This is a genomic window from Nocardia sp. NPDC051463 (assembly GCF_040681975.1).
Lineage (GTDB): Bacteria > Actinomycetota > Actinomycetes > Mycobacteriales > Mycobacteriaceae > Nocardia.
Genome location: NZ_JBFBAB010000025.1, coordinates 1 through 57353 on the forward strand (window position 1 = coordinate 1; position 57353 = coordinate 57353).

A 57353-nucleotide genomic window follows, 5' to 3' on the forward strand; every position below is an offset into this window, starting at 1 on the left:
AAAACGCTCGACTGGGATACCCCAGCCGAGCGCCTGCGTGATCTACTCACCGCCTAACACCAGGCAGTGTTGCGACGACCCCTTGAAACCGCCCTGGGAACGGGCCTGTTGGCTGCTACGTCGCGGAACAACTACCGGTTACGTGTCGGCCGGGTCTCGTTACCCGACTGTCCCTCATCGGAATTGCCATAGCCGTTCCCGTTCCCGCCAGGACGTGGTGCGCCGGTCGCCGTCGGTGACGAGCCGTCGGCAGGCGCCACCGGCTGTCCAGGCAGCGGCCCTTGTCCGTTTTCCTGATGCTGCGGCGATCGCTGTTGTGGTTGTGGCTGTGGCTGCACGCCGGGTACCGGGATGGTGATGCCGGGCAGGATCTCGACCTGGCTCGGCACGACCACCACCGGCGGCAGGAACGGTGCGTCGGTCGTCGACGGCGCGGTGTAGGGCGCGCTCCACTCCGGAACACCGGCTTGGCCCTTGATGGGGGCCGGCTTCGGGAAGGTCTCGTTGGTGGTGCCCTGCAGGGCACCGTCCATGGTGGCCTTCCAGATGTCCGACGGCAGACCGGAGCCGTAGATCATGCCGCCGCTGTAGTTGCGCAGCTTTGTGTTGTCGACGCTGCCCACCCAGACCGCGGTCGCCAGCGACGGTGTGTAGCCGACCATCCAGGCGTCCTGGTTCTCGCCGGTATCGCCGAGCTGCGCGGTGCCGGTCTTGGTCGCCGACTCGCGTCCGTTGGCCAGGTTGTGGTTGCGCGACCAGGCGGCGATGGGCTTCATCGCCGCGGTCACGTTGTCCGCCACCGCCGCGGAAACTCGGCGCTCGCCCGCGACTTCACCGCGGTCGAGCAACACCTGGCCCTCGGCGGTCACCACCTTCGTCACGAAGTGCGGTGCGTGGTAGATGCCGGAGGCCGCCAAAGTCGCATAGGCCGAGGCCATGTCGAGCGGGCGCGCCTGGTACTGGCCGAGCACGATGCCGTTGTTCGGGCCGGAGCCGTCGGACTCGGTCAGTGTCTTGCCGACTCCCGGGATGGTTTCGGGGATGCCGAGCTTGTGGGCCATGTCGGCGATCTTCTGCGGGCCGTTCTGCATGTCCATCTGCATGCGGTAGAAGCTGGTGTTGAGCGAGCGCTTGAGTGCCTCCGCGATGGTGCACATGCCGCACTGCTCGCCCTCGACGTTGGTGATCTTGATGCCGTTGACCGTCACCGGTGAGCTGTCGTACATCTGTGACAGCGGGATGCCGAGCTCGAGGTTTTCCGCGAGGCCGAAGACCTTGAACGACGATCCCGGCTGTAGACCGGCGTTGGCGAAGTCGTAGCCCTGGCCGTCGTTGCCGCCGTAGTACGCGCGTACCGCACCGGTGCGCGGATCGACCGATACCACCGCGGTCCGCAGCTGCTCCGGCTCACCCTCCATCTTCTTGGTCGCCGCATCGACGGCGGCCTGCTGCGCCTTCGGATCGATCGTGGTGGTGATCGAGAGGCCTGCGGTGTTCAACTGCTGCTCGCTGATGCCCGCGCTGTTCAGCTCCTTGAGCACCTGCGTTTTGATCAGGCCCTCCGGCCCGGTGTCCAGGGTCTTGTCCTTGGTGGTGGACAGCGGCACCACCTGCGGGAACTGAATACCTTGGCGCTCTTCGGCCTTGAGGTTGCCGCCGGAGACCATCCCGTCGAGCACGTAACTCCAGCGCGTTCGCGCGCCCTCGGGATTCTTCTCCGGGTCCAGACCAGAGGGCTGCTGGATGGTGGCGGCGAGCACCGCGCCCTCGGACGCGGTCAGCTCCTGCACCGGCTTGCCGAAGTAGGCCTTCGCCGCCGCGTCGATGCCGTAGGCGCCGCGGCCGAAGTAAATGGTGTTGAGGTAGGCGGCGAGGATCTCGTCTTTGCTCCACTGCCGCGCCATCTTCGCCGAGATGACAAGTTCGTGCATCTTGCGGGTGAGCGAGCGTTCGTCACCGACCAGCGCGTTCTTCACGTACTGCTGGGTAATGGTCGAACCACCACCGGCACTTTCCTTGCCGAGGACATTGTCCCTTGCGGCGCGGGCGAAACCGGAGATGGAGAAGCCCGGGTTGGTGTAGAAGTCCCGGTCCTCGGCGGCGATCACCGCGTTGCGTACATGCGGCGGAATCTGTTCGATGGTCACGTCGGTGCGGTTGCCTTCGGGCGGGACGACCTTGCTGAGCACCGTGGAGCCGTCGGCCGCGTAGATCAGTGCGACCTGGTTGGTCTTGAGATCGCCTGGCTTCGGCACCGAGACGGTCGTATAGGCGACCAGGAAGATGGCGCTGGGCACCAGAATGGCCAGTGCGAGGCCCACGTAGCACACCCGACGCACGATCCGCCATGGCGACTTTCTCTTCTTCGCGCCGGGCCCGCGCCTGCCGGGCCCGTCGGAACCGTCGTCACCGCCACCGGTGCGGCGCGGCGGCGGTCCGGACGGTGGTGCGCCCGCGGGCCGGACACGGCGCTCGCCGTTGGGGCCGGTGCCGGGAGCGCCGTCGGTGCGGGTGGGCCGATCCACGGCAGGCCGCGGACCGGTGGCCGGTCGCGATCCAGTCGGCGCCCCGGAGCGACGGTTGCGCTCGGCCACCGCCTCGGTCAGCGAACCGGGGCGCTGGATCTTATGAGTCGGCTGGACGGCATTGGGCGCGCCCGGGGGGACCGGACGACCCTGCGGCGGACGTTGTGGGGGCGGCGGTCCCTGGCGGCGCGGCGGCTGTGGGCCGCGCGGCTCGCCCGGGTAGGGGCCACCCTGCGGCTGCGGGCGCGGTCCACCGGGCGGCGGGCCCGGCCGTGCGCCACCGGGTGGGGGCCCGGCCGGCCGCTGATTCGGGTGTGGAGGTTGTGAACTTCGCGGAGTACGGCCGCCGTGCGGTTCATCGCCGTAGGGGGAAGTCTCGTAGGGCGAATTCACTGACAAGATCTCCATAACTCGTAACGGTCTGAATGGCTCGATGCGGCCGTGATCACCGCGGCGGACGCGTGCAGGCTCCGCATGTCATCCAACGGGTAGACGACCTGGCACATTATTCGGCAGCGCGCCGGTTTGCCCTGGTACCTGTGCGACGGCGCGTTGGCGCCGGAGCGGTACCGAGCACGTAGGACTGCACCAGATGATTCCAGCTGCAGCTCCGGCATACCTCGACGACATGGACGGAGAACTCCTCGCGACTCTCGGCGAGCCGCACCAATTCCTCCGGCGTGCGAGCCGAACCTGCCATAGCTCCGACGCCGTCGCCGTAGACCCAGGATACGAGCGTGAGTTGTTCTTTCCGGCAGATAGGGCATGTGACCTCGCTCCCCCGGCCGTGGAACTTCGCCGCACGCAGCAGGTAGGGATTCGCATCACACACCTCGGCGACACCGACACGGCCCGCATAGACGTCAGCCAGCAGCGACCGACGCCGGAGCGCATAGTCGACCACTTGCCGCTGAATTCGCACGAGAACCAGAGTAGCGGTGATGCCAACGGGCCGCGTCGGGCAATGCGGGATTGCCGGGCCGGTAACCGGGCCCGAACGGGGGCGTCGAGGGGTGTGAGCCGACTACTATTCGGCTGTGTCCTCAGCATCATCCGGGCGCACGCGAGCGCGTGACCTCGACCGCGTGAATACCTGCGGCGTGCTGGATGCCGCGTATGCCGAAGGACAGCTCGGCGCCGACGAATATCACGACCGAACGGCGCAGGTCACGGCGGCGAAGACGCTCGGTGAGTTGGCGCGGGTCGTCGGCGATCTGCAAGTGCCGACAGCGGTCGGCGATCTCGATGCGGCCCGGCCCACCCCGCCGCGAAATCGGTTGCGCCGTCTCAGATCCGAGGATGGTTATCCCGGTCACACTCGGGCAGGCGACCGCGATCGCGCCACCACCATCGAGCTGCTGGACAGTGGGCGCCGCGACGGGCAGCTCAGCGAGGAAGAACACGAGACACTCACCGAGCTGGCGGCAGCGGCCACCACACTGGGAGATCTGGCCGGACTCGTCGAGGATCTACAGCGACCCGCCGATGCGACGCCGCCGGCGCGGCCGCCGCACTCGAGTCGACTGCGGTGGTACTTGGTCGCGGTCTCAGCGGCCATTGCCTGCGCGGCAGCCGCCGGGTTCGTGCTGACCAGCGGAGTCTCGCGAACCGAAGCAGCGCCCATAACATCCGTCGCCGCCTCCGCACCCGATCTGGGCGCTGTCCCACCCGTGGTGATTGCGACGCCGAATATCCTTACCGCCGAGGGTCTTACGCTGTTCGTGCAGCGGTACCGAGAGAAGTTCGGCGACCTGTACATCGACGAACTGACGCTGTTCGACGAATACGCTCGTATCTCCCGTGCGGTGCCCGGTCAGCCGAACCGGATGGTCACCTATGACTATCGCGGCGGATTCCAGCAGAGCGGCGCGGTCACCGGCCGCAAGGCCGACACGGCTGCCGCCGATCTGGCCGAGCTGAATCTGGCGGCGCTGTCCGACGCGCTTGCGAAAGCGCCGGACATCCTGCGGGTGCCCGGCGGCGCTGTGACCCAGATGGCGGTCGAGGTCAACGATTCCGGCGCCTCCAGCTATTACGGCATCGCCAAGGGTCGGCCGTTCGTCTCGATCTATGCGGGCAACAAGTTCAACGAGTCCGGCCACATGATTCTGACCCCGGCCGGCGAGGTCACTCGTGCGTGGCCGTTCGGAAGATGACCGGGTAATGGCGACAACGCGCTACAGCGGAATCCGGGCCCGCGACACCGATCGCGCGGATGTGTGCGGCCTGCTCGACGCGGCACTGGCCGAGGGCCAGCTGACCGATGACGAGCACACCGCGCGCACCGCGAAGGCCATGCGGGCCACGACCTTCGGCGAGCTGGACGAGGTTGTCGGGGATCTGCAGATCCCCGACAACCTCGTCGATGCTCCGGTGGTCCGGGTGGATCGCCGCCGCCCTCGGCGCTGGATCGTGCCGTTGGCCGGCATCATCGCTGCCGCGGTTTTCGGCGCAGCGGTCGGTGGCATCACCCGGTGCGCGGCCGACGGTCCCGGGTCGCTCGGGTCCTCCGAGCACGTGCCGATGCTCACCACCGGTGCGGGGCTCGCGTACTTCATCGCCGAATATCGCGCCGAATTCGGCGATACGAAGGTCGACAAGGTGACGCTGTATCCCGAATACGTGCTCTTCGAACGGCAGGCGGCCGACAACGCGACGGTGACCGCACGCTATTTCTATGACGGAAGTTTCCGGAAGCCGACGACGGCCACCGGCCGCAAACCCGATGTGCGCACCCTGGACCTCGCCGCCATGGATGTGCGTGCGCTCGCGGGGCTGCTGGCGGGCGCTGTGCAGACGACGAAGACGCCGGGCGGCACCGTGACCCATGCCGGTGCCGAGTTCGATTCCAGCGCCCCCGCCGATGCCGAGCCCGTCCTCGAGATTTACACGAAGAACGAGGCCGATGCCTCGGGCTTCCTGACCGTGACGTTCAGCGGAGAGCCGCTCCGGGTCTCCACCCCCAGCCACTGACGCTCTCGCCACCTGCGCAAACACTTCATCTGCCCGCAAAGGCTGTCCCCGGTTATATCGCTCCGATATAGTCAGAAGTCGCATCCATCGGTTAGGTCTGTACACAAGTCAGGGAGGTGAAGCCCGATGCTAGAGCTGGCAATTCTCGGGCTGCTCCTCGAATCGCCCATGCACGGGTATGAGCTGCGCAAGCGGCTCACCGGGTTGCTCGGGCCGTTTCGGGCCTTCTCCTACGGGTCGCTCTACCCGACGCTGCGCCGAATGCAGGCAGACGGGCTGATCGCGGAGGAGAACGCCGCAGGCGTCGCTATGCGCCGGGCGCGGCGGGTCTACCAGCTGACATCGACCGGGCGGGAGCGGTTCACCGAGCTGCTCGCCGACACCGGACCGCAGAACTACACCGACGACGGCTTCGGCGTACACCTGGCGTTTTTCAGTCGCACCCCCGCGGAAGCGCGGATGCGAATTCTGGAGGGCAGGCGGCGTCAGGTCGAGGAGCGCCGAGAAGGGCTGCGGGAGGCGATAAAAAAGGCCAGCGGGTCGCTGGATCGCTATACCCGTCAACTCCACCAACTCGGTCTGGAATCAAGCGAGCGCGAAGTGCGCTGGCTCAACGAGTTGATTGCCGCGGAGCAATCGACGAATGCGGCACCACAGAAAGAGGGAAACATCGGCCATGACTGAAACGAACCAGGCTGACACAGTTCGCGTGGCCATCGTGGGCGTGGGCAACTGCGCTTCTTCTTTGGTCCAGGGCGTGCAGTACTACAAGGACGCCGACGACACCGCGACCGTGCCGGGCCTTATGCACGTCAAGTTCGGCAAGTACCACGTCCGCGACGTCAAGTTCGTCGCTGCCTTCGACGTCGACGCCAAGAAGGTCGGCTTCGACCTGTCCGAGGCGATCTTCGCCAGCGAGAACAACACCATCAAGATCTCCGATGTGCCGCCGAGCGACGTCGTCGTGCAGCGCGGCCCGACCCTCGACGGCATCGGCAAGTACTACGCCGAGACCATCGAGCTGTCGGAGGCCGAGCCGGTCGACGTAGTCAAGGTGCTGAAGGACAACAAGGTCGACGTCCTGGTGTCCTACCTCCCGGTGGGCTCGGAACAGGCCGACAAGTTCTACGCGCAGTGCGCCATCGACGCGGGTGTCGCCTTCGTCAACGCGCTGCCGGTGTTCATCGCCTCGGACCCCGAGTGGGCCGCCAAGTTCACCGATGCCGGTGTTCCGATCGTCGGCGACGACATCAAGAGCCAGGTCGGCGCGACCATCACCCACCGTGTGATGGCCAAGCTGTTCGAGGACCGCGGCGTCCAGCTCGACCGCACCATGCAGCTGAACGTCGGCGGCAACATGGACTTCAAGAACATGCTCGAGCGGGAGCGCCTGGAGTCGAAGAAGATCTCCAAGACCCAGGCCGTCACCAGCAACCTGAAGAAGGAACTGGGCGCCAACGATGTGCACATCGGCCCGTCCGATCACGTCGGCTGGCTCGACGACCGCAAGTGGGCCTACGTCCGGCTCGAGGGCCGTGCCTTCGGTGACGTGCCGCTGAACCTGGAGTACAAGCTCGAGGTGTGGGACTCGCCCAACTCCGCAGGCATCATCATCGACGCCGTGCGCGCTGCCAAGATCGCCCTCGACCGCGGCATCGGCGGACCGGTCATCCCGGCCTCGGCCTACCTCATGAAGTCCCCTCCCCAGCAGCTGGCCGACGACATCGCCCGCACCCAACTCGAAGCGTTCATCATCGGAGCTTGAGTTTTTGGCAGCGCCTTCGGCGCTGCGGGTTCGCGGCCCCCTTGGTGTCGCTTCCGAGCCGTCGAGACTCGCGCCTTCGGCGCGTGCGCTTCGACGGCTCGGAAGCGAGACGGGCCGCGAACTCTCATGCTCGGTCTCGCTGCGCTCGGAAGGCACAATTGTGCCGAGTGGGGCTGGTAGCTGAGCATGCGACCTTGGGGGCTGCTCGGGAGGTGTGAAAGGCCGGGAACTCCAGCGGCTCTCGCTTCGCTCGGGAGGTGTCATCACGCTGAGCGGGTGCGGTGGTGCGGATCTCGCGCGGGGGTGCCTTTGCCGGTGGGTAGGGCAGCGTACAAACAATTGAGGGCTGGGTGCGGATATCCGCACCCAGCCCTCAATTGTTTGGAGCAATCAGTCCAGTGAGACGTAGACCTCTACCGAGGTCGGGCCCGTGTAGCGTTCGATCTCAGCGGTGTGGGAGCGGGTGATGGTGCCCGCGCTTTCGGCCTTGCGGACCTGGGCCCATGCGGTGCGCAGCAGGTCGTAGGGCTTGTCGGAGACGACGAATTTCGCGTAGCGGCCCTGGGGCACTCGGGTCACGACGTCGCCCGCGTCCATGTCATCCATCGCCGCGACCTCATATCCGAGCACGGCGACCGCGTGATCGTTCTGGCCGATGTAGGCGGCTACGCGCGGCACGTTCTTCTCCCGTGCCAGGTATCTGTCCCAGGTGAAGTTCACCAGGTCCAGGTCGCGCGCGCTCACCTCGCGACCGGCGAGCGGCACCGTGAGTCCGGCGACCAGGCTCTCATCCAATGTGACTATCTCGAAGTCCACAGCCCGTTCCTACTCGTCGATCTGATCGTCTGCCAATGCCACGAACACCTCGACCGTGCGGGCATCCGGATAGTGTTCCGAATCGCCGGTGTAGGCGCGCACGAACCGGCCCGCGGCCTCCGCGTCCCACACCGCGCGCCAGATCGACACGATGGTGTCACCGAGGTTGTCCCCGCTCGCCGTGAACCGGGCGAATCTGCCCGCGGGTACCCGCGCGAGCACATCACCGGGTAGCAGGTCGGCCAGGGACCGGCAGCGATAGCCGACGATGTGGGTTAAATACGAGTTGATCTCGGGCGCGTGGTCGACATATGCGGTCGTCGGCGGCCCGGGCAGCGAACGAGCCAGATTGCGCTTCCACGCTTCTTCGACCCTCGCGCGGCGCGGCCCTTCGACCGCGAGCGCGGGGCTGCGAAGTACTGTTCCCGCCACCAGCGTCTCGGGACGGTCAACGACATTGAAATCCACCGGCGTAGCCCCTATGTCTAGTCTTTCGTCGTCGCTCGAGCGCATATCCTTCCGCATCGTGCCTGCGGCATCGGCGTCGACCCGGTTCGGTGCCGGGTCGCTGCCCTCGCTTTCGCTCTCACTCTGGCAAACGATGCTGCCACGTCATCCGTTCCCGGTGGGAGCGTGGGCGCACATTCGACATCATCCCGGTACCGGGATGCTCAATCCTGGGAAAATATCCGCCGGTTTGGGGTCCTGTGGCGCGGGCGGGATCACGATGAGCGGCTCCTGCGACTGGCTCTTCGGCGGATTCAGAATGTCGTAGCTACCACCGGAGGGTTTGCTCGCCCCTTGGCCGCCCGCGGCGGGGAATTGCTCGACCGGTGTGCCGTCGAGCGCGTCGTCCATCGTCTGTTTCCAGATGTCGGCGGGCAGTCCGGAACCGTAGATGTCGGCTCCGCGCGCGGTCTGGATCGGCTGGGATTGTTCGGTGCCGACCCAGACCGCGGTGGACAGCGACGGGGTGAAGCCGATCATCCACGCGTCCTTGTTCGACTTCGTGTCGTTGAGTTGGGTGGTGCCGGTCTTGGCGGCCGAGGGGCGGTCGCCGGACAGGTTGTGGCCGTTCGAATACGCAGCGATGGGTGCCATCGCCTGGATGGTGCCATCGGCGACGGCGCGCGGGATGCGTTGCTGTCCTGGCGGCTGCTGCTTGCCGACCTGTTGTTCGGGCGCACCGCGGTCCAGCAGCACCCGGCCGTCGCCGGTCACCACCCGCTGCACGAAGTAGGGCTGATGGTAGACACCGGAATCGGCGATCGTCGCGTATGCGGAGGCCATGTCGATGGGGCGAACCAGATACTGGCCCAACACGATTCCGTTCAGTGGATAGCCGTCCTCCTCGGCGAGTGTGCTGCCTGCCACTCCGGGGATCTCCTCCGGGATGCCCGCTTGATGGGCCGCGTCCGCGATGGCTTTCGGTCCGTCGAACATCGTCATCGTCAGCCGGTAGAAACTGGTGTTCAGCGACCGCTTCAAGGCTTCGGCCATGGTGCACCTGCCGCACGATTCGCCGTCCACGTTGGTGATCTTGGTGCCGTGGTCGGTCACCGGTGAACTGTCGAGCATGCGCGAGAGCGGAATGCCCTGCTGCTGTGCGGCGATCACCGCGAACACCTTGAATGCCGAACCGGTCTGCAGCGGTGCCTGGGCGAAGTCGTAGCCGAGGCCGTCGTTGCCGCCGTAGTACGCGCGTACCGCCCCAGAACGCGGGTCGATCGATACCACCGCGCTGCGCAGCTCGGGCGGCTGCGGATCGAGCCGGTTGTGTACCGCGCCCAGCGCGGACTGCTGGGCCCGCACATCGATGGTGCTGGTGATCTGCAGCGCACCGGTGTTCAGGTCCCGCTCGCTGATCCCGGAGGTGCGCAACTCGCGCAGCACCTGCGCGCGGATCAGGCCCTCCGGACCTCGGGCCACGTTCTCGTCGGGGATTTGGGAGATCGGGACGATCGGCGGGAACACCGTCGCGTCGCGGTCGCCCGGCGCGAGCACCCCCATCTCGACCATGCCGTTCAGCACGTACTTCCAGCGGGTCGTGAGCTCGGGGAGATGGGTTTCCGGGTCGAGGATCGAGGGCGTGCGGATGACCGCGGCGAGCACCGCGCCCTCGGCCAGGGTCAGCTGTGGCACCGGCTTGTCGAAGTAGGCCCTCGCCGCCGCGGCGACGCCGTAGGCGCCCCGCCCGTAATAGATGGTGTTGAGATAGGCGGCGAGGATGTCGTCCTTGCTCCACTGCCGCGCCATCTTCGCCGCGATGACCAGCTCGCGCATCTTCCTGGTGAGGGTGCGTTCGGAGCCGAGGAAGGCGTTCTTCACATACTGCTGGGTGATGGTGGAACCGCCGCCTGCGTCCTCGCGTCCGAGCAGGTTGTTGCGAGCGGCGCGCAGGAATCCGGAGGTCGAGTATCCGGGGTTGCTGTAGAAATTGCGATCCTCGGCCGAGAGCACCGCCTCGCGCATCGGTTTCGGTACGTCGCTCAGCGGTACCGGGGTCCGATTGCCTTCGGGGGGAACAACTTTGGCGATGACCGTAGTCCCATCCGCGGCGAGGATGGTGGCGATCTGGTTGGTCTGCACTGATGTCGCATCGGGGATCTCCGCGCTCCAGTAGACGAGCACGCAGAGCACCGACGGCACCGCGACGAAGATGACGAACAGGGCGAGCAATAGCCGCCGGAATCGTTCGCCGCGGGTGCGTGGTGGCCGTTCGGCGGGGGTGGGGACCGGCTTGGCCGGTGTGGTCCTACGGCGTGATCTCGGCGGGCGAGTGGACCGCTTGCGGTCGGCGGAGGTGGCCGTCCGCTCGTTCCATCCGGCGATGGAGGCATAGGGTACGGCCGACGGCTTGCGCCGCGCGCGCCGGGGATTACCGCGTCTTCGCCGCTTGCCGAACGAGCTCACGATCATCTCCTCCTGGAGCGTCGGTCGAACTCACCTGCACGGAACGATCGGAAACCGGGCTACAACCCTGGTAAATGCTGTCCCCACCAGGCCCCAGCGAGCCGCGATCATATCACCGCAAGCCTGTCCGAGCATTCCGTTCGGCCAGCAGCGCCGCAGGCGCTGCGAATCACTTTCAGCTCTTGACGCCGCCCGCGGTGAGACCGGAGATGATGCGGCGCTGGAACAGCAGCACCATGATGACCAACGGTATGGTGACCATCGTGCCCGCGGCCATGATGGCGGCGTAGGGCTGCACCAGGGGGTTGTTGCCGGAAAAGCGCGCGATCGCGACGGTCACCGGTTCGGTCTTGTCACTGGAAAGCAGTCGCGCCAAAAGGTATTCGTTCACCGCGGCGATGAACGCGAGGATCGCGGTGGTGAACACCGCGGGCGCCGCCAGCGGCAGCATCACCAGCCGGAACGCCTGCAACTTGGTCGCGCCGTCGATGCGCGCGGCCTCCTCGAGCTCCCACGGCAGCTCCGCGAAGAACGACGCGAGGATGTAGACGGTCATCGGCAGCACGAACGAGATGTTCGGGATGATCATCGCCTGGTACTCGCCGATCCAGCCCAGATTGGTGAACAGCTGGAACAGCGGCGTGACCAGCACGACCACCGGGAACATCGAGGCGCTCAGGATCAACCCGGACACCAGGTACTTGCCCTTGAAGGTGAGCCTGGCCAGCGCGTAGGCGGCCAGCACGCCGAGCACCAGGGCGAACGCCGTGGTAGCCGCGCCGATGACCACGCTGTTGAGCAGCGCCTTGCCGAAATCGTTGCCGCGGCTGGTGTCGAAGGCGTTGCGGAAGTTCTCGAACGTGAGATGGGTTGGCCACGGGGTGTTGTCGAAGGTGAAGTCCGGATCGCGGAATGCCGTGACGGCCATCCAGTAGAACGGTCCGAGACCCCACACCAGCACGATCAGCGCACCGAGGTACAGCCGCACGGAACCGAGCCGTTTGGTCCAGGGGGTTGTGGTGGTCGTGGTGGCCATCAGTGCGCCTCCCGCTGTTGTTCCTGGGTCCGAACGGCATTCGCGCCCAAGACCTTCACCAACAGGAACGCCACCGCGAAGATGAGCAGGAAGGTGATCGTCGACAATGCGGCCGCACTGTTCGGACCTTGCCGAACCTGTTCGACCACCAGCGCGGAGATCGGGCGGGTCGCCGGGTTGCCGAGCGTCATGATCGCGGGCAGGTCGTAGAGGCGAAGTCCGTCCATCGTCCGGAACAGCACCGCGACCAGCAACGCGGGCTTGAGCAGCGGCAGGGTGATCTGGGTGAAGCGCTGCCAGGCCGATGCGCCGTCGACCTTGGCGGCCTCGTAGACGTCGGCCGGGATTACCTGCAGGCCTGCGAGCAGCAGCAAGGCCATGAACGGCGTGGTCTTCCACACGTCGGCGGCGATCACCGCGAACCGCGCGGGCCACGCCTCGGAGGTCCACAGGATATGCGTGCCGAGCAGCCGGTTCACCACCCCGTCGTACTGGAACATGAACTCCCACAGTCGTGCGGTCACCGCGGTCGGGATCGCCCACGGAATGAGCACCGCCGCCCGCAGCAGGGCCCGGCCACGGAAGGTCTTTCCCATCACCATCGCCATGCCGAGGCCGAGTGTCGCCTCGAGGGTCACAGTGATGACCGTGAAGAACAGCGTCACGCCGATGGCGAGCCAGAACTGCGAGCCGAGGTTGCCGGTGGGGCAGGACACCGTCTCGCCGCCTGCCTGACACTGCTGCAACAGCCAGTGGGTGTAGTTCGAGAATCCGGCGCTACCGCCCTCGACGAACATCCCGGTCGCCGGATCCAACCCGGCATCCTTCTGGAACGACATGTAGACCGCCCGGAACACCGGGTAACCGACGACGACGGCCAGCGTTATCAACACCGGCGTGACGAATAGCCACGCCTTACCGGAACTCCGAAGCTGCAAAGCCAATGTTCCACCGAACCCGCGCTTCGGCGGCAGGTCGCCGTCGCTCGACACGCGGGTGGTCGTTCCCGAAGGATCCGACACCGTATCTCTCTCCTACAGGGCTGGGCTGGTCCGGTTCGCTAGGAGCCGGCTGTCTCGATGCCCTTTTGCATACCGGTGATCGCGTCGTCGACCGACTTGGTTCCGTTCAAGGCGGCGTAGGCGTTGTCCTGGATGGCCTTCGACACCGCGGGATAGAACGGAGTCACCGGGCGCGGCACTGCGCTGGCGATTGATTCCTTGAGTGCGGGCAGGAACGGCATCTTGGCGATGAGCGCCGGATCGTCGTACATCGATGCGCGCACCGAAGGCAGCGCGCCTGCGGCGACGATGTGTTGCGCGTCCTCGCTGATGAGGAAGCGAAGGAAGTCGAGCGCGGTGGCCTTGTTCTTGGAGAATGCGCTGATGGCGGCGTTGTAGCCGCCGAGGGTCGAGGCGCCGACGCCGTTCTCGCCTGGCAGCGGCGCAACCCCGAACTTGTCCTTCACGGCCGAGGATTCCGAGCCGGCGTCACCGAAGGTGGACGGCCAGCTGCGCAGGAACATCAGCTTGCCCTGGGTGAAGGCGGCGCCGCTCTCCGGCTCCTTGAAGGTGATCGCTTCCTTGGGGATATCGCCGCTCTTGTACGCGGCCACCAGCTGCTCGAGTCCGGCGCGCGACTGCGGGCTGTTCACCGTCGGGGTCTTGCCGTCGGCGCCGACGAAGGTGCCGCCGAAGGCGTTGATCACCTCGGCGGTGTTCACGGTGAGGCCCTCGTACGGTGCGAGTTGGCCCGCGTAGCAACCGATGTTGTTCTGCTTGGCGATCGGACACTGCGCCAGCATTTCGGTCCAGGTCTTCGGCGGGTTGGGCACCAGGTCTTTGCGGTAGAACAGCAGACCGCCGTTGGTGTTTCGGGGCGCCGCGTACAGGACGTTGTTGTAGGTGGCACTGGCGACCGGCGGCGAGAGCAGCGCGGAGGTGTCGATGGAGAAGGTATCCCGCAGTGGCTGGATCCAGCCCTTCGCGGCGAACTCGGCGGTCCACGGCACGTCCATGGCGAACACGTCGTAGCTGGACTGCTTGGAGCGCATGTGCTCGACGAGGTCGTCGTATTGCTGCGAGGCGTCGTTCGACTGCTCCTTGAACGTCACCTGCTCGTCGGGATGCGACGCGTTCCAGCGCTCGATCAACTGCTTGACCGCGCCCGTCTCGGTGGTGTCCTTGCCCTCGACGTAGGTGATCGGGCCGCGGCCGGTGAGGTTCTGGCCGGTCGGGTTGCCCCCGCTGTCGCTCGAGCACGCGGCCGTGAGCGTCGCCGTCAGCAGCGCCACCGAGGCAGCAGCCAGCGCCGCTCGAGGCATGAGCGACGAACGCAGGGACGACACCTTCTTCAAAGCCATCGCGAACACTCCAAGGGTCGAGACGTGAGCACCAGCACACCAACGGTGCACAACGCAAGATACATGGTGTTCATGTGACACGCCGGAATACGCCTACCGTTCGCGCGGTTGTATGGACGCTCGTCCAAGCGCGGGTCTGCGGCGTACTCGGTCCGGGGCGGCCTATTAGGCTTGTGCCCGATGACTTTGCCGAATGCGGTTCCCGACCGGATGCTCACCCGGATCGGTGGGCTGCTGCGCAAGGCCGAATCCACCGATAACGAACACGAGGCCGAGGCGTTCCTGGCGGCCGCGCAACGGCTGGCGACCAAATCCTCGATCGACCTGACGGTGGCTCGCTCGCACATCGCGGGACGCGAACGCAGGCCGACACCGGTGCATCGGATCATCCCGATCGGCCAGCCCGGCAAGAAGGGATTGCGCACCTACGTGCAACTGTTCGTCGCGATCGCGGCCGCCAACGACGTGCGCTGTGATGTTGCGCGGACCTCCACCCAGGTGTACGCCTACGGCTTCGATTCCGACATCGATACTTGCGAGGCCCTGTACGCGAGCCTGCTCGTGCAGATGGTGCGGGCGTCGGATCAATACATCAAATCGGGGCAGTATCGATCAGCGACGGTCGAGAAAGTAGTCATCGAAAAGCGATGGGGACGAAGGGTGCAACGCCGAGTGCAGGCTCCGGTGGCGGCGGTGACGGCCAGGCTGAACTTTCAGATGGCCTTCGCCGCGCGGATCGGGCGCCGACTGGCCGCGGTGCAGGCCGAGGTCGTGGCGGAAATCCTGCCGGACACCTCGGCGGCGGGCACCGCATTGGCTCTGCGCGACAAGGAAATCGAGCTCACCGACTTCTACTCGCAAACCTCCGAGGCCCGCGGCACCTGGCGTGGCCCACAGGCCTCGGCCGGACATTCGGCGGCAGCCCGCCGTGCGGGCGACGCGGCGGGTCGGGCGGCCAGACTCGGCACCTCGCCCGAACTCGGCGCCGCCCGCGGGCAACTGACACGGGGCGACGGCACCTCGTCATGAGCCCGCGAGACAGCCAGCGCGCCAAGGTATACGACGCCGAGCAGCTGGTGCGCGGGGTGTTCGACCGCGCCGACGAGCACGGCAATCGCACGGTCGAGCTCTACGGATCGCACCTGACGCTGCCCGTCGAGCGTCGCTTCGCGACGGTCGATTCGGTGCAGACCTATGCCAACAAGGTGCTCGGACTCAATTGGGTTCGTGCGCAGTGGGATCGATCCAGGGTGGCCGTGCGCGTCCGGTCGAGGGTCGGTACGACCGCCGCGCATTATGAGGTCGAAGACGCGGTTCTCGCGGTCCCGCTGCACACCGGAGGCACCGCGTGGGCGCTGCGCGAACTCGTTGTACTGCATGAACTCACTCACCACCTGGAGCCCGCACCCGCTTCGGTGGCGCCACACGGTCCGGAATTCTGTAGTCGCTATCTGGATCTGGTCGACGGTGTCATCGGACCGGAAGCGGCGTTGCTGCTGCGGGCGACGATGCTGGGGTGTGGTGTGCGGTGGGGGCCGGGCTGACTCGCAGCCTCAGGACAGCAGCTTGCGTACTCGGTCGAAGCGGTGGTGCCACCACGTGATCCGGTCCGGGTCGGGATGTCGATAGCGCTCGAGTAGCGCCGGGTCCGGTCGAGGCGGTGTCCGTGGCACGGGCAGGAAGCCCTCGACCGGACGCAGTGATTCGGCGACCACATCGCCCTCGAACAGGGAGGTCGTGCCGAGCCCGCAGGCGAAGTCGAGTTCGGGCAGTGCGCCGGCCAGGGCGAGCTGGGCGGCAAGGCCGATGCTGGTTTCCAGGGCGGAGGACACGACACCCGGCAGGCCCGCGGCCGCGGCGACCTGCAGCGCGCGTCGCACGCCACCCAGTGGCGTGCACTTGAGGATCGCGATATCGGCCGCGCCTGCGACGGCGACCCGCAGCGGATCCTCCGCCCGGCGAATGGATTCGTCGGCGGCGATGCGCACACCCACCCTGTGGCGCACCGCGGCCAGCTCCTCGATCGTCCGGCACGGCTGTTCGACATACTCCAAACCGCCTGCCGCCCTGTCGATCTTGCCGATATGGGCAATCGCGGTCTGCACATCCCACACCGCGTTGGCATCCACTCGGATCGCACCGTCGGTGCCGAGTGCCGATCGCACCGCCGCAACGCGGGCGAGGTCCTCGGCGAGCGATTCGGGATGGTCGGCGACTTTCACCTTGGCGGTGCGGCATCCGGACTTCTCCACGATGTCGTAGGCGCGCTCGGGGTCGACGGCGGGCACGGTGCAATTGATGGGGATGAGCTCCCGAACCGGTTCCGGCCAGCCCACCGTGACCTGCTCCACCGCCGTGGCGAGCCAGCCGGTCGCTTCGCGATCGTCGTACTCGGGGAAGGGACAGAACTCGCCCCACCCGAGCGGTCCACGCAACAGCATCCCCTCGCGCACCGTGATGCCGCGGAAGCGGGTCCGCAGCGGAATGGCGTACACAACGGTCTCGGTGATGGCGTCGGTGTCGGCGGTGGTCACCATCGTCACCATACGGATGGGGATCGACTACCTGTTCCGGCCTGGTGTCGATGAGTATTTCGCAACGCGTCAGCGAAAGTCGGCGACGTGGTCGATGGCCCAGTGTGCATATGTCCGCGCGGGTACACCGGTTACCGACTCGGAGGTGGGGCCGACCGACGCCGGCTCGGTGCCTGCTGCGGCCCACATGTCGAGCACCGGCTTGTACAGGGACTGCGCTGCCTGCTCGTAGCTCAGCTCGACCAAATTCCACCGCCGCGCCGATGGCCGCGGCGATGTGCTCGACCATGCTGCGTTGCGACAGCGACTCGGGTCCGGTCAGCGGATAGATCTTCCCCGCGTGCCCCGGCTCGGTGAGCGCGGCGACGGCCGCGGCCGCTATATCGGCCTCGTGGATGGGGTTCAGCTGCAAGCCGGGAAAGGGTAGGCGCGCAACCCGTTCCGACTTGATAGAGGACGCCCACCAGCGGGAGTTGGCCGCGAACGCGCCCGGGCGCAGTACGGTCAGCGGCAGGCCGGATTCCTGGAGCGGCCGCTCGACGGCGAGGTGGTGTGCGCCGATCGTATTGTCTTCGCTTTCCGCCGCGATCGACGACAGCAGCGCCACGTGTGCGACCCGGCCGGCCTGCGCGGTGTCGATGAAGTTCTCGATGCCTTCGGGCGCGGCGTACACGAAGGCCCGGTCGACGCCGTCGAGCGCGGCGGCCACCGACTCGGGGTCGGTCATGTCGAGGCCGACCAGCTCGACCCCGTCCGGCACGGTGGTCTCGGTCGGATCGGAACTGGCCGCCCGCACCGACTTTCCTACGGCGAGCAGCTGATCGATGACGGCACGCCCGACAATGCCGCGGGCGCCGGTGACGAGGTAGGTCACGGGGAGTCTCCTTCGAAATCTGGTGCACTGAGATGAGCGAGGATCCGGCGCAATTGCGCACCGTAGCGTTGTTCGAATTCCGGTGTCTGCGGATCGATCCCGAACAGTTCGCGGACCTGCGCGGGCAGCAGCAGCGGCGCGAGCACCATGCCCATCGTCGCGAGCTGGAACGACGCGAGGTCGAGATCGGCAGCGATCTCCCCGCGCTCCTGCCGCCGCCGGGTGATCTCCAGGTCGGCCTCGTGGATCGCCTTCGGTGTGGTGTCCGGCGCGTCGTTGGACAAACCCCGCCACATCAGCAGCCGGATGCCGCGCGGGTCGGCGAGGGCATGCTGCAGATATCGGGTCAGGACTTCGCCGAGTGGCAGCTCCGGGTCGGCGAAATCGGCTTCCTGCGCCAGCCATTGCCGCTGCAATGCCTGATAGAGCCCTTGTTTACCGCCGAAGTAGTAGGTGATCAGCTGCTTGTTGACACCGGCGCGCTCGGCGATGTCGCTGACTCGCGCTCCTGCGTACCCGTGCGCCGAGAACTCATCGAACGCGGCATCGAGCAGGCAGCGCTTGGTTCGTTCGGCATCACGTACGCGGGAGCCGGGCTCGGGGGCGCGATGTGTGGGCACGCGATCACGTTAACCGATAATTTTACAAATGGAAAGTTAATTTAGACGAATGGATGATTCGGTTGCCTTCGGTACCCGTCATGCTTGGGGTATGGCGTGGAATCGACGGCACCGGTTGCTGAATCCTGCGCGTGCGGTCATCGGTTCGCTGATCAGCATCGGATTCGCATGGACGACCGCCGCTTTCGTGCCGCTTTACGAAATCGTGGCGGATGCGGATGAAATGCGGCGGCTGTCGGTGGCCTATGGCGTCGCCTGGACCGGTATCGCACTGTCGTTGGTTTGCACGGCACTGCTCCTACTGACGGCACTGCGGGCACGCAGGCCCATCGGCTGGACGCCGCTCGTGGCACTGCCGCTGCTGGCCGGAGCCTGGGTCGCCGGTTTCCTGGTCGCGATCGCCGTCTCCGGGTGAACGACACGCCCGTCGCACCGAGTCGATGCGACGGGCAGTCGGTCCCGGGCGGTTGTCCGCAGGATCCGTAACCTTCGCGTCAGAGCCGCTCGAGGACGGTGGCGTTGGCCAGTCCGCCTGCCTCGCACATGGTTTGCAGGCCATAGCGCGCGCCGCGGTCCTGCATGGCATGGACCAGGGTGGTCATCAGGCGTGCGCCGGAGGCGCCGAGTGGGTGGCCGATGGCGATGGCGCCGCCGTTGACGTTCACCTTGCTCAGGTCGGCGCCGGTGTCGTGCGCCCAGGCGAGAACGACCGGGGAGAACGCCTCGTTGATCTCGATGAGGTCGATGTCCGAGAGCTGGAGACCGGCGCGTTGCAAGACCTTTCGGGTGGCCGGGATGACCGCGGTGAGCATGAGCAGCGGATCGTCGCCCGCGACCGCGAAGCTGTGCAGTCTGGCCAGTGGAGTCAGGCCGAGCTCGCGGGCGCGTTCGCCGGTCATGATCAATACCGCCGCGCTGCCGTCGCTGACCTGGCTCGCCGTTGCCGCGGTGATCTCCCATCCGATGTGCGGGAAGCGGGCGGCCATGGCCTCGTCGAAGTAGGCGGGACGCAGCGTGCCCAGGGTTTCCAGGGTGCTGCCGACGCGGATGCCTTCGTCGGTGTACAGGCCGTTGATCGGTGCGAGTTCCTTGGTGAACAGGCCGTTCTTCGTTGCCAGCGCGGCTTTTTCGTGACTGGCCAGCGCGAACTCGTCCAGCTGCGTGCGAGTCAGTCCCCATGCGGCTGCGATCAGCTCGGCGCTGATGCCCTGGGGGACGAGGCCATCGGGGTAGCGCTGCGCGAAACCGACACCGGACAGATCCTCGGATCCGATCAGGTTGGCGCCCATCGGAATTCGGCCCATCGACTCGACACCCGCGGCGACGACGATGTCGTAGGCACCGGCGATGACACCCTGGGCGGCGAAGTGGATGGCCTGCTGGCTGCTACCGCATTGCCGATCTATGGTGGTCGCGGGCACCGATTCCGGATAGCCGGCGGCCAGCGCGGCGCGGCGGGTCATATTGGCGCCCTGCTCGCCGACCTGGGTGACGATGCCGCCGATCACGTCGTCGATGAGCACCGGATCGATGCCGCTGCGGTCTACCACCTCGCGCAGGCTGTGCGCCAGTAGATCCACTGCGTTCACGTTGTGTAGCGCCCCGTTCGGCTTGCCCTTGCCGATCGGTGTGCGTACCGCCTCGACGATCACTGCGTCTCTCATGGTGGTTCCTTCCGGACCGTGAGCCGAACCCCTTCATCTGGCTCTATTGGCTTATAGTCAGGGTAACGTCTGGGTATAGTCAACTCAAGCCAGATGTCGCTATGATGTTCGTCATGGCAGCCGTGATGGAAGGACCGTTGGCGGATCTGAGCTCGTGGAAACCCGAGCATTGCTCGATCGCGAAAGCGATGGATCTCGTCGGCACCCGCTCGGCGGTGCTGATCCTGCGCGAGGCCTACTACGGCACCCGTCGCTTCGACGGATTCGCCGCACGGGTCGGCATCACCGATGCGGCAGCATCGGGCCAGCTCCGGAAGCTGACGGAGGCGGGTCTGCTGGCCAAGCAGCCCTACCGAGAAGCGGGCAGGCGCACGCGCCACGAGTATGTGCTGACCGATATGGGTCGCGACCTGCTACCCGCAGTGCTCGCGCTGATGCAGTGGGGCGACACCTACCTGCAGCCGGGACCGGCGCCGTTGCTGCTGGTAGAGGAGTCGAGCGGCGCGCCGGTCCGGGTTCAGGTTCGCAGCGGGACGGGCAATGAGATCGCGCTCGAGGAGCTCGGTATTCGGCTCAACCCGGATTACGCGCGCGGCGTCCGGGCCCGCGGGGCCGAGTAGCTGCGCCCGCCGGGTGGGTCCTCAGCCGGTGACGACCGCGTAGTTGATGTCCTCGGTGCCCAGCTTGCTGTGCAGCGACACCCACAACAGCACGAGTGGCTCGGTGCTGCGGGCGGTTTCGAGGGCGCCCAGATCGATGATCTGCTCGCTGGTCCAGCCGAAGGAATTGAGCAGAGCGGCCACTTCGGACTTGGCGGACTCGTCGTCGCCACTGAGAAACACGTGGTGCCGACCCGAAATTCGGGACGGGTCCACCATCAGCTGATTGTTCATGGTGTTGAGGGTTTTCACGACCCGCGCCGTGGGGAAAGCCTGCTGTAGCTGCTCCGCGACGCTGCCCGCCTCCGGGATGACCAGTTTGGGCGGAAACCCGCCGGAGAAGTCCAGCGCGTTCGAGACATCCACGACGACCTTGCCGCTCAGATTCGCCGCGCCCGCGGCGGTGAGCGCGGCCAGCGACACCGTGCCCGATGTCGCGTTGATCACCAGCTCGGCGTCCGCGGCCGCCTCGGCGAATGTGCCGTGTGCGCCGCCGGTCTCACCCGCCCACGCGGTGGCAGCGGCGTTATCGGCGGTGCGGGAGCCGAGCGTCACCGCGTGACCGAGCTCGACCAGCTTGCTCGCGAGCCGCCTGCCGACTTCTCCGGTGCCGAGGACCGCTACCTTCATTGCCTGCTCCTACCGAGTGGGGGACGTATCCGCGGACCCGAGTGTAGGAACGCCGTGCCCCGTTCACCAGCTGTTCCGCGTTGGGCGAACGGGGCTTTCGCGGGCTCAGCTGAGGCGGCGCCCGTCCGCGGCCGAGAAGAAGTAGGTGTGCTCGGCGGAGGTGGACAACCGCACCCGGTCGCCCTTCGCCGGCGGGCTACGCCAATCTGCCCGCGCCACAATGGTTTCCCCGGAATCACCGTCTACGGCACGGCCGTAGATGTAAGCGTCGGAGCCGAGCTCCTCCACCACGTCGACCTCCAACTCGATCCCCGTGTCACCGCCGAGCTCGAGATGCTCCGGCCGGATGCCGACGGCCACCGAGCCCTCGGCTGCGTCGGCGACCGAGCGCGGGACCTGCAGCGGGTGCCCGCCGAGGGACACCACGCCGTCGGCGACCGGCAGCGTGAACAGATTCATGGCGGGTGAACCCATGAACCCGGCGACGAACATATTCGCCGGATCCCGGTACAGATCGCGCGGCGTCGCGCACTGCTGCAGCAGCCCGTCCTTGAGCACCGCGACCCGATCGCCCATGGTCATCGCCTCGACCTGGTCGTGGGTGACGTACACGGTGGTGGTGGCGAGGCGACGCTGCAGCTGGGCGATCTGGGTGCGGGTCTGCACCCGTAGCTTGGCATCCAGGTTCGACAGTGGCTCGTCCATCAGGAACACCTGAGGCTGGCGCACGATAGCCCGGCCCATCGCGACGCGCTGGCGCTGACCACCGGAGAGCGCCTTCGGCTTGCGATCCAGATACGGCTCGAGGTCGAGCAGCTTGGCCGCCTCCAGCACCCGCTTTTCCTTCTCCGCCTTGGCGACCTTGGCCAGCTTCAACGCGAAGCCCATGTTCTCTGCGACGGTCATGTGCGGGTAGAGCGCGTAGTTCTGGAACACCATCGCGATATCGCGTTCCTTGGGCTCCGCGTGCGTGACATCGTTGTCGCCGATCAGGATTCGCCCGCCGTCGACCTCTTCGAGGCCGGCGAGCATACGCAGCGAGGTCGACTTGCCACAGCCGGACGGACCGACCAGAACGAGGAATTCGCCGTCCGCGATCTCCAGATCCAGTGCGTCGACGGCTGGTTTATTGCTGCCCGGGTAGAGCCGGGTAGCGCTTTCGAAGGTCACCGTGGCCACGGCAGATCACTTCCCTTCACCGGCAGGAACGTGCCGGACGATCCGAGTAGAGGGTTGAGCGGGAATAGTACTGGATCTGCTCAATTCGTGCTCGAAATGCTCGAGTCTGCGCGCTTGTGCTCAACCTGTGCAGTCGGTGACGACGCGGTGGTGCGGTCACTGACCGGACGTGTCGGTGTGTTCTCGACATTGCGCCGACCGGTGGCCGCGTCGCAACTCCGGTCGAGTGGACAACCCTGTCGGGTCTCGCCTGCGGTCCGCGGTGCCGTCACCCGTTCGAACAACGTCATACGCGGCCTTGCAGGTGTTCAGACCCAGGCCGTGGTGCCGAGCTACGGGGCGTCTGACCGATAGAGCCGAGAGTTCTTGTCCGGCAGCATGGCTGAGTTCACCTGGTGCAATGTGGGAGCCGGCACTCGATGGGAAATCTTCGGAACTCTGTTTCGGTCGCGGGCACGCTGGCCGCCGCCGGTGTGGCCTCGAACGCGCTGTAGGTGTCGGCCGAACCGCATGCGGTTGTCGAGGGCACTACCCTATTCGTCGGCACGCTGATTCGACCGCGGAGACAGAAAACGGGATATCAGGTAGCCGTGTGCCGCAAGGATTTGTACTCCTCCGAATCGTCCTGCGCTGGCGGCCGCCGCGAAACTCGCGACGATCGTGTGGATCTGGTCTGGTTCGAGAGCTCGCCGGTTGGAACACGCGCAGCCATCCTTTTGATGTGCGATGTCCGTCTATATTTCCTCCACCATTTCGATTACGGTGCGTCCGGATTTTTCGTTGAAGTCGGTGACCCGAAACCGTGTACCAGGCGGAAATAGCACCTCGTCTTCGCCGCGTATTGTAAACACGACATACCGCATGTCCCTTCCTGTCTTACTGGATATTCGCATCTCAACCGGTCGAGTTCTAAGCCAGGGTACGCCACCTAAATTGGTCGTGGTCGAGGTGAAAGCTTCCTCGGTGACGATATTTCCCCGCTGATATCGCTCGAGTACCTCCGGTGGAAGGTTGTCGACGTGCCGCACCACTGGGCCGCGATACTTGGGCAGCCTTGCGAGCGCCCTGACAGCACCGTCGATCACTGTCTGCTGATCTGGCGGGATCGGGACCGTGTGCCTGTTTCGCAATGCCGATTGCCATTTCCTGAAATCGTATGTAGTGAGGTAGGTATCCAGGTCGAGAAGATCATCTTCGATCGATGGGTCGCTCCGGCAAAATCTCTCATACAAATCCAAATATTCATTCCACTCCGGCCCTTCCCGAGTCGATGGCGGATGTTTCGGCCATGGAAAATCGCTTTCTCGATCGACGGCTTCTTTAGCATTCGAATCACTGATGGAGTGATCGGTAGATCTTGCTGATCCGCTTTGGAGCTCGATGTCCGCCCGCAGCTCTTGATCGAAACGGCCGATCGTCGAGGTGGAATTACGCGCGAATGCGGAACATGAGAGAATATCATCGGAGAGCAATTTGGAAGTCTCGCTGGTCGTATACTCCAGCTTATCTCTAGTTATATTGAATATTCGCGTCAATTCTCGCATCTGATGCATTCCCGTGTGCCGGACCGTTACTGGCGGTTCGCGGCCCGAGTCAGGGGTCAGCGTCGATGTGCGGCAGGTTCACCCGGTTGGGCGAGCGCGGAGCCTGGCGCTGAGATTCCGCACTGGATGGCAGCCCGTGCCGGCGGCGGATACGTGGTCGTCGACCAGTCCGGTTCGAGCGACCGCGAACCAGCCATCTGTGATCACCTGTCCCGCCGTCTGTGCGTGGTAGCGGTTTCTGGAGTGGTCGGTGATAGCTGAACGCTCCCCACTTCATGTGCTATCCCGCGATCTCGGCCCGCTGGGGCCGTTGGTGTGGCCCGCGGCTCCTACTGCCAGGGCGTTCATGAACTTGCCTCTCCGTTGTCCGGTGCGGGGGGCCGCGACCAGAGTCGCATTTATTTAGCCAGTCAGTATGTCTGATTAAATTGTAGCGGCAGCAGGAGACCGCTTCAGGACAAGCCGAGGCGTGGCAGCGAAAGCGGTGTGGGCGATACTGCTCGGAAGGCGCGAGCCAGGCGACCGGTCCAGCAGGTAAGAGGTGCAGATGAGTCCAAGGCCCTACGACATGGGGCGCCGACGCGAATCGGTGGACGATACCCGCGCCCGCATCCTCGCGGCCGCCCGCGATCTGCTCGTTGCGAAAGGGGTGGTCGCTGTGGACGCGATCGCCCGCCGGGCCGATGTCTCGCGGGCCACCATCTACTACCAGTTCGGTACGAAGATCGGCCTGTTGGAAGCGCTCTGTGACGAACTGGCCGAGCGCGGACGTATGGAGCGTCTTGCTGAGGCGTTCGGTCAGCCCGACGCTCGCGAAGGCCTTCGTATCCTTGTCGAGGTCATCGCCGATTTCTGGGCGGTGGACCGGGAATGCACACGCCGCCTGCGCGGGCTGGCCGCTCTGGACCCAGATGTCGGCCAGGTCATCGCGGCGCGCGATGAACGTCGCCGCAACGGTGCCGCCGTCTTCGCCACCCGGCTCGACGCCGGGCCGCAATTCGGCCCGATCCTGCACACGCTGACCAGCTTCGAGGTCTTCGACTCCCTAGCGGCTGACCGCCCTATCCCCGAAGCCGCCGCGGAGATCCTTGCTCTCCTCGATGCAGTCCTCGCGACTCCACTACCCCCGCGGCACGTTCAGCATTGAGTGTCACAGCCTCAGTCGGCATTGTCGTTGACGAGGGTGACCCCGACCTGTGAGGTCACGTAGTCACCGCGCATAGCTTCACTGAGAAGCCGTGAATGAGTCTCCGTGGATGGTGTGGTTGCGGTGAACGTATGCCAGTCGTTCGAGCGCGCCATCGATGGCGCTGTCGCCGAGTTTCAGATCTTCTAGAGCGCTGCCCATCCGGTCAGGAGTCAGTGCGTCGACAGGGTCGAGTACGTGTTGCGGGAACGTGGCGCCGTCCCACGCGCGGATAAACGGCGACAAGAAGCTGAATTCCGTACCGTCTTCCTCGCCCTCTTCCCCGGTTCCGCGCAGCGGGTCTCGGGATTCAGGGAAACTGTAGCCGAGATCGTAGGCGACCAGATCATCGTCGGGGTGGTGTGCGGGGTTGCCGTTGTGACGGGGGCGGTGGTTGCCTTCGTTGCCGTCGGCGTTGCCGACCAGGAAGTGCCCCATTGCGGTTTGGGCTCGGTGGGTCTCGAGATAATTGGACTCGGGCTTGCTACGTTTGAGCGGGACGTACAGCTGCGCCATTCCCGGCCCGCGGGGGCCATCCACCAGCGCGGTCGGTGGCACGCGGGGAGCATCGATGAGCTCGAAGACGCGATAGCCCGCCACCTCCCGGATGGCCAACTGGCCGTCGACGTGGGGAAGCCAGTTCTGGTCGCCGTAGTATTCCTGATGGAATGGTTTGTAGATGTAGAGGACCCCATCGGGGTCACGGGTGATAAAAACCCCGTTCGCACTCGGCCGCAGCATGTTGGACAACTCGTCGTCGATACTCAAACGCCGTGAACGCACATGCAGTTCGAGTGCGCTCGGTGTGTAGGGACCGAACCTGCCACTGGGCGGTATCGCGCCCCGCGCACCCAGCCGCGAGAGAGACCGCTCTTCGAAGCTCGCGCTGCCCGCTCGGTCACCCTCCAGCAACCCGCGTGACGTGCGACTCAGCCTATCGCTGAACTCGCGCTGCCAATCCACGTACTGCTGGGCCGCCGTGCTGGTCGCGCGGGTCAGCCGAAGGGCGACGTCGTCGGCAACCTGATTCCACGGACCCAGGTTGTTCATTGAACGACCGATACCGGTGACGACTCAGTGACCGCCCGCAATCTCCGGGGGTTCGACCGCCACATAACTAGCGCCAGTCCCCGCCGCAGGCCGGGGACTTTCATCGACCACTGCGCAGTAACTCATCCGCCGCGGCCGCAGCACAGCCTCCAGGAAAGCCTGCCCGGCCGCCGGGGTGACCGGTTCCTGCCGTCCCGGCAGTGGTATCCCGTCTTTGAACCATCCCTGAGCCAGCGGGCACCCATCAGGCTCATCCAGAATCAGACGCACCACACCGGACTCAGCCAGCCGGAACTCGGCAACCCGCTCGAACTCCGTCCCAACCAACTCATAAACAGCAACCACAGACGGTCCAGGCTCAGCCACGGAATCAACCCTCCTCCAACTCCCGCAGACACGCCATGTCCTCGTCCGCGAACAATTTGTCTCGCCACGAACTCCAACCTGCCGTCCACTGCCTCGCCGCAGCAACGCCGGCCAGGTTGCACCGCGAACACCTGACCGTCGCCGCGAACGAGGTTCGGTTTGCCCGTTCCCGGGTCCCTGAAAGTTCAGCATCACCAGGTTAACGCCGCGGCCGGTTGAACCCGCCGCGAGCTGGTGGATCGCGCAATCCTCTGGTGTTCGGGCTGCCAGGTATCGGACATTAGGTCGACGCCTGGTCAGGTCAGGCCGACTTCCGGAGAACGGCCAGCGCACGAATCGCCTCGGTAAGCGAGATCGGGTGGTCGAGCTCCATCGTGGCCAGTCCGGTTGGTCGTCCAAGAAGATCGTCGAGGTCCGAGCAGCTGATATCCCGCCTCCGCTTCCGCCGATGTAACGGTCGCGGGTGAGACAAAACCGGTTCCTGGCTTCGGCGCCCAAGCGACGACCTTGTCCTAGGTGTTCAGCAGAACGCAGCTGAGAGCGCGGATTAATCGTTCCAGCCGGAACCTGTTGATGGTAGCTGGCTTCGAATTCGTTGGGTGATCGCCAAACCAGCTTCTTCTGGGTGTACGTATGCATTCGGCGCTCCCGATGCTCGGGGTCGCTCATCGAGAACAAGGCGTCCGGATCGGGCTGTCGCCGGTAGCCTCGATCGGGGAGTTAGACCGAGCGACGAGGAGCATGGAAATGACCCGACCGGTTCGTATCGGAGTTCAGCTACAACCACAGCACGCGCCGAATTACGGACTCATCCGCGACGCCGTTCTGCGGTCGGAAGACGCGGGCGTCGACATCGTGTTCAACTGGGATCACTTCTACCCGCTGACCGGTGATCCCAACGGCGCGCACTTCGAGTGTTGGACGATGCTCGGCGCGGTCGCCGAGCAGACCGAGCGCGTCGAGCTCGGTGCGCTGGTCACCGGTGGCGGCTACCGCAACCCCGACCTGCTCGCCGACATGGCGCGCACCGTGGACCACATCAGCGACGGTCGGCTGATCCTGGGGATCGGCGCGGGCTGGTTCCAGAAGGACTACGACGAGTACGGCTACGAATTCGGCACGGCGGGAACCCGGCTCGATCTCCTGAAGGAGAACATGGTCCGCATCGATGCCCGATTGCGGAAGCTGAATCCGCGGCCGACCCGCGACATTCCCATTCTCATCGGCGGCGGTGGCGAGAAGAAGACGCTGCGGCTGGTCGCCCAGTACGCCGACATCTGGCACTGCTTCGCCGACCTCGAGGTTCTCGCGCACAAGAACAAGGTGCTCGCCGAGCATTGCGCGACGGTCGGTACCGACGAAGGACACATCGAGCGTTCGGTGCACTGGCCGGGGGCGGAGAAGGCCCCCGCGTTCCTCGCCGCGGGCGTGACCTTGTTCACCATCGGTGTCAGCGGCCCCACCTACGACCTGAGCGAGGTCGAGCGAGCGGTCCGCTGGCGCGACGAGATCAACCCGGAGCCGGTCAGCGGCCTCGCCTGAGGCGATTGCCGGCATGCAGCACCACGGCGAGGCCGAGTTCGGATCATCGTGATCCGAACTCGGCTGCGTGGACACACCGCCGAAACTGCGGGATGTGGACGTTGCGGAGCCGCCGGTGTAACTGGGGGATTGCGGTCGTTCCGGTCTAGGGTTCTGGATCATGGCTGGTCTGCCCGCTGTGCGGTCTCGTGCATTGATCGCCGTGATGCTGCTCGCCGTCGGCCTTGCGGCCACGGCGTGCGGTTCCGGCGACGATTCGTCGTCCGATCGCGATCAATGCTCGCCACCCGGGATCGGTGCCGCGTCCGCGGCGCCGACGAATCTCGGGTCGGCGGCGTCCGCCGGTGTAGATCGGTACACCACCGCGACAACCGCGCCGGTCGGGTCCGTCGACATCAGCAAACTGCGGCTGATCTCACCGGGCAAGCTCAGCGTCGGCACACTGTCGGACGCGCCGCCGAGTATCTGCCTGAACTCGACAGGCACCTTCACCGGCTTCGACAATGAGCTGCTGCGTGCGATCGGTGCGAAACTCGGTCTGCAGGTCGAGTTCTCGGGTACCGAGTTCGCACCGCTGCTGTCGCAGGTCTCCGGCGGACGTTTCGATGTCGGCTCGTCGAACATCACCACCACCGCGGAGCGCCGCGAACGCGTCGGCTTCACCAACGGCTACGACTTCGGCTATTTCTCCCTCGTCGTCGCCAACGGCAGCGCCATCAAGGGCTTCTCGGACCTGGGGCGCGGCACCAGGATCGCTGTCGTCCAGGGCACCGTGCAGGACGACTACGTGGTCAACCAGCTGCACCTGGATCCGGTGAAGTTTCCCGACTACGCCACTGCCTACGCGAACTTGAAGTCCGGCCAGGTCGATGCCTGGGTCGCGCCGTCCGCGCAGGCCGAGGGGCAGGTGCAGCCGGGTGACGGAACGTCGATCATCCAGAACACCTTCAGCCTGGACAATTTCGTCGGCTACGCGGTCGCCAAAGACAACCAGCCGCTGATCGACGCGCTCAACAGCGGCCTCGACGCGGTGATCGCCGACGGCACCTACGCCGAGCTGTACACCGACTGGGTGCCGAGGCAGTTGCCGCCGGGCTGGAAGCCGGGCTCGAAAGCGGCACCCGTGCCGCAGCTTCCGGACTTCGCTGCCATCGCCGCGGAGAAGAAGCCGACCGACACCGCGCAGAGCGCGCCCAAGTCGACGATGCAGCAATTGCAGGACACGTTCTTCGACTGGTCGCTGTATCGCAAGGCTTTTCCCGATCTGTTCAAGACCGGCCTGCCGAACACGCTGATCCTCGCGCTGGTTTCGGGCGTGCTCGGCACCGTGCTCGGCATGTTGCTCGCAGTCGCCGGGATCTCCAGGACCCGATGGCTGCGCTGGCCGGCTCGCGTCTACACCGATATCTTCCGCGGTCTGCCCGCCGTGGTGATCATCCTGATCATCGGCCTCGGCATCGGGCCGGTGGTGCGCGGTATCACCGGCAACAATCCGTACTGGCTCGGTGCGATCGCGCTGGCTTTGCTGGCCTCGGCCTATATCGGTGAGATCTTCCGCTCCGGAATCCAGTCAGTGGAGCCCGGTCAGCTGGAGGCGGCCCGCGCGATCGGCTTCGGCTACCGCCAGGCGATGACCCTGGTGGTGATTCCGCAGGGCGTTCGGCGCGTGCTGCCCGCGCTGATGAACCAGTTCATCGCGCTCATCAAGGATTCCTCGCTGATCTACTTCCTCGGCCTGCTCGCCACTCAGCGCGAACTGTTCGCCGTCGGCCGCGACCTCAACGCACAGACCGGAAACCTCTCCCCGTTGGTCGCGGCGGGCCTGGTCTATCTGCTGCTGACCATCCCGCTCACTCACCTGGTCAACTACATCGACCGCCGCATGCGCACCGGCAGGCCCGACCAACCCATCGACCAGGTCGAGGCGGCCACGATCACGGAAGGGCGCGGATAATGAGCGAGCGCGGCGAGCGAAGCGAGAACACAGCGCCCGGAGGCATGAGTGCCTCCCTCACCGGTACCGGCCTGCATCTGACGCTCGGGCGCAACCACGTGCTGCGCGGTATCAACGTGCATGTCGACGCGGGCAAGACCACCACCGTCATCGGCCCGTCCGGCTCCGGCAAGTCGACTCTGTTGCGGGTGCTCAACCGGCTGCACGAGCCGGATCAGGGCGACGTGCTGCTCGATGGGAAGTCGGTGCTGACCGAGGACCCCGACCGGTTGCGCCAGCGCATCGGCATGGTGTTCCAGCACTTCAACCTCTTCCCGCACAAGACGGTCGCCGACAATGTCGCCCTGGGCCCGCGCAAGCTGCGCGGGCTGTCCAAGGACGAGGCACGGGCACTGGCTATCGAACAGCTGCGGGTTGTCGGGCTGGCCGAAAAGGCCGATTCGCGTCCGTCGAACCTCTCCGGTGGCCAGCAGCAGCGGGTGGCGATCGCCCGCGCGCTCGCTATGAAGCCGGAGATCATGTTCTTCGACGAGGCGACCTCGGCGCTGGACCCCGAGCTGGTCAAGGGCATCCTCGCGGTAATGGCCGAGCTGGCCTCGGGCGGTATGTCGATGATCGTGGTGACCCACGAAATGGGTTTCGCCCGTAGTGTTTCCGACAGCGTGGTGTTCATGGACGCCGGTCAGGTCGTCGAGGTCGGCACCCCGCAGTCGCTGTTCGACGACCCCCAGACCCCGCGCCTGCAGCGGTTCCTCTCCCAGGTGCTGTGACTCGGACGGTGTGACCCACCACACACCCTGAACCGACTGCATAGATGCGCACCTGCTAATGTGTTCGGCACAATCGGCTCTGCCTGTCCGGCTATCGGGAAGGAAGTCTGATGACCACCGCACACCAGCAGCACACCGAACACGAGCACGTCCACGGCCCGGGATGCGGCCACGCCGAGGTCGCGCACGGCGACCACGTGGACTATGCCCACGACGGCCACCTGCACCGCCGGCACGAGGGCCACTGGGACGAATGCGAGCCCGCAGGCCACACGGCGTGCGCCGCCCACGATCACGTGCACGGCGAAGGCTGCGGCCACGACGCGGTCCAGCACGGCGACCACGTCGACTACCTGCACGACGGTCACCGTCACGCCCCCCACAACGGTCATTACGACGAACACTGAAACCCGGTGAATCGCTGCGTCTTCGGGCGCGGCGATGGGTTACTTTTCGAGTGATACACCAAGGCGCTCGGCGGTTGCCGTGACCTGGTACCACTCGAGGGAGGGGATCGCATGGGGGCCGTGGGGATTCGGCGTCTGACAGCCGAGAATTGGGCGGGGTTTCGAGACATCCGGTAGCGGGCATTGGCCGATGCGCCGTCGGTGTTCGGGACGACGCTGGCGTGGGCGCAGGCTCGGACCGAACAGGATTGGCGCAGGTTGTTGGCGCAGCGCGCGCAGTTCCTCGCGAGTGTGGACGGTGTGGACGTCGGTACGGTCGGCGGGCTCGACGACGCGGAACGCGATGGCGCCCATCTGATTTCGATGTGGGTCGCTCCTGAATCGCGCGGCATCGGAGCTTCGGATCTGCTCATGCGGGCGCTGATCGCGTGGGCCGCGGAGGCGGCGTATCGCGCGGTGTGGCTCGAGGTGGCGGAGGAGAACGCCGCAGCCGAGCGGCTGTACCTGAGACACGGGTTCGTCCGGACCGGCGTACACGGTCCGGTCGCGGAAGGCGATCCGCGCCTGGAATTCGAGATGGTGTGGAGGCTGTGACGCGCGGATAGGTAGTCCGGGCGTCGAAAGTACTTATAGACGACTGATTCGCCACCCCACGGCCAGGTCATAACGTAGTTCTCGTCCAGCACGGACGCCGAGAAACCGCAGACCACAAGCCCTTTCGGAGGCCATCATGAACACCATCGTCACCCAGTACCTCGAAGCCTGGAACACCACCGACCCCACCGCCCGCACCGCCGCGATCGCCCGCATCTTCACCGAAACCGCCACCTACACCGACCCCCTGGTCACCGTCACCGGCCACCACGAACTCGACGCCGCCATCGCCGGCGTACAAGCCCAATTCCCCGACTGGGTCTTCACCCTCGCGGGCCCCGTCGACGCCCACCACAACCAGGTTCGCTTCACCTGGAACCTCGGCCCCGCCGACGGCCCCGCCGTTGTTGTCGGCTTCGACGTCGCCGTTATCGACGACAACCGCATCGCCCAGGTCCTCGGCTTCCTCGACAAAGTTCCCGCCGGAATCTGAAACCCCCGTACGGCGCGGACGGACATCACCGGAATCTGCGCCGGCGCCCAGCCACGTCGCACAGTCAGGCCCCGCCCCTCCCAGCCCGGGCTCGAATCCGAACCCCGCCGGACCGCGCGCCACCCACCCCACGGCGGTCCGAATCTATCGGGCCGCACACCACCTCGAACCTGCCGGGCCGCGGGGCAACCCATCAGCACCCGCGAGTGGCTCGTCAACGTGGGCAAACACCCACAACCCGACTGCACGATGTGCCACTCGCACCACCACTCCATCCTCGAACCCGATACACCAGAAGGAAACCCGCCATCATGACCACCGCCGCACCGTCCTACCTCGACTCCCTGCTCACCCCCGGACCGAAACTGCTGCGCACCTCCCTGCGACTGGACGCCGTCATCACCGGCGTCAACGGCCTGGCCTACCTCGCACTGTCCGGACCACTGGAAACCCTGCTCGGCCTTGACACCCGTATCGGGATCCCGATCGGAATCTTCCTGACCCTCTACGGCATCGCCGTCGCCCTCATCAGCACACCCACCACCATCAACAACGGCCTGGCCCGAACCGTCATCGCCGGCAACACCGCCTGGACCGTCATCAGCCTCGCCGCACTGATCGAAAGCGCACTCGAACTCAACACCATCGGAAGCATCTGGACGGTCATGCAAGCCGCCACCGTCGGCGCCTTCGCCGGCCTGCAGTACCTCGGGCTGCGCCGCAACAAGTGACCCGAAACCAGCACAACGACAACCACCATCGACGTACGCGGTATCGGCCGGCCAGCCGATACCGCGTACGTCGTCGCCAGGTCCTGGCGTGGCCCAGCGGAGCTGTCGGGATCGGCCTCTAGAGTCGACCAGGTGATCGAGGCAATCAAGATTCCCACCGCGGCGGGCACCTTCGACGCGCTGGCCTGTGGTGAACCCGGCGGTCGCGAAGTCATGCTCCTGCACGGTTTTCCGGAAGCCGCCATCGAGTGGGAGTTCCAGCTCGGCGCGCTGGGCAGCGGCGGCTGCCATGTCGTCGCCCCTGATCAGCGCGGCTATTCGCCCGGTGCGCGTCCCGAACACGTCGCCGACTACAGGGTCGAGGAATTGGTGGGTGATGTCGCCGCCATCGCCGACGAGCTCGGCTGGCAGCGATTCGATCTGGTCGGTCACGACTGGGGCGCTTATGTGGGCTGGGCCGCCGCGGCGGCCATGCCCGAGCGAATTCGCACCTGGACCGCGGTGTCGCTACCGCACCCCGCCGCCTTCCTTCGCGCGCTCACCGAGGACGAAGATCAGGCGCAACGCTCCAACTACTTCGCACTGCTGCGCCGACCCCGCGTCGCGGAGCGCGTGCTGCTCGCCGACGGCGCGGCCGCTCTCCGCCAGATCTTCGAATGGAAGATTCCCGAAGAGCGAATCGATGACTACATCCACCGCTTCACCCAGCCGGATGCCCTGACCGCGGCCCTCAATTGGTACCGGGCCATGCACCTCGCGGCCCCGACCGATGCCGTGGCCGTCCCGACGCTCTACGTGTGGAGCACCGAGGACAGCACCATCGGCTCCACCGCCGCCATGGCCACCGAACGCCATGTCACCGGCCCCTACCGCTTCGAAATGCTCGAAGACGTCTCCCACTGGATCCCCGAACAAGCCCCCGAAGCCCTCACCCGCCTGATCATGGAACACCTGCTCACCCACCGGACCTAGATCAGCCGGGTCACCCGTCACATCCATCTCGCCGGCTGTGCATGTGGTGCACACAAATGCGGAGGCTGCCTCGTGACGAACTCGAGGTCGCTGTGCGGCGATATCGCGCTGACCACGGATCCACGACCGAACGGCTCGAAAAAGCTTGCCGGGAGTCAGGACTGGCGACAGCGCATCGGGCAGTACCGCCTCGGGTACGAGATCGGCGACAAGGGGCAGGTCCTGACGGTTTCACCATCGCCGAATGCCCCGCGGCCCAGGGATCGGCGGCTCGGATCTCGCGTGCCGGTGCTCAGGTGCTGACAGTGGCGAACGCGGCCCAGAGTATGGGCGAGTGTTCGATGGATCGGTCGGTGCGCCATCGGGTGAGGCGGGCCCTTTGCCAGTCGGCGAGAGTGGTCGTCGGGGCAGGGTCTTCGTGGGCGGCATCGATGGCGCAGATGGCGTCTTGCAGGGGGTGGGCTTCGGGGGGTGCGCCCGCCAGACGCTGGAAGGCGAGATCTGTGGGGAGGGGCCATCTGCTTGCCGTGACCAGTTCGGCGCCGCCGTTGATCATGGCGGCAACGAGGCCCAGTGCCTCGCTGAAGCGCATATCGCCTCCGCTTTCGCAGGCGATGAGGGCGACTCGGCTCGGGATCGGCCAGAGTTGCGGTCCGTCGCTGGGATCCGCGGCGAGGGTGTGGGTGCCGAGCAGTAGATCCTTGGCCGAGAGCGGGCGGTGTGCGCGGGTGGGAGCGGCGAAGCCGACGGTGTCGGCGGTGCAGGACAAATGCAGTTCGGCGTCTTCGCTTTGGCCGGATTCGGGTGCGGCCGCGGTGACGTGACCCACGTAGACCAATCGACTCGCGCCTTCTCGCAAGGCTTTTCCGAGCCAATCGCGATCGACATCGGTGCGGCGAAATGCTTCGATCGGGTCCTCTACGGCGGGCAGCAGGCGGCCGAGCGCGGTGTATTCGGCGACGCGGCGAGCGACCGGAGTGTCGGCGTCCATCCGGCCGAGCACCGATCCGAGCATGGAATCGGCGCGGTATCCCGGAATGCGCGGATCGAGTACCGCGACCACGGGCTGTTCCCGCATGTCGTGCCAGGATCGGGCCGTCCGTCCCCGGCTGTGCACGATGCCGGCCGGGGCGAGCAGGCTGACGTCCGCGATATCTACCAGGCGCAGCGCGGGGTCCGGAGCGATGATCTCCCAGGGCACCTGAGCCAACCGTGGCGAGGGCTGCAGCCGGATATGTGGTCGGATCCCGCGCGTGTGTAGGTCGTATAACTGTGCGGCCAGTCCGTAGGGCAGCAACGCTCGTGAAAGAGCTTGCGCGACAAGGTACTCGGAGTCGTATGCGGCGAAAGCTCCGGATGTCATGGCGCGTTCGAGCGCGTCCGGCTCGGCGGGTTTCGGCAGTGCGGCGGCCAACCGCCGCACCGCATCGGCGATCGGTGCTTCGGGCAGCATGCTCGCACCCTGGCTGTGGATATTTCCGATCCAGCGCCATGACATGTAGAGATCGCCGGCATCCGCCATACGGACGATGACCGTCGGCTGTTGCGGTGGGTTCGTCATGCGGGCAGCACCCAACTGTCCCGAACCGGTCGACCGTAGCGCTGTTCAGCGGCGGTGATGTAGGCGGCGAGTGCGATATGCCCGTCGGGGGCGACGGCCACGCGCGGCGGTGGCGCGACCGGCAGTCCCGCACTTCCCGCGACCGCGGCCAATGCGGTTCCGAGCTGTGGCGCTCCACCGGATTGTCGGCCCGTGCCGAGTTGCATCGGCATGCCGAGCTGAAGCGCGGGAGGGGGTTCGTCCGGGGCTGTCTGCGGATCGAGAAGTTCGAAGGGAAGTTGCTCGGTGGCTTTGTGCTCGGCGTCGTGTGTCGGTGGAGTCGCGGGCAATGCCGTTCCAGCGCATTGCGTTTCGATCAGATCTACCAGCAGGGGGCCATTGCCCGACAGGTAGGCGAATCGGAAGGCCATGCGCATCGCCGGGTCGGCGATCCGGCGGTTCCACTGCTCACGCTGATTGCCGTTGGGGAGCGTATGGCGCACGGCGTCGATGGCGAGCGCGGAGGAAATGGCCAGATCAAGTGCCCGGGAGAGCAATTCGGGATCGGGAGTCTCGGACTGCTCGAGCACCATCTCCAGCGACGCCGCGTGCCAAAAGTCGAGTTGGGCACACTGCAATCCGAGGCCGCGCTCGGCGTAGACGGTGAAAGCCGCAGCCAGCAGGGTCTCGCCCGCATCGAATCGACCGGTCTTGTAGTCCACGGTCGCCAGGCGCGCCTGCACTTCGGCCGCGTCCAGTGCCGCTCCCGACGCACGGAAGTAGGCCAAGCTGCGGCCGTACAGTTCGTAGGCCCGATCGGCGTCGCCACGGCCCTCGGCGAGAAATCCCATGGTCTTGAGACCGATGCCGGCTCGATATCCGAGCCCGGCCTGCTCGAAGTACTCCTGACTGGACTGCAGCGGTTGTTCCGCCTCGTCGAAGCGGTCCAACCGGACGTACATGATGGCCAGATTCTGTTCGGTCTCGGCGACCGCGTTGTGGTCACCCGCGGTGTCGAACGCGGCGAGTGCCTGCTGTGCGAAGTCGAGCGCGAGTTCGCGGCGGCCGGTTTCGAAGTAGATGCCGCCGAGCGTCGAGAGCGGATGTCCCGCCAGATACGGTGCGAAACGCACGGCCGCGTCGAGTGATTCGGTGGCCAATTCGATCGCGTACGCCCAGTCTTGCCGATGGAAGGCGACGGCGGTCAACGACATCAGGCAGGCTACGCGCAGGTGACTCTCGTTGTTGTGCTCGGTGAGTATCGTCCGCGCTTGCTCCAAAGCCTGTTGCGCTGCGTCGAGGTCGCCGACATGCTGCAACGCTTGGGACAGATTGACCAGTGCGGCGGGTCGTTTCTCGATGGCATCGGCGGGCATCTCGTCGAGCGCATCGCGAAACATGGCTACCGCGCCCGCGTGATCGCCGATCTCATCGCGCATGCTCGCGGCATTCACCAGTGCGCTGACGCGCAGACCTTCGGTGCTGGTGGCCGCGATATTTTCGAATAGGCGCAGCGCCTGGGCAACCTCGCCGCGGCTGTAGGCCGCCGCGCCTTCGGCGAGCAGCTTGCTGCCGTCGTCCGCGCTTTCCTCCGCCATGTCAGAAGTCCGATTCCGAAGCAGCGGCGGCAATTTCGGCAAGCAATGGCGCATCGAAGGCGATGTCGTGGTCGGCTGCCGCACGCCGCAGTCGCGCTGCGGCGATGTCTCGCACCTGCTGTCGGACACCCGAGTCCCCGAGTCCAGGCGCGCCGACGCCGGGAACATAGAGCTCCACCGCCGACACCGCCTCCGAAGGCGTGGTCGCCTGTCCGGTCCAGGTATCGCCGACGAGGTTCAGCTCGGTCTCGACCGTTTCCGCGGCGACGGCGATGAGCGCACGCGGGTGCAGGTGCGCCGGAATATCGGCGGCCAAGCGGGGCGCCGCAACCGCCGCCACCCCGATGGTCGTTGTGCCGGTAGACCGGGACACCTGCCAGGACACCGCATGCTCGGAGGCATCGATGAGCCCAGGTGGGCAACGGTGCCAATCCCAGCCACCACTGCCGCGTCCGAGGACAAGCGCCTGCGCCGACGTTCCGGAGGTGGAGCCCGCCGCCAACGCGTAGTCCTGCGCGCGACCGGGGATCTCGTATCTCGACAGGTCATCGCTCGATACCGGCTCGGCATCGTCGTCGACAATCAATTCGCATTCCTCTCGCAGGGTGGCGATTTCCTGGTCGAGCAGCCGTTCGTCGAGCGGTGCGATGCCATCGATGGTCGATGCCGGCCACCACCGCGCCGCCCATTGTGCGTATCCCAGCCGCCAGGCGTTCGCCGCGAGCCGAGGTAGCGCCGGCTGCACCGTGAGTTCGGTGGTGTCCCTGTCGAATTCGTCGACGGCCAGCGCGATGGATTCGCCGTACACCGCCCATATCCACTCCTGGGCCGGCGGCATGTCATCGATGACCGCGGCCGGAATCGGTTGTCCGGATGTCAGACTCCAGGTGAGATGCCCGCCCGGTACTTCGAGCACCACGACGTCGACATCTGCCGCGTTGTCCAGCACGGTCGGTGCGCCCTCGGGTGCGATGACCCACAGGCCGCCCTCGACCCGGCGTATGATCACGGTTCCGGTCATCAGCTCGCCCTCGATTCCGTCGAGTCGGCTTCCTGGACAAGGGAACGCACGCTCAGTGCTTGCTTGACCCGCATGCGGTGATCGAGCATGACGGAGCGAGCAACGCCGTCGAGCAGATCCCACAGCTCGTCGGGTTCGTAGATACCGAACTCCCTGACATCGCGGCCGTGCAGGCGAACCCACAGTCGCCTGAGGTAGGGCCGCCACGGTGTGCGCAGTTCGGCGGCGATGGCGGCCAGCGGTCCGGCGGGCGCGGCGTGGTCGGAACGCACCGCGAGCCGCCGCGCTTGCAGGACATACGCCTCACGCTGCCAGCGGCTGTTGATCACGCGATGCGCCGTCGTCTCCGCAGCGTGCGAAACACGGACGGTCTGTCCGTGACGTGGCGGCCGCGCGGCGGTCGCGATAGGGCTCAACCCTTGCGCGAGTGCTATTCCCGCGGTCGCCGCGACGCGCAGCGACTCATCGAGCAGCGCCCACGGCGCACAGCTGCGGGCGATTTCGGTCGTCACCAGCTCCGCGATCGGCGGCAACTCGGCGCGTTCGCTGGAGGCTTGCAGCACGGTGAAGACGCGTTCGTAGATGGTGCGGTCGAACGGCAGGCCGAGGTTGGCCGTCGAGGCCGAGGTGCCGAGCTCGGGTGGCGGTGGTGCGGGACGGGCGGTGAGTCCGAGCTCGTGGGCGGTCGGCATGGATACGGTGTCCCAGAGCCGAATTCCCCCGTGCGTCCCGGCATGAGTGGCGAGTAGGCGTTCGAATTCCTGCTGTCCGTTGTGCGGTGCCTGCCCGAGTCGGGCGGCCGCGCACGCCTCCAGCAGCGAGTGCACCACGAGGCTGTGATCACCCGTCGGCGCACCGAGCGGCCGTCGCTGCCATGCGACCTCGATCAACGCGCCGAGCTCACCGAGGTGTGCGCCGTCGGTGAGGTGCTCCTTCAGTGCCTGCGTTGTTCGCCCGGCGGTGAATTCGTGGATATCACGGAGAGCGGCTTCGGCAATCGCTCTGTCCCGCAGCGGATCCGGTGCGCCCGTTGTCGTCGCGAGCTCGAAGCAGCGTTGGAAATACAGATCCTGTGGGTTGCCTTCGGTGATTCGCAGGGCGCGCCGGACCTGCTTGAGCAGGGTGAACCACGATGCGGTCGCGCACAGCACATCCGCGGCAGCGTGCATGCGTGTGGCGAGCAGGGTCGCGCCGTCCGCGGTGAGTATCGAACCCGCGCAGAGCGGGTTCTGGACGGGACGGATCACCAATGGATCGAGAATGAGCTTGACGGTGCGGCGTAGTGGCCCGCCATGCGGCCCACTGAGGGGCTCGACACCGTCGAGGCGGCGCCAAACCTCGTCCAGCACCATCGCGCGCGGCCGTCGCATTCGACCAGGTTATCGGAATATCGACCTTTTCAGACACTGGAAAACCTGGGATCGGTAGGGCGCGATCGGTTTCTACCTTTCTCGTATCGGCTCCACACCGGGGCCGGACGAAGCAAAGGAACGAATCATGAACACCAAGCCGGTCCGCATTTCCGCCGCCGCTCTCACCGCCGCCGCCGCGCTCGCTCTGTTCGTCACCGGGTGCAGCGACGACGCGAGCAGCACGCCCGCCGCTCCATCGGGCAAGCCTGTCACCTCCGCGGCACCGTCCGGCCCGGCAGCGGGCAAGTCGGTGGCCGCGGTGGACGGCAAGGCGCTCGAAGGAAAGTTCGACACCACCTGCGCCAAGCAGGGCGGCACGCTGGCCCTCGCGCTCAGCGACACCAACAACGCGACCTACGGCACCCTCGGCGTCAGCGCCTCCATCTCCGGCACCGACACCGTGGACGCGGTGGCGATCGCGGGCAGCAAAGGCGGCGCCAACGGCCTGCCCTACGCGCTCGGCTTCGGCAATGGCATGCCGGGCGGCTCGGCCAAGCTCGTCAAGGACGGCAACACCTACAAGATCACCGGTGAGGGCGTCAGCGGCCCCGACATGAGCAACCCGCTCGCGGGCCCTACGACAGCGAAGTTCGACATCACCTTCGCCTGCTCGACGGTTGTCGGCGGCTGATCCACGACCAGACGCCGACTCCGCTCATGCCCGGCACGTCCGCCGCCCGTCATCGCGAGGGTGGCGGGGCGGCCCGGGCGTGCGCGGACCGACGGATCATTCACCCACCCGCTATCCACGAAGGTCCATCATGAAAACCATCGCCCGCTCGCTCGCCACCGCATTCGGCGCCTTCTCCGTCGGCTTCTATCTCTGGCATGGCCTCACCTATGTCCCTTCCGGGGCATACGACGACGGCATGCTCGCCTGGGTCGGTCCCCAGATGGCGCTACCGATCATCGCGCTCACCGTTGTTCCGCTCGTTTTCGCGTTCACCGGCGAAGGCATCCTGGAGGCGTTCACCGGGAGCAACAGCTCGTCGTTCCGGAACGGTCTGGTGGGCATCGGCACCATCAAGTCGTTTCGGCAGACCGGGCTGAGCGTCAACGATCAGCCGCAGGTGCGCGTCGAGTTCAGCGTCGAGGGCGTCGACGGCAAGATCTTCGATTCCGCGGCCAAGCTGATCGTCCCGCTCACCGAACTCGCCCTGCTGCAGCCCGGCGTCGTGCTGCCGGTGCGCTACCTGCCCGGTCGAACCGACAAGGTCGAGGTGGATCGCTCGGGTGACACCTCCGCTGCGCAGCAGGCGATGAACGAGTCCATGATCCGAAAGGGATTCACTACCAAGGACAAACTCGATATCGCGGCCCGCGGGATTACGGCGCAGGCGGTGGTGCAATCGCTCGCCGTGCCGGGCGAAATCCGCAACGGCCACTCCAAAATCGAACTCGGGCTCGTCGTGACCAGGCCGGACGGAACGACATTCGCCACCAGGGTCGAGAAATTCCTACCACCGGCGAGCGTGGCCCGAGTCCAGGTCGGCCGCATCCTGCAGGTCCACTATCTGCCGGAGAACGAACAAGAGGTCGTGATCGCACTGCAAGTCAATGCCTGAGCCGCACCACGAATGTCGCTGTCGCTCCATTGCGGAGATCGAGAGCGACATTCGTGTTTTCGCCGACACTGAGGGTCACCTAATTGGTCGTTCGTTCATCTGAGCTTTTCCTGCGAATAGCCTGCGGCGTTTACCGTGCGCGCGTCGGACCGATCCAGGAGTCGCCGTGAAACCCCTCGCCCTCTTCGTGAAGCATGACGGCCAGTCGTCGCGCGCTTCCGTGACTTGTGAATACAAATGCGCGAACGCGTGCTTCCACGAGGTGCCCAACACCTCCGGCGGCGCATACTTCGGTGACATCGTCGGCTCGCTGAACCGGCGCGGGTTGATCAAGGGCGGCGCCGCGGCAGTGTTGGCCGTCGGTGCGGGCAGTGTGCTCGCGGCCTGTGGTGACGATGCCTCGGCCGGCACGTTCACCCCGACCAATACCCCGGCGGGCCCGGTGGGTACCGGCACCGGCTTCACCGCCGTCGCGCCGAACAAGGAAGATGCGATCGTGATCCCCGAGGGTTACGAGCAGTCGGTGGTGATCCGCTGGGGCGACCCGATCTTCGCGGACGCGCCTGCCTTCGACTTCGATAAGCAGACCGCCGCCGCGCAAGCCGTCCAGTTCGGCTACAACAATGACTTCGCCGCTTTGCTGCCGATCGAGGGCCGGGCCAACAGCTATCTGCTCGTGGTCAACCACGAGTACACCACCGGTCCGCACATGTTCCGTGGCTACAACAAAGAGGCGCCGACCGACGAGCAGATCGCGATCACCATGGCCGCGCACGGCTTGTCCGTGGTCGAGGTCGAGGGCGAGGCGGGCACCGGCAAACTGACCCCGGTTTTCGGCAGATACAACCGCCGCATCACCGCGACCACCGAGTTCCAGCTGACCGGTCCGGCCGCGGGCAGCGCGTTCGTCACGACCACCGCCGACCCGACCGGCACGAAGGTGCTCGGCACCTTCGCCAACTGTTCGGGCGGTGTGACTCCTTGGGGCACTGTGCTTTCCGGCGAGGAGAACTTCAACGGCTACTTCGCCAACGGTGACAAGGTGTCGGAATCGGCGGATAAGCCGCGGGTCAAGCGATACGGTTTCACCAAAGGCGGCACTCCCAACCAATGGGAGCGTGCGGACAAGCGCTTCGATCTCGCGCAGGAACCCAACGAGGCCAACCGTTTCGGCTACGTCGTCGAGGTCGATCCGTGGGATCCCACCTCCACCCCGATCAAGCACAGTGCGATGGGCCGCCTCAAGCACGAGGGCGCCACCATTTATGTCACCAAAAGCGGCGACGTCGTCTCCTACACCGGTGACGACGAAAAGTTCGACTACATGTACAAGTTCGTGTCCGCGCGCAAGATCCAGTCGGGGACCGGCCAGGCGAGCAGGCGCCACAACGTGACCATTCTGGATGCTGGCACGCTGTATGTCGCCAAGCTGACCGGCAACCACCCGGACAAGGTCGACGGCAACGGCACGGTGCCCTCGGACAAGGGCTTCACCGGCACCGGCCAGTGGCTTCCGCTGCTGGAGACCGGTGCCGACGGCACGAGCAAGTCGCTCGTCGAGGGCATGAGCGCGGCGGAGGTCGCGGTGTTCACCCGGCTGGCCGCCGACAAGGTCGGTGCGACCAAGATGGACCGCCCGGAGGACTTCGAGGCCAACCCGTACACCGGCAAGGTGTATGTCGCGCTGACCAACAACGACAACCGCGGCAAAGAGGGTAAGCAGGGGCCCGACGAGGCCAACCCGCGCAACCTGAACAAAAACGGTCAGATCCTCGAAATCGACGATGACCACACCGGGACCGAGTTCACCTGGTCGCTGCTGCTGGTCTGCGGTGACCCCGCCGCCGCCGACACCTACTTCGCCGGCTTCGACAAGAGCAAGGTCAGCCCGATCTCCTGCCCGGACAATCTCGCGTTCGACCCCTACGGCAACCTGTGGATATCCACCGACGGCAATGCGCTGAAGTCGAACGACGGCCTGTTCTCTGTGGTGCTCGATGGTGCGAACCGCGGTGAGACCAAGCAATTCCTCACGGTGCCGCGCGGCGCCGAGACCTGTGGTCCGATCGTCACCGAAGCGCGAGTCATGGTGTGCGTGCAGCATCCGGGCGAGGCCGACGACGCGACTCCGGAGAACCCGTTGTCGCACTGGCCCGACGGCGGCGACAAGCAGCCGCGACCCTCGGTTGCGGTGGTCTGGAGGAAGGGTGGCGGCCGCATCGGTGTTTAATCGATCGGCAGGCCATCTGCTGTGAAGGAAACGAAACCGCTACTCATCCTGCAGGGAGTAGCGGTTTCGTTCTTTCCGCCCGTGGCCGCTCAACTGCTGCCCAGCAGGCCGCTGATGTTCGCGTAGCGTGCGAAATCACCTTGGGCGCCGCTGTACACGTTCACATCGGTGCCGCCCGCGATGCCGGGAACGCTGCCGCGGTCGGTGGTCTGCCAGAACGTCCAGGTGGGCCAGCCACCGGGCACCTCGGGTTGGTCGTTGCCGCGGTAGTCGGCGATCCAGAGTGGGTAGCGGACGAACTCATCGGTGTTCGCCATGGCGGACTTCCAGAAGTTCGGATAGGTGTAGACGATCGGCGTCCGGCCGGTCAGCGCTTGGACGGTGTCCAGGTAGCGATGGGTCCAGTTGATCAGCCTCGCCGGGTCCAGGCCGCCGGTGATCTCCAGGTCGAGCACCGGCGGCAGATCCAGCGGACCGTTCTGTCCGAGCACCGCCGTCGCATACAGCGCGGCCTGCGGTTCCGGCGGCAGGCCTGGCTGGGCGTAGTGGTAGGTCCCGCGGGCGACGCCTGCCGCGCGCATCAGCAAGCTGTCCTGGACGAAGTACGGATTGACGTAGTTGAGACCCTCGGTGGCCTTCAGCATCGCGAAGTCGTGGCCGGAGCGCCGGACCGCGAACCAGTCGATGAACCGCCCGTCGACATGCTGCCAAGACGAGACATCCGGTCCGGTCGGTACGGCAGCTGCGGTTCCCGGTATGGTTGCGGCAAGGATGCCGCCCATTGTGATGGCAGTCAACACAAGAGCGCGGGTTGATCTCAAACTAGTGCTATCCATGCTGTTCGACGATAGCGACAAGCTCTTGCTGTGGCCAGTGTTGTGCATGATGCATTTGCGCAATATTCACCACAGAGTTGCTAATGGTGTCCGATTGCGTCAGCCTAGCCAATCGAGAACCGATGCGGCCGTCCAGGACTGCTGCATGCTGCCGAGCGGTTCGCCGGTGAACGGCTCGTAGTACTCGGCGAAGCTGCCGTCGCTGGCTTGGCGCAGCCCTTCGGCGCGGAGCATGAACGAGCGCTCCGCCCAGCCACGGCGGGCGAAGACCCAGGAGAACAGCCAGCTCATCACCGGCCAGACCGGGCCGCGCCAGTATTCGCGGGAGCGGAAGTCCTTCGAGACGGGCGAGGTCGAGGGCGGTAGCGCGTAGCGCAGGTCGGGATGGCCGCAGAAGCGCGGACCCTCGAACAGGCGCAGCAGGCTGCGCTCGGTGTCGCGGGGCAGACCACCGCACAGCAGGGGCGCGAACATCGACAGCGTCTCGGTGCCGATCCAGCGTTGCAGTCGGACGTCGAAGTCCCGCGCCGCGCCGGTGCGCGCGTCGGTGGTCGCGACAACGCCGGTGCGGAACCGATCGGCCCAGGTGTAGAGGTCACGCACATCGGCGTGCGGCTGCTTGTATTCCTCGCCGATAGCGGCGAGCACCTCGCAGGCCAGCGCGAAGATCGCCGTGACGAACACGTCTTCCACGGCGAAGCTCATCGTCGAGGACAGCTGGTAGTCGTCGTATCCGGCGCGGCGCATCTGCTCGACCAGCCACAGATAGCGGTCGTATTCGCGGTCGCTCGGCCGCTGTGACCGGTCGGCGACCACCAGCACGTCTTCGCGTCGATACGGCGGCAGGTCGCCGACGACCACGTTCTGATAGGCCCGATCCCAGCGCGGCGAGTTGTCCATGCCCGATTCCCAGCCGTGGTATAGCGTGATCCGGCCGCTCTCCTTGGGATCGCGGGCGTGCGCCATCCAGCGATGCCAGCGCACCAGATCCGGCCAGCGGCGGTTGAGGAATTCCTCGGCCACCGCCCTGGTGCTGCGCCCGTGCCTGCGTGAATGATCGAGGATCCGCTGCACCGCGATGGCGTGCACCGGTGGCTGGGTGATACCGGAGGTGTCCGGGCCGTCAGGCGCATTGGCCGCCAGCTTTCGGCACTCCCACCGGGCCGGGCCGGGAAAGTATCCGTCGACACCGTTGGCGAAGACGATGTGCGGGATCATCCCGTTTTTCCATTGTGCCGACAGCAGCGTGTCCAGCTCGATCACCGCCCGCTCGACGCTCAACGGGGCGAGGCCGACCGCGACGAACGCGGCATCCCAGCTCCACATGTGCGGGTACAGCCGTGGCGCCGCGCTCGTCATGGTGCCCAGATCATTGCCCCGCAGCAGGTAGGCGGCGCGGGCCGCGAGCTGTGTCGGGGTGAAACCCGGGTGTGCCATGCCCCTATTCTGCGATGACACCGGAAGGTACGCCCGCTCGGCAGCGTCTGGCATTGCGTTCGACACGGCGCCGTGCAGCTCGGTCGAAACAGTACTTCCGGTGGCGACCACCGGCAGGTCGCTCGAAATAGCGCCGGTCGCGCTGGTCGCCGACTCGTATTCGGTGGAACTCACCCGTGCCCCGTCCGTGGAGATTGTTATACCGATGCGTCCATGCATCGCCGCGCATGCGGGCAGTGCTACGGGTTTCCCGGCGAATTGTGCGAAACCACTACGGTGGGCGCATGACTTCCGTCGTGACCAGCACTCCGAAGCCGACCGCGCTGATCACCGGCGCCAGCCGCGGGCTCGGCGCCGCTATCGCGCGTGAGCTCGCGCCGACGCATGATCTGCTGCTCGGCGCCCGTTCTGCCGCCGCACTGCGCGACATACAACGCGAAATTCCCAGTGCCACCGCGTGGCCCGTCGAATTGACCGACTACGGCGCGGTGGTCGCGGCGGTCGCGCCCATTCGACGGCTGGATGTGCTGGTGCACAACGCCGGGGTGGCAGATCTGGGCACAATCGCCGACTCCTCGGTGCGGCAGTGGCGACATACCTTGGAGGCCAACGTGATTGCTGTCGCCGAGCTCACCAGGCTGCTGCTTCCCGCGCTACGCGTGGCCAACGGCCATGTGGTACTGATCAATTCGGGGGCCGGGCTGCGTGCGAACCCGGGCTGGGCGTCCTACGCCGCGAGCAAGTTCGCGCTGCGCGCCTTCGGTGACGCGTTGCGGCTCGAGGAACCCGCGCTGCGCGTGACCTCGATCCACCCCGGCCGAATCGATACCGACATGCAGCGCGAGATCATCGCTGGTGAGGGTCGCGAGTACCGGCCCGAGGAATTTCTTACTCCGGAGACCGTAGCCCTGACAGTGCGCAATGCCATCCATACCCCGCGCGACGGGCACCCGACCGAAATAATTTTGCGGCCGCACAGGTAGGCGCTGTCGCGGGATGCACGGGTTGCTCTCCAATGATAGAAATGGTCCGCCAATGGATTTCCGCAGTCATCGGTCATAATTCTTGTGGCTGGTAGTACTTTAGGGATGAAATCATCCGATTCCCACTTCAGTGGATTTTGCAAGCGTGCGACGTATTCGGAATCCCTCTCGGGAGATTATTTCCGGTGAGCGGTTGTCGACGGGCTACCACAGATTATTATCGGTTCGCCACAGCGCAGGTTGGCCGAAGCTGCGGGTGGTGACGTCGAGGTCCCGATGGAATGCCCTTGGGAAGGGGTCCCTCGGCCGCTTGCGCAATGTGGTTGGCCTGATCGCGATGGCGCTTCGAGAGGCTTTTGCTCGTCTGTGCCAGAAAGTATCTGGGGAGCCCGTCATGGATCGGCCAGTGCCCCGATAGTATCGGTCGAGGGAAGACCCAGTTTTTCGGGTTCCGACGGTGAGGCGATCCATGGCCATGGCGAGCGCGTGGACGACACTATTGCCATTCGTATTCATAATTTCGATTTCACCCGGCCACGCACGAAGGCCATGGTAGTCCGCAGGGGCGGCGTCGGAGTCGATCATGTCGGGTTTGAAACCGATCATGTCGGGTTTGAATACATATGCGTGAAATTCATCTCTCGGACATGTCGGACCCCTAAAATGCCCACTGTTTCCATGTTCGTCCCGCGGTGAGATTGCATGATGCCGCATTCGAACAGAGCTGAGGGGTTTCACCATGGATAGACGTCGGGTTTTGGCAGTGCTCGCGGCGGGGACAGTGGTCGCATTGACGAGCCGGGTGGTGGCGGAGGGCGAACCCATCGTTACCGGGTCCGCGGGCGGCGGTAACCCGGTGCTGCCGCCCGTACCGCGGTTGCCACCGCCACCCGGCGGACCGAAGTCGCCAACTCCGGCCGCGACCATCACCGCGCTGCCCGGGCCGGGCAACAGCATGGCGCTGACCGTCGACGACGGTGCGAGCCCCGAAGTGGTCGGTGCTTACATCCAATTCGCACGAGACACCGGCGCCCGGTTCACCTTCTTCGTGACCGCCTACTACGACTCGTGGAACATGCACCGGAATGCGTTGCGGCCCTTGGTGGAGTCGGGGCAGATCCAGCTGGCCAATCACACCTGGGACCATCCGGATCTGACCACACTGTCCGGCTCGGCCGTTGCCGCCCAGCTGAATCGGGCAAAGAGTTACCTGCTCGACAACTTCGGGGTCGACGGAACGCCGTACTTTCGGCCGCCGTTCGGCAGGCACAACGGCACGGTGGACCGGGTGGCCGCGGACCTCGGATACACGGTACCGACCATGTGGTACGGCTCGCTGTCGGACTCCGGTGTGATCACCGAGGACTACCTGATCGAGTGTGCTCGTAAGTATTTCAACCCGCAGACCATCGTCATCGGTCACGCGAACGCGCCCGCGGTCACGCATTGCTACGGACAGTTGGTCGACATCATCAAGGAGCGCAACCTCGCGCTGGTCACACTGAACGACGTCCTGCTCCCGCCACGCTGAGGCGAACGTATTCGGCCGCGGCACTTCGGTTGGTCCGAGCACCGCAATCGATACCGACTGCGCGTCCGATCTTCCCGCGCCGCCCGAAAACGAATTTCGGTGCGGCGCGGGAGCCGGAGATCAAGCGACGATGTTCACCAGACGCCCTGGCACCACGATCAGCTTGCGCGGCGCATTGCCGCCCAGCAGTGCGGCGATCTTCTCGTCGGCGAGTGCGGCCGCCTCGATGGCCGCGTTGTCGGCATCGGCGGGCACCTGAATCCGGCTGCGCACCTTGCCGTTCACCTGGATCGGGTACTCGACCGACGAATCGACCAGCAGTGCCGGATCGGCGACCGGGAAGGGCCCGTGGGCAAGCGACCGGGAGTGGCCGAGACGTTCCCACAGCTCCTCCGCGATGTGCGGGGCCATCGGTGCCAGCATCAGCACCACCGGCTCCACCGCCGACCGCGGCGCGCCATCGGGGTAGGTCTTGGTGAGATGGTTGGTCAACTCGATGAGCTTGGCCCCTGCCGTATTGTCCCGCAGCGCCGCCAAATCCTCGTCCACGCCCGCGATCGTCTTGTGCACAAGGCGCAGCGTCTCATCGGCGGGCGCGGCGTCGATGACCCGCAGCGCACCGGTCTCCTCATCGACCACCAGTCGCCACACGCGTTGCAGGAAGCGGTGCGCGCCGACGACATCCTTGGTCGCCCACGGGCGGGAAGTGTCGAGCGGCCCCATCGACATCTCGTAGAAGCGGAAGGTATCGGCGCCGTACAGATCGCACATCTCATCGGGAGAGATGGCGTTCTTCAGCGACTTTCCGATCTTGCCGTACTCCTGGAACACCTCGATCTCGGTGCCGGTCTGGTCGGTCCAGAAGAACTTGCCATCGCGTTCGGTGATTTCGGCGGCCGGCACGTAGGCGCCGCGCTCGTCGGTGTAGGCGTGGGCCTGGATGTAGCCCTGGTTGAACAGCCTGCGGTATGGCTCGAAACCGGTCACATCGCCCAGGTCGAAGAGCACCTTCTGCCAGAACCGCGCATACAGCAGGTGCAGCACCGCGTGTTCGACGCCACCGACATACAGGTCGACACCGCCCGGATCGTCCACACCGTGCTCGCCGGTGCGCGGACCGAGCCAGTACTCCTCGTTCTCCTTGGCGCAGAACGCGTCGCTGTTGGTGGGGTCGGCGTAGCGCAGCTGGTACCACGAGCTGCCCGCCCAGTTCGGCATGACATTGGTGTCGCGCCGGTACATCTTGGGGCCATCGCCGAGATCCAGTTCGACATTGACCCAGTCGGCGGCCTTCGCCAGCGGCGGGGACGGCTCGGAGTTCGCGTCGTCGGGATCGAAGGTGACCGGCGCGAAGTCGTCGAGTTCGGGAAGCTGCACGGGCAGCATGGATTCCGGCAGTGCGTGCGGTGCGCCGTCTTCGTCGTAGACGATCGGGAACGGCTCGCCCCAGTACCGCTGCCGAGCGAACAACCAGTCGCGCAGCTTGTATTGGATGGTGCCCTTGCCGTGGCCTTCGGTCTCCAGCTCGGCGATGATGGTGGCCTTGGCCTCCTCGACCGACAGGCCGTCGAGGTAGCCGGAGTTCACCAGTGCGCCGTCGCCGGTCACCGCCGCGACGGTGATGTCGCCGCCCGCGATGACCTCGACGATCGGCAGCCCGAGCGCCGTGGCGAAATCCCAGTCTCGCTGGTCGTGGCCGGGTACCGCCATGATCGCGCCGGTGCCGTAGCCGCTCAGCACATAGTCGGCGATGAAGACGGGCACTCGCGCGCCGTTGGCCGGGTTGGTGGCGTAGGTGCCGAGGAAGACGCCGGTCTTCTCCTTGTTCTCCTGGCGCTCGAGATCCGACTTGGCGGCGATCGACTTGCGGTAGGCCGCTACGGCTTCCGCGGGTGTCGCGCTCTCGTTGGACCAGCGCGCATCGGTGCCGTCGGGCCAGGTGGCCGCGGTCAGCTTGTCGACCAGCTCGTGTTCGGGGGCCAGCACCACATATGTTGCGCCGAACAGGGTGTCGGGCCTGGTGGTGAAGACCTCGATCTGTTCGCCCGCCGCGTCGAACTTGACCTGCGCGCCACGGGATCGCCCGATCCAGTTGCGCTGCATGGACTTCACGTTGTCGGGCCAGTCCAGCCGATCGAGATCGTCGACCAGCCGATCGGCGTAGGCGGTGATGCGCATCATCCACTGCCACAGGCGCTTACGGAACACCGGGAAGTTGCCGCGCTCGCTGCGCCCCTCGGCGGTGACCTCTTCGTTGGACAGCACAGTGCCCAGGCCAGGGCACCAGTTGACCACCGAATCGGTCTGGTAGACCAGACGATAGGAGTCCAGCAGCGCCGTGCGCTCGCGCCCGCTCAGCGCCTCCCATGCGCGGCCGTCCGGTGTCGGCCGCGCACCGGAGGCGAACTGGTCTTCGAGCTCGGTGATCGGCCGGGCCCTATTCATTTCCAGGTCGTACCAGGCGTTGTAGATGCGCAGGAAGATCCACTGCGTCCAGCGGTAGTACTCCGGATCGGTGGTCGCGAACGTACGCCGCCGGTCGTGCCCGAGCCCGAGCCGGTCCAGCTGCCGCTGCATGGTGGCGATGTTGGACTCGGTCGTCACCCGCGGATGGGCGCCGGTCTGCACCGCGTACTGCTCGGCAGGCAGGCCGAAGGCGTCGTAGCCGAGCGCGTGCAGCACGTTGCGCCCATGCATCCGGTGGTACCGCGCGAAGACGTCGGTGGCGATGTAGCCGAGTGGATGCCCGACGTGCAGACCCGCGCCGGAGGGGTACGGGAACATATCTTGGACGAAGAGTTTGTCCGTCGGGGTCGTACCCGCGAGCGGACCGACCGGGTTCGGTGCGTGGAAGGTTCCGCGCTCCTGCCAGATCCGCTGCCACCGATCCTCGATGCGGACGGCGAGGCCAGCGTTATACCTGTGCTCCGGTACAGCGCTTTCGGTTGCACGAGTGTCCTGCACGGTCCTGCCTTCTTATTCGCCGATCCCCGACATAACTACGTCTATCAGGGTAGAACGTCCGGGTCGCAGGACCGAAAATCGGGCCGGACCGGGATTCCCGCCGCGGTATCCGGTGCGCCGCGCGGCGTTGCGCCGGACGCGTTGGTGCTCTTGTGCTGCAGCGGTTTCCGGACATTCCCATCGGTCGGCACGGAGCTTGGGCACTCGGTGGTCTCGGGTGGTTGCTGTGCTGACCGGCTGCGGGGTGGCAATGTGGAATGCGCCTGTCCGGGGTGGTGTAGCGCCGGGTGCTGGACAGTTGCAGGGGAGCGGCCCGCCGCTACTGGATGGCAGTGCGATAGCCTTCTCGGGTGTTCGTCGTCGCTCTTGTCCTGTTCGTGCTGGCCCTGGTGGCCATCGCAACCGGCGTGCTCGGACTGACCGGCAAGCTCCCGCGCAATCGCGTCGTCGGGGTGCATACCGAAGCCGCTCTCCACGACGAAGAGACTTTCCGCATCGCCAACCGTGTCGCGGCGCCCACCTCCGTGGCGGCAGGTGCCCTGCTCTTCGCCGGTGGTCTCGTCGCCATGGCGGCAGGCACCGTCCCGGCGCTCATCGTGGCCGCCGGCACTGCCGTCGTCGCGCTCTTCACCCTCGGTGCGGGTGCCAATGCCGCTGCGCAGGCCGTAGCCGAGCTGGTTCCCGCCGAGGAAGTCGGCGGTTGTGGCCAGTCCTGCGGCGCGTGCTCGCTGCGCGACGCCTGCTTGCCCGCGGGCTGATCGTCGGGCGCATCCGGCCGAATATCCGCGATCGCACTTTCGGCGCGGTCCCGTTCCGGCGCTGCCGCGAAGCCTTCCTTGTGATGTGCACCGCCTCGTGCTGAGCGCGGCGGCCTGCTCAGTCGGCGCATCCGGGCGGGGGCACGCTGTGTGCGAGCGGACTGCCCGCCGGATTGAGATAGAGCACGAAAAGGGTGACCGGAGTGGTCCCACGATTGCGGGCAACATGGGGATGGCCAGGGCCACGGGGCTCTCTGAACAGCCGGCCTCGTCGATAGGTGACCGGCGCGCAGTCCGCGTAAGGATGGTCGAGGGTGCCGCGCGCGACGAAGACGACCAGGGTGCCGTCGTGATAGTGCCAGCCGCTGGTGCCACCGGGCTCGATGACGGTCTGACGCGCGATGAGCTCGTGCCGGCCGAGGGTGAAACGAGCCAGCACCCGGCTGGCCGTGCCGTGGGCCGGTGCCGCATTCGGGCGCAGGCCGCGATCACGCCGGATCATCACAGCTCCATCGAACCATCCGCGGCTGTTCGAGCGGCGCTGTCGGTTCCCAACGCAACGGCCGCCTTTGCGCGGCGCTGCGCAAGGGCGGCCTATGTGATCTGGTTACTACGGTCTACGTGGTCTGGCTCTACTACGAAGCCTCCGGTATCGGAGCGCATGCCCCGCGCGGCTGGAAAGCTTGCAAGACGGCGTTGTCTGCTTCGGGATCCCCGACCGCGATGCGGGCGCTCCCATTGGGATAGGACTTCGCGGCGATGCCTGCCCGGCGCAACGTCGTCGCGACACCGGGACCTGGTAAATACAGGAAATTGGCGTGGCTGCGTGGCACCGCGACCCCACGCAGGCACAACGCGTTCCGCAGCGCTTCCCGCTCGGCGGTGATGCGCACGATGCGCGTGGTGAGTTCGGGTTCGGCGGCGTAGGACGCGGCTACCGCGGCCACCGCCGCCGAACCCACTCCGAACGGCAGCTGTAGCCTGCGCACTCGGCCGATCAGCTCCCGGCTCCCGAACACGTATCCGATGCGCAGACCCGCCAGCCCGTACGCTTTCGAGAAGGTGCGCAGCACCAGCAGATTCGGGTGCTTGCGCAGTAGCGCGACACTGTCGATCTGATCGGCGCGGCCCAAGAATTCGACATACGCCTCGTCGAGGATCACCGGCACCCGCTGCGGCACGGCGCGCAGGAACGTCTGCAACAGCCTGCTCGGAATCACGGTGCCGGTCGGATTGTGCGGCCTGCACACCACCACCAGCCCGGTCCGTTTGTCGACGGCCCGTGCGATGGCGGGCAGATCCTGGTTGCCACCCGCGTCCAGCGGCACTGGGACGACGTCGAGCGCGGCCATCTCGGCCATGATCGGATAGCCGTCGAAGGTCGGCGATCCGTAGACGATCCCGGCGCCCGGTGTGGTCAGCGCCTGGATGATCTGCATGGCCACCCCCGTCGCACCCGAACCGACGACGACCTGGTCGGAGTGCACGCCGACGTGGTCGGCGATCAATTTCGGCAACCGCAGCGGCAAGAACTCCGGATATCGATTGGCGTGCGCGAGTACGTCGTTCACCGCCGACAACACCGAAGGCAGTGGCGGGAAGGGATTCTCGCTCAAGCTCAGATCGAATCGAGGTAGTACCCGCTCCGGGTGGTGTTGTCGCGACGGCAACGTGTCGTCGGCCAGTTCCACGGTCATCGCGCCGCGCCCCAGCGCACCGCTGCCGCGCCCGCGAAGTCGCCCGCATGCGCGAACGCTGACATCAGTACCACCGATCCGTTACGCAGCCTGCCCGCCCGGTTCTCCGCATCGAGGGTGACCGGAATGCCGGCGGCGAACAGGTTTCCGCACTGATCGAAGGTGTCGGGGTGGCGTTCAGCAGGCAGCTCGAGCGCGTCGTGCCAGTTGCGCAGGAACAGCCGGTTCGGTTGATTGGTGACGAAAGTATCGATATCGCGCCCCTTCACACCGATTCGATCGCACACCGCAAGCGCCACCTCGGGCACCAGGCGGTTGCCGCGCGCGAACACCTTGGTGATCTTCGATTCGGTGAAGCTGACGCAGCCTTGGCCTTCGCCCGGCTCCCAGTACTTGCGATCGCCATTGGTCGAGAACGACATATCCCCGGCGAACTCGGGATAGGTGCGGCATTCGATGTCGAGGATCGGCGCACTGTCGTCCTTCACCAGCAGTCCGACGCCACATCCGTCGCCCGGTACCGGGGCCTGCGCGAGCTTGCGGATATCGGGCTGAGTGAACACCGGACCCGCACAGTTCTGCGTGGCCGCGATGAGGGCGGTGCGCGCGTCGGTGGTTTGCAGGATCATTCGCGCCATCGCCATCATGTGCACAAAGGCCGCGCAGCCGCCGTTGTGCACGTCGTAGACGAATCCCGGGCGCGCGCCGAGCCTGCGCGCCACTTCCGGCCCACACCCCATGACCGGGTTGTCCGGCAGCTGAGTGTGTGTGATCAGCACGTCGATGTTCGAAAGCAATTGTGCGCCATGGCGTTCGATCAGCGGCGTGACGGCGCGCTCGACCATGTCCACCGCCGTCTCGTCCCGGTCCACGTGATGGCGAGCCTTGGGAGAACGGAACATGACATTCTTCGCCATCCGGTCCGAGCGGCTGAACTGCGTGAAGTATTCGGTGCCGACCGGATCGCCGGGCAGGTAGCTGGCCACATCCACCAGACTGACCGTCGGCAGTCGGGGGGCGTCAGGGTCGAGTTGGTTGGTGCTCGCGATTGCCATCGGCATGTCTCACTTCATCCAGTCGGGCTTGATGGGCAGGCCGTTGGCCGCGCGGTACTCGCAGATCGCCTTGAGGTTGTCCATTTCCAGCTGATGCCCCGCGGAGAACATCTCCCAGAAATCGCCGACCCACACCGGGCGCTTGGCAGGCGCGGTTTCGGGATAGGGATTTTCGTCATAGAAGGGGTGCTTGCAGTTGACCCACAGGACCACCGAACCCGGCTTGTTGAACACCACCTGCGCGTCGATCACCCGAAGCAGATAGACCATCCACAGGTGCTGGCCCTGGTCCCAGGCGCAGTGGTAATCGACGGTCATACCGTCGCGATGCGCAACGGTGCGCGTGAAGATCTTGGTGGCGTCACCGAGGCGGTCATAGGCCAGCCACAGGCCGGGTTCCTCGGTCTCGACGAACCCGCGCAGGCTGTAGGTCCATTCTTCCAGTGACCTGGTGTCGGCGAGGTACTCGAATACCTCGTGCGGTGGTGCCGCGATATACGCCTGCACCGGGCAGTATTCACCGAAGATCTGATCGTGTGGATAGACCGACCGCAGCATATCCATGATGATCGGCGTGGTCGCGTCCTTGTCGGAGTTCTCGATTCGCAGAACGCCGGGGATGACTTCCTCCGGGATATCGCTGAGTGCGGGCAGGGCGCTGGTGGTCAAGGTGTGCTCCTAGCGGTTTCCAGGGTGGACAAGAACGGAATGAAGGGCGGAACTTCGTCGGGGTCGCAGTCGATCGAAATGAACGACGGGCCTTCGATTTCGGTGCACGGCCCCAGTGCGGCGGCCAGTTCTTGCGGTGTCCGCACCGAGTAGGCGGGCAGGTCGGGGAACATGGCGGCGATGCCTGCTCCGATATGGGTCGGCTGGAATCTGTTGAAGCTGTAGCGATCCCGGTAGTAGAGCTGCTCGCGGGTGACGCACATGGCGTGTGCGTTGTTGTTGAGGACGATGAAGGTGACCGGCAGTGCGTGCTCGACCGCGGTGTGTAGCTCCATGCCGTGCATGAAGAACGCGCCGTCGCCTGCGATAACGACCGTTCGTCTCGGTCCGTCCGGTCCGTGATGGCGGGCGAAGGCCGAGCCGATGCCCGCGCCGAAGGCATAGCCCATGCCGCCCATACCGAGGGCGACGACGAACCGGCCGCCGCGCGGCACCCGCAGGTGGTGCACCACCGCGGCGCCGGTGTTGCCTGCGTCGGCGAAGACGTCGGTGCCTTCCGGCAGTGCCGCGTCGATCGTCTCGACGAGCTCTCGGTAGCGCAGGCCAGGTCCGCTCGCCTCGGGAACCTGCAGCGGTGTCGGCGGGTTCGCGGGGGTGCGTGCTCCGTCGGCGGTCGCCGCGACGGCGGCGAACATGTCCGCGAGTTCCGCCAGCGTGCCGGCCAGGTCGGTGCTGGTGGCATGGATCGCGGGCAGATGTGGCGCGCTGACGCCGATGCTCGCCACGGGACAGTCTTGGAGCAGCTGGTCCAATCCGGTGCGCGCGGTAATCGGCATCGGAGTGCCGATCAGCAGGCACAGCGCCGCCGAGCGGATCGCCGCGGCGAGCTCCGGATGCCCCATGCTTCCAGCGACACCGCAGAACCCGGCATCGGTGTTGTCGTAGACATCCTTGGCATCCGGTGCGACACCGACGGCTGCATCCAATGTCGTTGCCAGCCAAGCGAGTTCGCCGCGGGCATCGTCGCGCGCCACCTGATCGCCCGCGATGATCACTATCTTCCCGGTCCGCCGCGCCGTGGTCAGCGCGGTGTGCACTCTGGCAATGCCGTGCTGGTCGCCGCGCAGTCCTTGTGGTTCCCACCGGAACGGCGGGGTGCCGTCCATGCTCGACTGCTGCACGTCTTTGGGCAGCAGGAGGACCGCAGGCCCGCCGCGCCGGGCGGCGCCGACTGCTCTGGTGAGCTGGTCGGGGAGGTCGGCGCCGGTCTGGACGCGTACGCAGTACTGGCTGATCTCGCTGAACATCCGGACCGCATTGATGGTGCCCGCGTGCCCGCTGGTGTCCTGGAACGCGCCGTTGCCCTCCAGGCCGGTCGGTGGCTGGCCGACCAGAGCCAGTACCGGAACTCGGGAGGCGAACGATTCAGCAAGCCCGGCAACGAGATTCATTGCGCCACCGCCTGATGTCGCGCAGACGACGCCGAGCCCGCTGGTGGAGCGAGCGTAGCCGTCGGCCATCGTCGCCGCGGAGAATTCGTGCTTGGCGACCACGCCGGTGACGTCGTACGGCGCATCGAAAATGGCGTCGTACAGGTCTTCGATGTTCGCGCCGTCGACTCCGAAGATGTGTCGTACTCCTAGGGTCGAAACCGCTTGTACCAGATAATCCACTACCCTGCCGGGCATTCGACACTCCTTTTCGCGGCGACCGGAATGTGCAGCACACACGGTGATCACATATCGCGTACACCTGAGATACGACTGGGGTCGGCCCGCGGTTCAATACATCGCGCAAGATGTAGATTGGCGGGTCGCGTGGGGGGAATCGCCGGGGGGACACGCGGTCTTGCGTGTACGTATACATCTACGTATAGTCGAACCATGCCCAACAAGACG

At 66.0% G+C, this 57353-nt stretch carries 52 protein-coding genes and 3 pseudogenes (1 of these 55 running past the window's edge); 25 read left to right on the top strand and 30 right to left on the bottom strand.

All coding sequences use genetic code 11. The features are described 5' to 3' along the window. Positions 1–131 precede the first annotated feature (131 nt). Both AB0M74_RS26615 and AB0M74_RS26620 read right to left on the bottom strand, forming a co-directional pair. Positions 132–2525 (bottom strand): transglycosylase domain-containing protein, encoded by a 2394-nt coding sequence (locus AB0M74_RS26615; protein WP_366529029.1) that lies wholly within the window; start codon positions 2523–2525, stop codon positions 132–134. A gap of 505 nt (positions 2526–3030) precedes the next feature. Beyond that, the gene (locus AB0M74_RS26620) at positions 3031–3447 is read right to left on the bottom strand and encodes a DUF5318 domain-containing protein (protein WP_366529030.1); all 417 of its coding nucleotides are present in this window, start codon (positions 3445–3447) and stop codon (positions 3031–3033) included. Positions 3448–3562: 115 nt separating this feature from the next. Between AB0M74_RS26620 and AB0M74_RS26625 the strand changes: the two are divergent. The 5 genes and pseudogenes from AB0M74_RS26625 to AB0M74_RS26645 form a co-directional block, all read left to right on the top strand. Then, a pseudogene (locus AB0M74_RS26625) lies at positions 3563–3766 on the top strand (DUF1707 domain-containing protein); the annotation flags it as partial. A gap of 87 nt (positions 3767–3853) precedes the next feature. Next, a pseudogene (locus AB0M74_RS26630) lies at positions 3854–4681 on the top strand (DUF1707 domain-containing protein); the annotation flags it as partial. A gap of 7 nt (positions 4682–4688) precedes the next feature. Next, complete coding sequence (locus AB0M74_RS26635; protein ID WP_366529031.1) at positions 4689–5498, top strand: DUF1707 domain-containing protein; 810 nt, start codon at positions 4689–4691, stop codon at positions 5496–5498. 126 nt (positions 5499–5624) lie between these two features. Further along, the gene (locus AB0M74_RS26640) at positions 5625–6182 is read left to right on the top strand and encodes a PadR family transcriptional regulator (RefSeq protein ID WP_328407431.1); all 558 of its coding nucleotides are present in this window, start codon (positions 5625–5627) and stop codon (positions 6180–6182) included. After that, a complete protein-coding gene (locus tag AB0M74_RS26645) occupies positions 6175–7263 on the top strand; it encodes an inositol-3-phosphate synthase (protein ID WP_366529032.1) in 1089 nt (362 codons plus the stop codon). The genes AB0M74_RS26640 and AB0M74_RS26645 overlap by 8 nt, the downstream gene beginning before the upstream one ends. Positions 7264–7653: 390 nt before the next feature. On the opposite strand, the gene AB0M74_RS26650 is transcribed toward AB0M74_RS26645, so the two are convergent. From AB0M74_RS26650 to AB0M74_RS26675, 6 genes are all read right to left on the bottom strand, one after another. Then, a complete protein-coding gene (locus AB0M74_RS26650; protein ID WP_366529033.1) occupies positions 7654–8079 on the bottom strand; it encodes a GyrI-like domain-containing protein in 426 nt (141 codons plus the stop codon). 9 nt (positions 8080–8088) lie between these two features. Then, a complete protein-coding gene (locus tag AB0M74_RS26655; RefSeq protein WP_328407426.1) occupies positions 8089–8547 on the bottom strand; it encodes an effector binding domain-containing protein in 459 nt (152 codons plus the stop codon). Positions 8548–8730: 183 nt separating this feature from the next. Next, positions 8731–10998 carry a transglycosylase domain-containing protein gene (locus AB0M74_RS26660; RefSeq protein WP_366529034.1) on the bottom strand — a complete coding sequence of 756 codons (2268 nt, stop codon included), beginning with the start codon at positions 10996–10998 and terminating at the stop codon, positions 8731–8733. Positions 10999–11167: 169 nt separating this feature from the next. Next, positions 11168–12028, bottom strand: a complete 861-nt coding sequence (locus tag AB0M74_RS26665) for a carbohydrate ABC transporter permease (protein WP_366529035.1) — start codon at positions 12026–12028, stop codon at positions 11168–11170. After that, a complete protein-coding gene (locus tag AB0M74_RS26670) occupies positions 12028–12972 on the bottom strand; it encodes a sugar ABC transporter permease (RefSeq protein WP_366529119.1) in 945 nt (314 codons plus the stop codon). The genes AB0M74_RS26665 and AB0M74_RS26670 overlap by 1 nt, the downstream gene beginning before the upstream one ends. 116 nt (positions 12973–13088) lie before the next feature. After that, entirely contained in the window at positions 13089–14390 is a 1302-nt protein-coding gene (locus AB0M74_RS26675; RefSeq protein ID WP_366529036.1) for an ABC transporter substrate-binding protein, read from the bottom strand. A gap of 180 nt (positions 14391–14570) precedes the next feature. Between AB0M74_RS26675 and AB0M74_RS26680 the strand changes: the two genes are divergently transcribed. Together AB0M74_RS26680 and AB0M74_RS26685 are read left to right on the top strand one after the other, a co-directional pair. Continuing rightward, positions 14571–15419, top strand: coding sequence for a DUF2786 domain-containing protein (locus AB0M74_RS26680; RefSeq protein WP_366529037.1), 849 nt, complete (start codon positions 14571–14573; stop codon positions 15417–15419). Continuing rightward, positions 15416–15934: a TIGR04338 family metallohydrolase gene (locus AB0M74_RS26685; protein WP_366529038.1), complete on the top strand. Its 519-nt coding sequence runs from the start codon at positions 15416–15418 to the stop codon at positions 15932–15934. Before AB0M74_RS26680 ends, AB0M74_RS26685 begins: the two co-directional genes overlap by 4 nt. Positions 15935–15943: 9 nt before the next feature. Here the strand turns inward: AB0M74_RS26685 and AB0M74_RS26690 are convergent, their stop codons facing one another. The 4 genes and pseudogenes from AB0M74_RS26690 to AB0M74_RS26705 form a co-directional block, all read right to left on the bottom strand. Then, on the bottom strand, positions 15944–16927 hold the full coding sequence (locus AB0M74_RS26690; protein WP_366529039.1) for an o-succinylbenzoate synthase: 984 nt from the start codon (positions 16925–16927) through the stop codon (positions 15944–15946). Between the two features lie 66 nt (positions 16928–16993). Further along, positions 16994–17170 (bottom strand): hypothetical protein, encoded by a 177-nt coding sequence (locus AB0M74_RS26695; RefSeq protein ID WP_366529040.1) that lies wholly within the window; start codon positions 17168–17170, stop codon positions 16994–16996. Positions 17171–17228: 58 nt separating this feature from the next. Beyond that, positions 17229–17798: pseudogene (locus tag AB0M74_RS26700) on the bottom strand (NAD(P)H-binding protein); the annotation flags it as partial. Next, entirely contained in the window at positions 17795–18418 is a 624-nt protein-coding gene (locus AB0M74_RS26705) for a TetR family transcriptional regulator (RefSeq protein ID WP_366529041.1), read from the bottom strand. The pseudogene AB0M74_RS26700 and the gene AB0M74_RS26705, both read right to left, overlap by 4 nt. 49 nt (positions 18419–18467) lie before the next feature. Between AB0M74_RS26705 and AB0M74_RS26710 the strand changes: the two genes are divergently transcribed. After that, the gene (locus tag AB0M74_RS26710) at positions 18468–18833 is read left to right on the top strand and encodes a hypothetical protein (protein ID WP_366529042.1); all 366 of its coding nucleotides are present in this window, start codon (positions 18468–18470) and stop codon (positions 18831–18833) included. A 79-nt stretch (positions 18834–18912) separates the two neighbouring features. Here the strand turns inward: AB0M74_RS26710 and AB0M74_RS26715 are convergent, their stop codons facing one another. Then, the gene (locus AB0M74_RS26715; protein ID WP_366529043.1) at positions 18913–20082 is read right to left on the bottom strand and encodes a thiolase family protein; all 1170 of its coding nucleotides are present in this window, start codon (positions 20080–20082) and stop codon (positions 18913–18915) included. Positions 20083–20195: 113 nt separating this feature from the next. Here AB0M74_RS26715 and AB0M74_RS26720 point away from each other — a divergent pair, with 113 nt between their 5' ends. Further along, the gene (locus tag AB0M74_RS26720) at positions 20196–20702 is read left to right on the top strand and encodes a helix-turn-helix domain-containing protein (RefSeq protein ID WP_366529044.1); all 507 of its coding nucleotides are present in this window, start codon (positions 20196–20198) and stop codon (positions 20700–20702) included. 21 nt (positions 20703–20723) lie between these two features. Here the strand turns inward: AB0M74_RS26720 and AB0M74_RS26725 are convergent, their stop codons facing one another. The 4 genes from AB0M74_RS26725 to AB0M74_RS26740 form a co-directional block, all read right to left on the bottom strand. Further along, complete coding sequence (locus tag AB0M74_RS26725; RefSeq protein WP_366529045.1) at positions 20724–21371, bottom strand: NAD(P)-binding domain-containing protein; 648 nt, start codon at positions 21369–21371, stop codon at positions 20724–20726. 105 nt (positions 21372–21476) lie between these two features. Beyond that, a complete protein-coding gene (ugpC, locus tag AB0M74_RS26730) occupies positions 21477–22550 on the bottom strand; it encodes a sn-glycerol-3-phosphate ABC transporter ATP-binding protein UgpC (protein WP_366529046.1) in 1074 nt (357 codons plus the stop codon). A gap of 533 nt (positions 22551–23083) precedes the next feature. Further along, complete coding sequence (locus tag AB0M74_RS26735) at positions 23084–23278, bottom strand: hypothetical protein (RefSeq protein ID WP_366529120.1); 195 nt, start codon at positions 23276–23278, stop codon at positions 23084–23086. A 6-nt stretch (positions 23279–23284) separates the two neighbouring features. Further along, positions 23285–24094 carry a hypothetical protein gene (locus tag AB0M74_RS26740; RefSeq protein ID WP_366529047.1) on the bottom strand — a complete coding sequence of 270 codons (810 nt, stop codon included), beginning with the start codon at positions 24092–24094 and terminating at the stop codon, positions 23285–23287. A 547-nt stretch (positions 24095–24641) separates the two neighbouring features. Here AB0M74_RS26740 and AB0M74_RS26745 point away from each other — a divergent pair. Next, positions 24642–25241: a helix-turn-helix domain-containing protein gene (locus AB0M74_RS26745; protein ID WP_366529048.1), complete on the top strand. Its 600-nt coding sequence runs from the start codon at positions 24642–24644 to the stop codon at positions 25239–25241. Between the two features lie 78 nt (positions 25242–25319). Here the strand turns inward: AB0M74_RS26745 and AB0M74_RS26750 are convergent, their stop codons facing one another. After that, complete coding sequence (locus tag AB0M74_RS26750; protein WP_366529049.1) at positions 25320–26330, bottom strand: hypothetical protein; 1011 nt, start codon at positions 26328–26330, stop codon at positions 25320–25322. 1113 nt (positions 26331–27443) lie between these two features. On the opposite strand from AB0M74_RS26750, the gene AB0M74_RS26755 reads away from it, so the two are divergent. The 8 genes from AB0M74_RS26755 (at position 27444) to AB0M74_RS26790 (ending at position 34159) form a co-directional block, all read left to right on the top strand. Next, complete coding sequence (locus AB0M74_RS26755; RefSeq protein ID WP_366529050.1) at positions 27444–28238, top strand: LLM class F420-dependent oxidoreductase; 795 nt, start codon at positions 27444–27446, stop codon at positions 28236–28238. A 160-nt stretch (positions 28239–28398) separates the two neighbouring features. Next, complete coding sequence (locus tag AB0M74_RS26760) at positions 28399–30192, top strand: ABC transporter substrate-binding protein/permease (RefSeq protein WP_366529051.1); 1794 nt, start codon at positions 28399–28401, stop codon at positions 30190–30192. Between the two features lie 44 nt (positions 30193–30236). Continuing rightward, entirely contained in the window at positions 30237–30962 is a 726-nt protein-coding gene (locus tag AB0M74_RS26765) for an amino acid ABC transporter ATP-binding protein (protein WP_366529052.1), read from the top strand. 110 nt (positions 30963–31072) lie between these two features. Further along, positions 31073–31369, top strand: a complete 297-nt coding sequence (locus tag AB0M74_RS26770; RefSeq protein WP_366529053.1) for a hypothetical protein — start codon at positions 31073–31075, stop codon at positions 31367–31369. Positions 31370–31552: 183 nt separating this feature from the next. Then, complete coding sequence (locus AB0M74_RS26775) at positions 31553–31963, top strand: GNAT family N-acetyltransferase (RefSeq protein WP_366529054.1); 411 nt, start codon at positions 31553–31555, stop codon at positions 31961–31963. A 136-nt stretch (positions 31964–32099) separates the two neighbouring features. Continuing rightward, complete coding sequence (locus AB0M74_RS26780; RefSeq protein WP_366529055.1) at positions 32100–32456, top strand: nuclear transport factor 2 family protein; 357 nt, start codon at positions 32100–32102, stop codon at positions 32454–32456. 311 nt (positions 32457–32767) lie between these two features. Further along, complete coding sequence (locus AB0M74_RS26785; protein ID WP_366529056.1) at positions 32768–33187, top strand: hypothetical protein; 420 nt, start codon at positions 32768–32770, stop codon at positions 33185–33187. Positions 33188–33319: 132 nt separating this feature from the next. Next, positions 33320–34159: an alpha/beta hydrolase gene (locus tag AB0M74_RS26790; RefSeq protein WP_366529057.1), complete on the top strand. Its 840-nt coding sequence runs from the start codon at positions 33320–33322 to the stop codon at positions 34157–34159. 292 nt (positions 34160–34451) lie between these two features. Here AB0M74_RS26790 and AB0M74_RS26795 read toward each other — a convergent pair whose 3' ends face one another. The 4 genes from AB0M74_RS26795 to AB0M74_RS26810 are packed head-to-tail and all read right to left on the bottom strand — an operon-like array spanning position 34452 to position 39670. Next, positions 34452–35720, bottom strand: a complete 1269-nt coding sequence (locus AB0M74_RS26795; RefSeq protein WP_366529058.1) for a CHAT domain-containing protein — start codon at positions 35718–35720, stop codon at positions 34452–34454. Next, positions 35717–37297 carry a tetratricopeptide repeat protein gene (locus AB0M74_RS26800; RefSeq protein WP_366529059.1) on the bottom strand — a complete coding sequence of 527 codons (1581 nt, stop codon included), beginning with the start codon at positions 37295–37297 and terminating at the stop codon, positions 35717–35719. Before AB0M74_RS26800 ends, AB0M74_RS26795 begins: the two co-directional genes overlap by 4 nt. A 1-nt stretch (position 37298) precedes the next feature. After that, positions 37299–38318, bottom strand: a complete 1020-nt coding sequence (locus AB0M74_RS26805; protein ID WP_366529060.1) for a hypothetical protein — start codon at positions 38316–38318, stop codon at positions 37299–37301. Beyond that, positions 38318–39670, bottom strand: a complete 1353-nt coding sequence (locus tag AB0M74_RS26810) for a hypothetical protein (protein ID WP_366529121.1) — start codon at positions 39668–39670, stop codon at positions 38318–38320. Before AB0M74_RS26810 ends, AB0M74_RS26805 begins: the two co-directional genes overlap by 1 nt. Before the next feature lie 145 nt (positions 39671–39815). Between AB0M74_RS26810 and AB0M74_RS26815 the strand changes: the two genes are divergently transcribed. From AB0M74_RS26815 to AB0M74_RS26825, 3 genes are all read left to right on the top strand, one after another. Next, positions 39816–40361 (top strand): lipoprotein LpqH, encoded by a 546-nt coding sequence (locus tag AB0M74_RS26815; RefSeq protein WP_366529061.1) that lies wholly within the window; start codon positions 39816–39818, stop codon positions 40359–40361. Positions 40362–40491: 130 nt separating this feature from the next. Next, the gene (locus AB0M74_RS26820; RefSeq protein WP_366529062.1) at positions 40492–41295 is read left to right on the top strand and encodes a hypothetical protein; all 804 of its coding nucleotides are present in this window, start codon (positions 40492–40494) and stop codon (positions 41293–41295) included. A 166-nt stretch (positions 41296–41461) separates the two neighbouring features. Beyond that, positions 41462–43525 carry a PhoX family phosphatase gene (locus AB0M74_RS26825; RefSeq protein WP_366529063.1) on the top strand — a complete coding sequence of 688 codons (2064 nt, stop codon included), beginning with the start codon at positions 41462–41464 and terminating at the stop codon, positions 43523–43525. 89 nt (positions 43526–43614) lie between these two features. Here AB0M74_RS26825 and AB0M74_RS26830 read toward each other — a convergent pair whose 3' ends face one another. After that, positions 43615–44307 carry a glycoside hydrolase family 25 protein gene (locus AB0M74_RS26830; protein ID WP_366529122.1) on the bottom strand — a complete coding sequence of 231 codons (693 nt, stop codon included), beginning with the start codon at positions 44305–44307 and terminating at the stop codon, positions 43615–43617. Positions 44308–44460: 153 nt separating this feature from the next. Then, positions 44461–45798, bottom strand: coding sequence for a glycogen debranching protein (locus AB0M74_RS26835; RefSeq protein WP_366529064.1), 1338 nt, complete (start codon positions 45796–45798; stop codon positions 44461–44463). Positions 45799–46082: 284 nt separating this feature from the next. Between AB0M74_RS26835 and AB0M74_RS26840 the strand changes: the two genes are divergently transcribed. Continuing rightward, complete coding sequence (locus AB0M74_RS26840) at positions 46083–46781, top strand: SDR family oxidoreductase (RefSeq protein ID WP_366529065.1); 699 nt, start codon at positions 46083–46085, stop codon at positions 46779–46781. Between the two features lie 739 nt (positions 46782–47520). Further along, positions 47521–48312: a polysaccharide deacetylase family protein gene (locus AB0M74_RS26845; RefSeq protein WP_366529066.1), complete on the top strand. Its 792-nt coding sequence runs from the start codon at positions 47521–47523 to the stop codon at positions 48310–48312. 120 nt (positions 48313–48432) lie between these two features. On the opposite strand, the gene leuS is transcribed toward AB0M74_RS26845, so the two are convergent. Then, positions 48433–51276, bottom strand: a complete 2844-nt coding sequence (gene leuS / locus AB0M74_RS26850) for a leucine--tRNA ligase (RefSeq protein ID WP_366529067.1) — start codon at positions 51274–51276, stop codon at positions 48433–48435. 350 nt (positions 51277–51626) lie between these two features. Here leuS and AB0M74_RS26855 point away from each other — a divergent pair, with 350 nt between their 5' ends. Next, positions 51627–52034 carry an SdpI family protein gene (locus tag AB0M74_RS26855; protein WP_366529068.1) on the top strand — a complete coding sequence of 136 codons (408 nt, stop codon included), beginning with the start codon at positions 51627–51629 and terminating at the stop codon, positions 52032–52034. 118 nt (positions 52035–52152) lie between these two features. Here AB0M74_RS26855 and AB0M74_RS26860 read toward each other — a convergent pair whose 3' ends face one another. From AB0M74_RS26860 to AB0M74_RS26880, 5 genes are all read right to left on the bottom strand, one after another. Further along, the gene (locus AB0M74_RS26860) at positions 52153–52536 is read right to left on the bottom strand and encodes a cupin domain-containing protein (RefSeq protein WP_366529069.1); all 384 of its coding nucleotides are present in this window, start codon (positions 52534–52536) and stop codon (positions 52153–52155) included. Positions 52537–52669: 133 nt separating this feature from the next. Beyond that, positions 52670–53731: an aminotransferase class I/II-fold pyridoxal phosphate-dependent enzyme gene (locus AB0M74_RS26865; RefSeq protein WP_366529070.1), complete on the bottom strand. Its 1062-nt coding sequence runs from the start codon at positions 53729–53731 to the stop codon at positions 52670–52672. Further along, on the bottom strand, positions 53728–54786 hold the full coding sequence (locus AB0M74_RS26870; RefSeq protein ID WP_366529071.1) for a 3-oxoacyl-[acyl-carrier-protein] synthase III C-terminal domain-containing protein: 1059 nt from the start codon (positions 54784–54786) through the stop codon (positions 53728–53730). The genes AB0M74_RS26865 and AB0M74_RS26870 overlap by 4 nt, the downstream gene beginning before the upstream one ends. Positions 54787–54795: 9 nt before the next feature. Further along, a complete protein-coding gene (locus AB0M74_RS26875; protein ID WP_366529072.1) occupies positions 54796–55455 on the bottom strand; it encodes an SRPBCC family protein in 660 nt (219 codons plus the stop codon). Beyond that, positions 55452–57143 carry a thiamine pyrophosphate-binding protein gene (locus AB0M74_RS26880; protein WP_366529073.1) on the bottom strand — a complete coding sequence of 564 codons (1692 nt, stop codon included), beginning with the start codon at positions 57141–57143 and terminating at the stop codon, positions 55452–55454. Before AB0M74_RS26880 ends, AB0M74_RS26875 begins: the two co-directional genes overlap by 4 nt. Positions 57144–57338: 195 nt before the next feature. Here AB0M74_RS26880 and AB0M74_RS26885 point away from each other — a divergent pair, with 195 nt between their 5' ends. Then, positions 57339–57353 carry the start of an EXLDI protein gene (locus AB0M74_RS26885; protein WP_366529074.1) on the top strand. The gene runs 504 nt beyond the window's last position, so only the first 15 of its 519 coding nucleotides appear in the window; its start codon is at positions 57339–57341; its stop codon lies beyond the right edge, outside the window.

Coding starts and splice junctions, on each gene's coding strand:
- AB0M74_RS26755 (WP_366529050.1), top strand. CDS start 27,444: ATGACCCGACCGGTTCGTATCGGAGTTCAGCTACAACCACAGCACGCG.
- AB0M74_RS26845 (WP_366529066.1), top strand. CDS start 47,521: ATGGATAGACGTCGGGTTTTGGCAGTGCTCGCGGCGGGGACAGTGGTC.
- AB0M74_RS26660 (WP_366529034.1), bottom strand. CDS start 10,998: ATGATCGTGAGCTCGTTCGGCAAGCGGCGAAGACGCGGTAATCCCCGG.
- AB0M74_RS26780 (WP_366529055.1), top strand. CDS start 32,100: ATGAACACCATCGTCACCCAGTACCTCGAAGCCTGGAACACCACCGAC.
- AB0M74_RS26880 (WP_366529073.1), bottom strand. CDS start 57,143: ATGCCCGGCAGGGTAGTGGATTATCTGGTACAAGCGGTTTCGACCCTA.
- AB0M74_RS26645 (WP_366529032.1), top strand. CDS start 6,175: ATGACTGAAACGAACCAGGCTGACACAGTTCGCGTGGCCATCGTGGGC.
- AB0M74_RS26770 (WP_366529053.1), top strand. CDS start 31,073: ATGACCACCGCACACCAGCAGCACACCGAACACGAGCACGTCCACGGC.
- AB0M74_RS26665 (WP_366529035.1), bottom strand. CDS start 12,028: ATGGCCACCACGACCACCACAACCCCCTGGACCAAACGGCTCGGTTCC.
- AB0M74_RS26750 (WP_366529049.1), bottom strand. CDS start 26,330: ATGAACAACCTGGGTCCGTGGAATCAGGTTGCCGACGACGTCGCCCTT.
- AB0M74_RS26715 (WP_366529043.1), bottom strand. CDS start 20,082: ATGAGAGACGCAGTGATCGTCGAGGCGGTACGCACACCGATCGGCAAG.
- AB0M74_RS26640 (WP_328407431.1), top strand. CDS start 5,625: ATGCTAGAGCTGGCAATTCTCGGGCTGCTCCTCGAATCGCCCATGCAC.
- AB0M74_RS26820 (WP_366529062.1), top strand. CDS start 40,492: ATGAAAACCATCGCCCGCTCGCTCGCCACCGCATTCGGCGCCTTCTCC.
- AB0M74_RS26785 (WP_366529056.1), top strand. CDS start 32,768: ATGACCACCGCCGCACCGTCCTACCTCGACTCCCTGCTCACCCCCGGA.
- AB0M74_RS26840 (WP_366529065.1), top strand. CDS start 46,083: ATGACTTCCGTCGTGACCAGCACTCCGAAGCCGACCGCGCTGATCACC.
- AB0M74_RS26865 (WP_366529070.1), bottom strand. CDS start 53,731: ATGACCGTGGAACTGGCCGACGACACGTTGCCGTCGCGACAACACCAC.
- AB0M74_RS26635 (WP_366529031.1), top strand. CDS start 4,689: ATGGCGACAACGCGCTACAGCGGAATCCGGGCCCGCGACACCGATCGC.
- AB0M74_RS26795 (WP_366529058.1), bottom strand. CDS start 35,720: ATGACGAACCCACCGCAACAGCCGACGGTCATCGTCCGTATGGCGGAT.
- AB0M74_RS26765 (WP_366529052.1), top strand. CDS start 30,237: ATGAGTGCCTCCCTCACCGGTACCGGCCTGCATCTGACGCTCGGGCGC.
- AB0M74_RS26805 (WP_366529060.1), bottom strand. CDS start 38,318: ATGACCGGAACCGTGATCATACGCCGGGTCGAGGGCGGCCTGTGGGTC.
- AB0M74_RS26675 (WP_366529036.1), bottom strand. CDS start 14,390: ATGGCTTTGAAGAAGGTGTCGTCCCTGCGTTCGTCGCTCATGCCTCGA.
- AB0M74_RS26745 (WP_366529048.1), top strand. CDS start 24,642: ATGAGTCCAAGGCCCTACGACATGGGGCGCCGACGCGAATCGGTGGAC.
- AB0M74_RS26835 (WP_366529064.1), bottom strand. CDS start 45,798: ATGGCACACCCGGGTTTCACCCCGACACAGCTCGCGGCCCGCGCCGCC.
- AB0M74_RS26870 (WP_366529071.1), bottom strand. CDS start 54,786: ATGGCAATCGCGAGCACCAACCAACTCGACCCTGACGCCCCCCGACTG.
- AB0M74_RS26830 (WP_366529122.1), bottom strand. CDS start 44,307: ATGGGCGGCATCCTTGCCGCAACCATACCGGGAACCGCAGCTGCCGTA.
- AB0M74_RS26710 (WP_366529042.1), top strand. CDS start 18,468: ATGGATGATTCGGTTGCCTTCGGTACCCGTCATGCTTGGGGTATGGCG.
- AB0M74_RS26740 (WP_366529047.1), bottom strand. CDS start 24,094: ATGCGAGAATTGACGCGAATATTCAATATAACTAGAGATAAGCTGGAG.
- AB0M74_RS26685 (WP_366529038.1), top strand. CDS start 15,416: ATGAGCCCGCGAGACAGCCAGCGCGCCAAGGTATACGACGCCGAGCAG.
- AB0M74_RS26760 (WP_366529051.1), top strand. CDS start 28,399: ATGGCTGGTCTGCCCGCTGTGCGGTCTCGTGCATTGATCGCCGTGATG.
- AB0M74_RS26800 (WP_366529059.1), bottom strand. CDS start 37,297: ATGGCGGAGGAAAGCGCGGACGACGGCAGCAAGCTGCTCGCCGAAGGC.
- AB0M74_RS26680 (WP_366529037.1), top strand. CDS start 14,571: ATGACTTTGCCGAATGCGGTTCCCGACCGGATGCTCACCCGGATCGGT.
- AB0M74_RS26815 (WP_366529061.1), top strand. CDS start 39,816: ATGAACACCAAGCCGGTCCGCATTTCCGCCGCCGCTCTCACCGCCGCC.
- AB0M74_RS26690 (WP_366529039.1), bottom strand. CDS start 16,927: ATGGTGACCACCGCCGACACCGACGCCATCACCGAGACCGTTGTGTAC.
- AB0M74_RS26720 (WP_366529044.1), top strand. CDS start 20,196: ATGGCAGCCGTGATGGAAGGACCGTTGGCGGATCTGAGCTCGTGGAAA.
- AB0M74_RS26725 (WP_366529045.1), bottom strand. CDS start 21,371: ATGAAGGTAGCGGTCCTCGGCACCGGAGAAGTCGGCAGGCGGCTCGCG.
- AB0M74_RS26810 (WP_366529121.1), bottom strand. CDS start 39,670: ATGGTGCTGGACGAGGTTTGGCGCCGCCTCGACGGTGTCGAGCCCCTC.
- AB0M74_RS26860 (WP_366529069.1), bottom strand. CDS start 52,536: ATGATCCGGCGTGATCGCGGCCTGCGCCCGAATGCGGCACCGGCCCAC.